Source organism: Pseudomonas sp. GL-R-19, assembly GCF_019956375.1.
Lineage (GTDB): Bacteria > Pseudomonadota > Gammaproteobacteria > Pseudomonadales > Pseudomonadaceae > Aquipseudomonas.
Genome location: NZ_JAHBDJ010000030.1, coordinates 1 through 56,928, shown reverse-complemented (window position 1 = coordinate 56,928; position 56,928 = coordinate 1). Strand labels below are relative to the sequence as shown.

55 protein-coding genes and 4 pseudogenes (1 of these 59 only partly in view) are annotated in these 56,928 nt (G+C 56.9%); 29 read left to right on the top strand and 30 right to left on the bottom strand.

All coding sequences use genetic code 11. The features are described 5' to 3' along the window. The 5 genes from KGA83_RS16595 to KGA83_RS16575 all read right to left on the bottom strand — a co-directional run. A protein-coding gene (locus KGA83_RS16595; protein WP_108219487.1) for a hypothetical protein crosses the window boundary here: on the bottom strand, window positions 1-679 show its 5' portion. 761 nt of this gene lie to the left of the window's left edge; the window shows 679 of its 1,440 coding nt (coding positions 1-679); the start codon lies at window positions 677-679; its stop codon lies off the left edge, out of view. A 79-nt stretch (window positions 680-758) separates the two neighbouring features. Then, on the bottom strand, window positions 759-1,907 hold the full coding sequence (locus KGA83_RS16590; RefSeq protein WP_108219488.1) for an iron-containing alcohol dehydrogenase: 1,149 nt from the start codon (window positions 1,905-1,907) through the stop codon (window positions 759-761). Between the two features lie 187 nt (window positions 1,908-2,094). Then, on the bottom strand, window positions 2,095-3,468 hold the full coding sequence (locus KGA83_RS16585) for a sigma-54 interaction domain-containing protein (RefSeq protein WP_115948405.1): 1,374 nt from the start codon (window positions 3,466-3,468) through the stop codon (window positions 2,095-2,097). Between the two features lie 38 nt (window positions 3,469-3,506). Further along, entirely contained in the window at window positions 3,507-3,683 is a 177-nt protein-coding gene (locus tag KGA83_RS16580) for a hypothetical protein (RefSeq protein ID WP_223530241.1), read from the bottom strand. 118 nt (window positions 3,684-3,801) lie between these two features. Continuing rightward, window positions 3,802-4,707: a LysR family transcriptional regulator gene (locus KGA83_RS16575; RefSeq protein ID WP_108219490.1), complete on the bottom strand. Its 906-nt coding sequence runs from the start codon at window positions 4,705-4,707 to the stop codon at window positions 3,802-3,804. 128 nt (window positions 4,708-4,835) lie between these two features. Between KGA83_RS16575 and KGA83_RS16570 the strand changes: the two genes are divergently transcribed. From KGA83_RS16570 to KGA83_RS16550, 5 genes are all read left to right on the top strand, one after another. After that, window positions 4,836-5,687, top strand: a complete 852-nt coding sequence (locus KGA83_RS16570) for a transporter substrate-binding domain-containing protein (protein ID WP_223530239.1) — start codon at window positions 4,836-4,838, stop codon at window positions 5,685-5,687. A 15-nt stretch (window positions 5,688-5,702) separates the two neighbouring features. Then, the gene (locus KGA83_RS16565) at window positions 5,703-6,383 is read left to right on the top strand and encodes an amino acid ABC transporter permease (protein WP_108219492.1); all 681 of its coding nucleotides are present in this window, start codon (window positions 5,703-5,705) and stop codon (window positions 6,381-6,383) included. Further along, window positions 6,373-7,035: an amino acid ABC transporter permease gene (locus tag KGA83_RS16560; protein WP_108219493.1), complete on the top strand. Its 663-nt coding sequence runs from the start codon at window positions 6,373-6,375 to the stop codon at window positions 7,033-7,035. Before KGA83_RS16565 ends, KGA83_RS16560 begins: the two co-directional genes overlap by 11 nt. Window positions 7,036-7,061: 26 nt before the next feature. Beyond that, a complete protein-coding gene (locus tag KGA83_RS16555) occupies window positions 7,062-8,024 on the top strand; it encodes an agmatinase (protein ID WP_108219494.1) in 963 nt (320 codons plus the stop codon). 68 nt (window positions 8,025-8,092) lie between these two features. Then, window positions 8,093-8,812, top strand: coding sequence for an amino acid ABC transporter ATP-binding protein (locus tag KGA83_RS16550; RefSeq protein WP_223530247.1), 720 nt, complete (start codon window positions 8,093-8,095; stop codon window positions 8,810-8,812). A gap of 412 nt (window positions 8,813-9,224) precedes the next feature. Here KGA83_RS16550 and gfa read toward each other — a convergent pair whose 3' ends face one another. Then, window positions 9,225-9,803: an S-(hydroxymethyl)glutathione synthase gene (gfa, locus tag KGA83_RS16545; RefSeq protein ID WP_115948404.1), complete on the bottom strand. Its 579-nt coding sequence runs from the start codon at window positions 9,801-9,803 to the stop codon at window positions 9,225-9,227. Between the two features lie 320 nt (window positions 9,804-10,123). Continuing rightward, window positions 10,124-10,849 (bottom strand): hypothetical protein, encoded by a 726-nt coding sequence (locus KGA83_RS16540; protein ID WP_177413333.1) that lies wholly within the window; start codon window positions 10,847-10,849, stop codon window positions 10,124-10,126. A gap of 294 nt (window positions 10,850-11,143) precedes the next feature. On the opposite strand from KGA83_RS16540, the gene KGA83_RS16535 reads away from it, so the two are divergent. Beyond that, window positions 11,144-11,494, top strand: a complete 351-nt coding sequence (locus tag KGA83_RS16535; RefSeq protein ID WP_108219498.1) for a BON domain-containing protein — start codon at window positions 11,144-11,146, stop codon at window positions 11,492-11,494. 247 nt (window positions 11,495-11,741) lie between these two features. On the opposite strand, the gene KGA83_RS16530 is transcribed toward KGA83_RS16535, so the two are convergent. Beyond that, complete coding sequence (locus tag KGA83_RS16530) at window positions 11,742-12,557, bottom strand: lytic transglycosylase domain-containing protein (protein WP_223530237.1); 816 nt, start codon at window positions 12,555-12,557, stop codon at window positions 11,742-11,744. A 351-nt stretch (window positions 12,558-12,908) separates the two neighbouring features. Here KGA83_RS16530 and arsN2 point away from each other — a divergent pair, with 351 nt between their 5' ends. Then, window positions 12,909-13,358 carry an arsenic resistance N-acetyltransferase ArsN2 gene (arsN2, locus tag KGA83_RS16525; RefSeq protein ID WP_108219500.1) on the top strand — a complete coding sequence of 150 codons (450 nt, stop codon included), beginning with the start codon at window positions 12,909-12,911 and terminating at the stop codon, window positions 13,356-13,358. Window positions 13,359-13,452: 94 nt separating this feature from the next. Here arsN2 and lhpI read toward each other — a convergent pair whose 3' ends face one another. The 8 genes from lhpI to KGA83_RS16485 form a co-directional block, all read right to left on the bottom strand. Continuing rightward, window positions 13,453-14,400 (bottom strand): bifunctional Delta(1)-pyrroline-2-carboxylate/Delta(1)-piperideine-2-carboxylate reductase, encoded by a 948-nt coding sequence (lhpI, locus tag KGA83_RS16520; RefSeq protein WP_108219501.1) that lies wholly within the window; start codon window positions 14,398-14,400, stop codon window positions 13,453-13,455. A gap of 138 nt (window positions 14,401-14,538) precedes the next feature. Beyond that, entirely contained in the window at window positions 14,539-15,327 is a 789-nt protein-coding gene (locus tag KGA83_RS16515) for an amino acid ABC transporter ATP-binding protein (RefSeq protein ID WP_108219502.1), read from the bottom strand. Window positions 15,328-15,344: 17 nt separating this feature from the next. Further along, a complete protein-coding gene (locus KGA83_RS16510) occupies window positions 15,345-16,586 on the bottom strand; it encodes an NAD(P)/FAD-dependent oxidoreductase (RefSeq protein ID WP_108219503.1) in 1,242 nt (413 codons plus the stop codon). Between the two features lie 49 nt (window positions 16,587-16,635). Continuing rightward, window positions 16,636-17,346, bottom strand: coding sequence for an ABC transporter permease (locus tag KGA83_RS16505; RefSeq protein WP_108219504.1), 711 nt, complete (start codon window positions 17,344-17,346; stop codon window positions 16,636-16,638). After that, window positions 17,343-18,062, bottom strand: a complete 720-nt coding sequence (locus tag KGA83_RS16500) for an ABC transporter permease (RefSeq protein WP_108219505.1) — start codon at window positions 18,060-18,062, stop codon at window positions 17,343-17,345. Before KGA83_RS16500 ends, KGA83_RS16505 begins: the two co-directional genes overlap by 4 nt. A 113-nt stretch (window positions 18,063-18,175) precedes the next feature. After that, complete coding sequence (locus tag KGA83_RS16495; RefSeq protein ID WP_108219506.1) at window positions 18,176-18,931, bottom strand: transporter substrate-binding domain-containing protein; 756 nt, start codon at window positions 18,929-18,931, stop codon at window positions 18,176-18,178. A 13-nt stretch (window positions 18,932-18,944) separates the two neighbouring features. Next, window positions 18,945-19,820 carry a MurR/RpiR family transcriptional regulator gene (locus tag KGA83_RS16490; protein ID WP_108219507.1) on the bottom strand — a complete coding sequence of 292 codons (876 nt, stop codon included), beginning with the start codon at window positions 19,818-19,820 and terminating at the stop codon, window positions 18,945-18,947. Between the two features lie 193 nt (window positions 19,821-20,013). Further along, window positions 20,014-20,955, bottom strand: coding sequence for a LysR family transcriptional regulator (locus KGA83_RS16485; RefSeq protein ID WP_108219508.1), 942 nt, complete (start codon window positions 20,953-20,955; stop codon window positions 20,014-20,016). 131 nt (window positions 20,956-21,086) lie between these two features. Here KGA83_RS16485 and KGA83_RS16480 point away from each other — a divergent pair, with 131 nt between their 5' ends. The 4 genes from KGA83_RS16480 to KGA83_RS16465 all read left to right on the top strand — a co-directional run bounded on the left by KGA83_RS16480 (window position 21,087) and on the right by KGA83_RS16465 (window position 24,724). Further along, on the top strand, window positions 21,087-21,362 hold the full coding sequence (locus KGA83_RS16480; RefSeq protein WP_108219509.1) for a DUF2798 domain-containing protein: 276 nt from the start codon (window positions 21,087-21,089) through the stop codon (window positions 21,360-21,362). A gap of 210 nt (window positions 21,363-21,572) precedes the next feature. After that, window positions 21,573-23,027 carry a TrkH family potassium uptake protein gene (locus tag KGA83_RS16475; protein WP_223530235.1) on the top strand — a complete coding sequence of 485 codons (1,455 nt, stop codon included), beginning with the start codon at window positions 21,573-21,575 and terminating at the stop codon, window positions 23,025-23,027. 290 nt (window positions 23,028-23,317) lie between these two features. After that, the gene (locus tag KGA83_RS16470) at window positions 23,318-23,536 is read left to right on the top strand and encodes a hypothetical protein (RefSeq protein ID WP_223530233.1); all 219 of its coding nucleotides are present in this window, start codon (window positions 23,318-23,320) and stop codon (window positions 23,534-23,536) included. Window positions 23,537-23,902: 366 nt separating this feature from the next. After that, window positions 23,903-24,724 carry a DUF2092 domain-containing protein gene (locus KGA83_RS16465; protein WP_108219511.1) on the top strand — a complete coding sequence of 274 codons (822 nt, stop codon included), beginning with the start codon at window positions 23,903-23,905 and terminating at the stop codon, window positions 24,722-24,724. 653 nt (window positions 24,725-25,377) lie between these two features. Here KGA83_RS16465 and KGA83_RS30085 read toward each other — a convergent pair. The 3 genes and pseudogenes from KGA83_RS30085 to KGA83_RS16450 form a co-directional block, all read right to left on the bottom strand. Beyond that, a complete protein-coding gene (locus tag KGA83_RS30085) occupies window positions 25,378-25,845 on the bottom strand; it encodes an autoinducer binding domain-containing protein (RefSeq protein WP_218567080.1) in 468 nt (155 codons plus the stop codon). A gap of 218 nt (window positions 25,846-26,063) precedes the next feature. After that, window positions 26,064-26,441: pseudogene (locus KGA83_RS16455) on the bottom strand (EamA family transporter); the annotation flags it as partial. A 141-nt stretch (window positions 26,442-26,582) separates the two neighbouring features. Further along, entirely contained in the window at window positions 26,583-27,041 is a 459-nt protein-coding gene (locus KGA83_RS16450; RefSeq protein WP_030131065.1) for an Lrp/AsnC family transcriptional regulator, read from the bottom strand. A gap of 268 nt (window positions 27,042-27,309) precedes the next feature. On the opposite strand from KGA83_RS16450, the gene KGA83_RS16445 reads away from it, so the two are divergent. The 7 genes and pseudogenes from KGA83_RS16445 to KGA83_RS16415 all read left to right on the top strand — a co-directional run bounded on the left by KGA83_RS16445 (window position 27,310) and on the right by KGA83_RS16415 (window position 35,512). Then, entirely contained in the window at window positions 27,310-28,698 is a 1,389-nt protein-coding gene (locus KGA83_RS16445) for an amino acid permease (protein ID WP_108219514.1), read from the top strand. A 208-nt stretch (window positions 28,699-28,906) separates the two neighbouring features. Then, window positions 28,907-29,317, top strand: coding sequence for a fosfomycin resistance glutathione transferase (gene fos / locus KGA83_RS16440; RefSeq protein ID WP_108219515.1), 411 nt, complete (start codon window positions 28,907-28,909; stop codon window positions 29,315-29,317). An 88-nt stretch (window positions 29,318-29,405) separates the two neighbouring features. After that, a pseudogene (locus KGA83_RS16435) lies at window positions 29,406-30,777 on the top strand (transposase). A 705-nt stretch (window positions 30,778-31,482) separates the two neighbouring features. After that, window positions 31,483-32,532, top strand: coding sequence for a selenide, water dikinase SelD (selD, locus tag KGA83_RS16430; protein WP_223530231.1), 1,050 nt, complete (start codon window positions 31,483-31,485; stop codon window positions 32,530-32,532). Between the two features lies 1 nt (window position 32,533). Continuing rightward, the gene (locus KGA83_RS16425) at window positions 32,534-33,304 is read left to right on the top strand and encodes a sulfite exporter TauE/SafE family protein (protein WP_223530229.1); all 771 of its coding nucleotides are present in this window, start codon (window positions 32,534-32,536) and stop codon (window positions 33,302-33,304) included. A 73-nt stretch (window positions 33,305-33,377) separates the two neighbouring features. After that, a complete protein-coding gene (locus KGA83_RS16420; RefSeq protein ID WP_108219518.1) occupies window positions 33,378-34,574 on the top strand; it encodes a cysteine desulfurase family protein in 1,197 nt (398 codons plus the stop codon). Beyond that, window positions 34,571-35,512, top strand: a complete 942-nt coding sequence (locus KGA83_RS16415) for a DHH family phosphoesterase (protein ID WP_108219519.1) — start codon at window positions 34,571-34,573, stop codon at window positions 35,510-35,512. Before KGA83_RS16420 ends, KGA83_RS16415 begins: the two co-directional genes overlap by 4 nt. Window positions 35,513-35,767: 255 nt before the next feature. Here KGA83_RS16415 and KGA83_RS16410 read toward each other — a convergent pair whose 3' ends face one another. Further along, window positions 35,768-36,934: an MFS transporter gene (locus KGA83_RS16410; protein ID WP_108219520.1), complete on the bottom strand. Its 1,167-nt coding sequence runs from the start codon at window positions 36,932-36,934 to the stop codon at window positions 35,768-35,770. 94 nt (window positions 36,935-37,028) lie between these two features. Here KGA83_RS16410 and KGA83_RS16405 point away from each other — a divergent pair, with 94 nt between their 5' ends. Continuing rightward, on the top strand, window positions 37,029-37,922 hold the full coding sequence (locus tag KGA83_RS16405; protein WP_115948375.1) for a LysR family transcriptional regulator: 894 nt from the start codon (window positions 37,029-37,031) through the stop codon (window positions 37,920-37,922). A 433-nt stretch (window positions 37,923-38,355) separates the two neighbouring features. Here KGA83_RS16405 and KGA83_RS16400 read toward each other — a convergent pair whose 3' ends face one another. Further along, window positions 38,356-39,255, bottom strand: coding sequence for a DMT family transporter (locus KGA83_RS16400; protein WP_108219522.1), 900 nt, complete (start codon window positions 39,253-39,255; stop codon window positions 38,356-38,358). Window positions 39,256-39,700: 445 nt separating this feature from the next. Further along, entirely contained in the window at window positions 39,701-40,780 is a 1,080-nt protein-coding gene (locus KGA83_RS16395) for an SDR family oxidoreductase (RefSeq protein ID WP_223530227.1), read from the bottom strand. Window positions 40,781-40,853: 73 nt separating this feature from the next. Here KGA83_RS16395 and KGA83_RS16390 point away from each other — a divergent pair, with 73 nt between their 5' ends. After that, window positions 40,854-41,243 (top strand): MerR family transcriptional regulator, encoded by a 390-nt coding sequence (locus KGA83_RS16390; RefSeq protein WP_223530225.1) that lies wholly within the window; start codon window positions 40,854-40,856, stop codon window positions 41,241-41,243. 174 nt (window positions 41,244-41,417) lie between these two features. On the opposite strand, the pseudogene KGA83_RS16385 reads toward KGA83_RS16390, so the two are convergent. Next, a pseudogene (locus KGA83_RS16385) lies at window positions 41,418-41,669 on the bottom strand (integrase); the annotation flags it as partial. A gap of 275 nt (window positions 41,670-41,944) precedes the next feature. Between KGA83_RS16385 and KGA83_RS16380 the strand changes: the two are divergent. Next, on the top strand, window positions 41,945-42,850 hold the full coding sequence (locus KGA83_RS16380) for a hypothetical protein (protein WP_108219526.1): 906 nt from the start codon (window positions 41,945-41,947) through the stop codon (window positions 42,848-42,850). Between the two features lie 68 nt (window positions 42,851-42,918). Here the strand turns inward: KGA83_RS16380 and KGA83_RS16375 are convergent, their stop codons facing one another. Then, window positions 42,919-43,344, bottom strand: coding sequence for a GNAT family N-acetyltransferase (locus KGA83_RS16375; protein WP_223530223.1), 426 nt, complete (start codon window positions 43,342-43,344; stop codon window positions 42,919-42,921). 291 nt (window positions 43,345-43,635) lie between these two features. After that, a complete protein-coding gene (locus tag KGA83_RS16370; protein WP_223530222.1) occupies window positions 43,636-44,406 on the bottom strand; it encodes a DeoR/GlpR family DNA-binding transcription regulator in 771 nt (256 codons plus the stop codon). 264 nt (window positions 44,407-44,670) lie between these two features. On the opposite strand from KGA83_RS16370, the gene KGA83_RS16365 reads away from it, so the two are divergent. Both KGA83_RS16365 and KGA83_RS16360 read left to right on the top strand, forming a co-directional pair. Further along, window positions 44,671-45,951, top strand: coding sequence for a haloacid dehalogenase-like hydrolase (locus KGA83_RS16365; protein WP_223530220.1), 1,281 nt, complete (start codon window positions 44,671-44,673; stop codon window positions 45,949-45,951). A gap of 420 nt (window positions 45,952-46,371) precedes the next feature. Continuing rightward, the gene (locus tag KGA83_RS16360; protein WP_223530218.1) at window positions 46,372-47,241 is read left to right on the top strand and encodes a GyrI-like domain-containing protein; all 870 of its coding nucleotides are present in this window, start codon (window positions 46,372-46,374) and stop codon (window positions 47,239-47,241) included. Window positions 47,242-47,444: 203 nt separating this feature from the next. Here KGA83_RS16360 and KGA83_RS16355 read toward each other — a convergent pair whose 3' ends face one another. Next, complete coding sequence (locus KGA83_RS16355; RefSeq protein WP_223530216.1) at window positions 47,445-48,434, bottom strand: LysR substrate-binding domain-containing protein; 990 nt, start codon at window positions 48,432-48,434, stop codon at window positions 47,445-47,447. A gap of 96 nt (window positions 48,435-48,530) precedes the next feature. Here KGA83_RS16355 and KGA83_RS16350 point away from each other — a divergent pair, with 96 nt between their 5' ends. From KGA83_RS16350 to KGA83_RS16340, 3 genes and pseudogenes are all read left to right on the top strand, one after another. Continuing rightward, window positions 48,531-49,700, top strand: a complete 1,170-nt coding sequence (locus KGA83_RS16350) for a M20 aminoacylase family protein (protein ID WP_108219532.1) — start codon at window positions 48,531-48,533, stop codon at window positions 49,698-49,700. Between the two features lie 68 nt (window positions 49,701-49,768). Next, the gene (locus KGA83_RS16345) at window positions 49,769-50,548 is read left to right on the top strand and encodes an ABC transporter substrate-binding protein (protein WP_371920817.1); all 780 of its coding nucleotides are present in this window, start codon (window positions 49,769-49,771) and stop codon (window positions 50,546-50,548) included. 42 nt (window positions 50,549-50,590) lie between these two features. Further along, window positions 50,591-50,698, top strand: a pseudogene (locus KGA83_RS16340) (histidine/lysine/arginine/ornithine ABC transporter ATP-binding protein); the annotation flags it as partial. Window positions 50,699-50,705: 7 nt separating this feature from the next. Here KGA83_RS16340 and KGA83_RS16335 read toward each other — a convergent pair. Next, entirely contained in the window at window positions 50,706-51,446 is a 741-nt protein-coding gene (locus tag KGA83_RS16335) for a Mut7-C RNAse domain-containing protein (RefSeq protein ID WP_108219534.1), read from the bottom strand. Window positions 51,447-51,559: 113 nt separating this feature from the next. Beyond that, window positions 51,560-52,366: a diaminopimelate epimerase gene (gene dapF / locus KGA83_RS16330; RefSeq protein WP_108219535.1), complete on the bottom strand. Its 807-nt coding sequence runs from the start codon at window positions 52,364-52,366 to the stop codon at window positions 51,560-51,562. Between the two features lie 276 nt (window positions 52,367-52,642). On the opposite strand from dapF, the gene KGA83_RS16325 reads away from it, so the two are divergent. Beyond that, window positions 52,643-53,359 carry a class I SAM-dependent methyltransferase gene (locus KGA83_RS16325; RefSeq protein WP_223530214.1) on the top strand — a complete coding sequence of 239 codons (717 nt, stop codon included), beginning with the start codon at window positions 52,643-52,645 and terminating at the stop codon, window positions 53,357-53,359. Window positions 53,360-53,427: 68 nt separating this feature from the next. Here KGA83_RS16325 and KGA83_RS16320 read toward each other — a convergent pair whose 3' ends face one another. Both KGA83_RS16320 and KGA83_RS16315 read right to left on the bottom strand, forming a co-directional pair. Further along, a complete protein-coding gene (locus KGA83_RS16320) occupies window positions 53,428-53,916 on the bottom strand; it encodes a GNAT family N-acetyltransferase (protein ID WP_223530212.1) in 489 nt (162 codons plus the stop codon). Between the two features lie 154 nt (window positions 53,917-54,070). After that, on the bottom strand, window positions 54,071-54,994 hold the full coding sequence (locus tag KGA83_RS16315; protein ID WP_108219538.1) for a LysR family transcriptional regulator: 924 nt from the start codon (window positions 54,992-54,994) through the stop codon (window positions 54,071-54,073). A gap of 143 nt (window positions 54,995-55,137) precedes the next feature. Between KGA83_RS16315 and KGA83_RS16310 the strand changes: the two genes are divergently transcribed. Both KGA83_RS16310 and KGA83_RS16305 read left to right on the top strand, forming a co-directional pair. Next, window positions 55,138-56,697, top strand: a complete 1,560-nt coding sequence (locus tag KGA83_RS16310) for an MFS transporter (RefSeq protein ID WP_223530246.1) — start codon at window positions 55,138-55,140, stop codon at window positions 56,695-56,697. Window positions 56,698-56,713: 16 nt separating this feature from the next. After that, window positions 56,714-56,928: hypothetical protein (locus KGA83_RS16305; protein WP_223530210.1), on the top strand; the 215-nt coding region annotated here is incomplete at its 3' end.

Sequence of the window (56,928 nt, the reverse complement as noted above, 5' to 3'; positions counted from 1 at the left end):
ACGGCGCCTCGTTGAACAACGGAGCGATGACCACCGCCAGCAGGACAATCGGCAGGATGCCGAGCTTGGCGAAATTCCACCAGAACGCGTTCTTCTGCTTGAGTACCTGGAAGTGCTGGGAAAAAATCAGGTAGAACGCCAGGCCCACCGCGATGGAGATCGTCCATGGGAACGCGTCAAACTTGCCACCCACCTGAAACACCGCGATCACGGCACTCAGGCCCGCGCCGACGATGATCCCGGATTTCATGGCCGCCGGTATGTAGGTGAACACCCGTTTCGCCATCCCCGTGGCCCCCAGCGCAATGGAGAACACGCCGAGCATCAATTGAAACGCAATCAAGGCATGGACACGTTCCGGGCCCACCGGAAAGGTTGCGCAATAGGCCATCAACAGCGGCACCGCCGGGGTGATCCAGCCCGGTACGGTCGGGTCGCCGAGCAAGTGATGGGTGAGGTACAGCAAGCCGTTGAGCATGACCACCGCCAGTGCCACTTCGAATGGCATTCCGAGCAATTCGGTCATCAGCGGGATCGCCGCCAGATCGACTGCGCACATCAGCAAACCTTGCAGGTAGTCCGGCAACTCGAATTTGTAGTGAATAAAGGGCAAGCGCACCTTGAACGGGCCAAGGGCGATGTACGGACTTTCATAGCGTGGTTCAGGGGAACTGGACATGGGCTGCACCTGTTTTATTGGTCTTGTAGGGTGAGCGCTTGATGGGGCATCGAGCGCTGAACGGTTTGCGGGGCGCCAATCAAAACGCCGAGCGATAGATTTTTTCGATATCGACGGCGCTCAGGCGGCGCGGGTTGTTGCGCATCAGGCGCTCGATCTTGCTGGCCTCTTCGGCCATGGCCGGGATGGCGTCCTCAGGAACATCAAAGGCGCGCAGGCTTTTGGGAATCTCCACCGCCTCACACAGATCGGCCATGGCCTGCACAGCGGCATCGGCGGCTTGCGGGTCGCTCAGGTGGGACACGCGCAGGCCCATCGCTTCGGCGATATCGCGCAAGCGCTCGACACAGGCCAACTTGTTCCACTGCATCACGTGCGGCAGCAGCAAGGCATTGCTCACGCCATGGGCGATGTTGAAGCGACCGCCCAACGGGTAGGCCAACGCATGCACCGCGCCGACACCGGCATTGCCAAAGGCCATGCCGCCCATGAGGCTGCCGGTGGCCATGTCTTCGCGAGCTTGCAGGTCGGCCGGGTTGGCATAAGCCTTGGGCAGGGCCTTGGCGATCAATTTGATGGCGCCCAGTGCCAGTGCGTCGGTGATCGGCGAGCGATTGACCGACAGATAAGCTTCGATGGCGTGAACCAGGGCATCCACGCCACTGGCGGCGGTGACGCTGCGCGGACAGGTCAGGGTCATGGCCGGGCTGACCAGGGCGACATCCGGCAGCAGGTAGTCGCTGACGATGCCCTTTTTCAGTTGCGCTTGCTTGTCGGAAAAGATTGCGACGCTGGTCACTTCCGAGCCGGTGCCGGCGGTGGTCGGAATGGCGATAAGGGCAGGGCCCTTTTGCTTGACCAGGTCGACGCCGAACAACTCGGCCAGCGGGCCGTTATGCCCGGCGAAAGCCGCGACGCCTTTGGCGATGTCAATGGCGCTGCCGCCTCCGAGGCCGATCAGGCCGTCATAGCCGCCTTCGTGGAAGGCGCGGGTGCAGTCTTCAACGATGGCGATCTCGGGTTCTGGCTTGACCTGATCAAAGACGCCGTAACGCCGACCTCCCAATTGCGCAAGGGCAAGGTCTACCGTGCCGGACTTGACCAGCACCGCATCGGTGACGATGAGCGGAAAGTTGATATTCAGGCGGGTGAGTTCAACGGATAGCTGCTCGATGGCGGCTTCTCCGGTAATCAGTCGATTGGCGATTTTGAACGCTGAGGCAGTCATTGGCTCGTCCTATGTAGTTGTTGTTTGCGCAAGGGCGTGTCAACCGGACATAGCGAATGGCGTGCCAGAATGCGCAAAGCCCCGGACGGCGGGGCTTTGCGGGAAACAGGCGGGATTAATGCAGGGGGTTGCGATCAGTATCCTGATCGCCCGGGGGCTGTTTGATTGGAATACTGATCAAACGTTGTCAGTCAGAGTGTTCCCAGCGCTTCATTTTTTGCACCACGGTGGCCTGGCTCACACCCAGGGCCTTCGCCGCCAGGCGGGTGGTCTTGTGCAAGCGCAGTGCCGCGCGAATCGCCGCGCGTTCGGCGTTCTCGACAATCTTGCGCAGCGGCAGGCGGCCTTGGTCGGTGTCCTGCGGGCTGAGGTTGAGTATCTCTTCGGGCAGATCCAGCGCCTCGATGGTGTCGCCCTGGGTGGTGACCACCAGCCGCTCCACCACGTTGATCAACTCACGGATATTGCCTGGCCAGGCGTACTCACACAGCAGGTCGAGCGCTTCCAGGCTCCACTGCACCTGGCGTGCGTAACGACCGTTGTAGGTCTCCAGGTAGAAATGCAACAGCGCCGGGATTTCCTCACTGCGCTCGCGCAGGGCGGGAATGTGGATGGGGACGACGTTGAGTCGGTAGTACAGGTCCGCGCGGAACAGCCCCTGTGCCACCCGCTGTTTGAGATCATGATGGGAGGCGCTGATGATCCGCACGTCCACTTCCTTGAGCTCCAGCCCGCCAACCGGAATGAAGCGATTTTCTTCTATCACCTTAAGCAACTTGACCTGGACCGGTAACGGCAGATCGCCAATTTCGTCCAGAAACAACGTCCCGTGGTGGGCCAGTTCGAGCAGGCCACGCTTGCCTTTCGGCCCGGCGCCGGTAAAGGCACCGGGGACATAGCCAAACAGTTCGGCCTCAATGAGATTTTCCGGCAGTGCACCGCAATTGAGTGCCAAAAACGGCTCTTTGGCACGGGGGCCGGCATTGTGGATGTATTGCGCGACCAGGGTCTTGCCGACACCTGTTTCGCCTTGCAGCAGCACCTTCACCGGGCTGCTGGCCACCTGGCGCGCCAGGGCGAAGACCCGGCCGGAAACTTTTTGGTCCGCCACGGGCAGGGAGTTCAACAGTTCGTCGCGTTGACCGGCATGCAATTGCGCGGTGCTGTTGCGCAGTTGTTTGAGCTGATGCAGTTCGTCACGCTCATGCTTCATGCGCAATAACTCGGTCATGTCGCGTACGGTGCTGACCACGTAACGGATGCGTTTGGCGCTGTCGAAGATCGGTGTTGCGCTGACCAACAGCTTTTTCCCGTGACTCACGCTCTGCATCACCGAAACGGGCAAGCCTTCGCGTAAAACCCGCAGAGTGGCGGACTGAGAGATCGTCCCTTCATTGACCAGCACTTGCATAGAGCGCCCCACCAGTTCGGCACTGTTGAGGCCGGTCAAGCGTTCGTAGGCCTTGTTGACCTTGAGTGTGTTGCCATCGCCGTCGGTGATGTAGACGCCGTCGTGCAGGGCGTCCAACAGTTCTTCGAAACTTGCGTCATTGACGTTCATGCAGGAATCCAGGACAGCATAGTGGGGTGTTTAGAGCGCTAGCTTAATGCGTCACCCCCGGTCATGTTCGATCGATCGCTGCGGTTTTTCAGCCGCGCCGCTATCGCAGCGATGAAGATCGGCACGATCAGCAGGATGAACAATTGCACCGGGTTCCATTTCAAGCCCAACAGCAGACCGCCGCCATACGCGCCGAACACCGCGCCGCCCGTCATCCAGCTGATCCCCTTGAAGCGAATGCGTGTGGGGTAGTAGTTGGCAGCCTTGCGTACCCTCTTGAGTCAATTGAATCGAGCGCTGGAAATGATTCATTGTGCCGGAACCATTCGTTTTCTATCTGGCGCTATTTCGATTCGAGAGGGAGGAGTCGCTTGCATGCAATTCCTCAAGGATCTCGAGAAAAAGCTCTGCGCTTCGTGACAAAGGGCGAGAAGCCTCGGTTATTGCGCAGATGGTGTTATGGAACACGGGGCTGTCCGGTAACTCCCGCAAGTCGAAGCGAGGGGCGATAAGTTCGACATAATGCTCCGGTAGTAGCCCGGCATAACCTCCACCTTCAACGAGCATCGCGATCGCTTCCAGTCCTGCGGCTTCGGGCCCTCGTTCAAAACCATGCGTAGCCAGCGTTTCCTCGACGAAGGGATGCGGTCGATAAACCAGTTGAGGTCGGAGCAGTTTCTCGCCCGGCGCTTGATTCGCTACATACACCCGATGATCTTCGACGAACAGCTTTTGGTAATGGAAGGCTCGCTCTTTGCGGTACATTCCACGAATAGCCACCTGCACCCGGCGCTCGCGCAGTGCCTGGTTCAAATTGGCAAAGGTCATCACGGCCACTTCTGCCTGAACGTTAGGTGCCCTGCGTCTCAGTTCTTTCAGCGCGTCGACCAGTCGGCAATTCGGATCGGCGAGCATATGCTCGACAGTTCCAATCGAGACGGTGCCGGATATCACGGCACGTACCGCATCAATTTCCGGCTTGATCCGTTCAAGGGAATTGAGTGCGTTGGTCGTCAATTCCAGCGCCACTCTCCCGGCCGCGCTCAGCTTGAAACCTGCCGGACCTCGCTCGCACAGACGCACACCCAGGCGCTCCTCGACCTCCTTGATATGCCTGCTGATCGAGGCTTTGGTCATATTCAACCGGCGTTCAGCCGCAGCAAATCCCCCGGCTTCAGCGGCGGCACAGAAAATACGCAGAGAGCGTAAGTCACGCTCGGTAAGGTCGAATCGGTTCATGGATAAAAGGTATCAGATTCCAAGACCATATCGCTAATAAAGTGATTTTACTTGCGCTTTCGCACTGGCTAATTTGGTTCCAGCAACCTTCACAACTACAACACTCCAAGAAATGGGGGAACTGCATCATGACTACACACAGTCGCCGAAGCATCGTGAAAACCGTGCTCTTTACCTCGCTGGTTATCTGTACTTCCACCTTCGCATTAGCCCAGGCAAGCACGCTTGCCGACATCAAGCAGCGTGGCAAGCTGACTGTGGGTACCGAAGCCGCTTACGAACCTTATGAATTCGTTGAAAACGGCAAGGTTGTGGGTTATGGCCACGATATTCTGGAACAAATGGCCGCAAAACTCGGCGTCGAGCTGGAGCAGTTGAACTTGCCGTTCAATGGCTTGCTTCCGGGTCTGATGAGCAACAAATTTGATTTCGTGGCCACTTCCGTCGGGATCACACCTGAGCGTGCCAAGCGGTTCGCTTTCAGCCAGCCCATCGGCATTGTCCGCTCGCTATTCGTAGTCAAGGCGGACAACACAACCATCAGCAAGCCTGAAGATGTAGCAGGCAAAGTGGTGGGGACCCAGATGGGTTCTTCAGCCCAACAAGGACTGCAGGAATACGATCGAGAACTCAAAGCCAGCAAAGGGCAGGGCTACGCGGATCTCAAACTATTCCAGGGCTATCCCGACGTCGGCCTGGCGATTGCCAATGGCTCGATCGATGCCGGTGTTCTACCCAGCAACGTATTGGCTGTGCAGATGCGCCGTCAGCCGGACATTTATAAAACGGTGGGCGAAGTCGGCGATTCCAAGCTCTTGGCTTGGGTAGTCAATGCCAAGAATCCAGAAGTACGCACGTTTATCAACGAAACGCTTGATGAGATGCGCGCTACGGGCAAGTTGGCCGAGTTGCAGAAAAAATGGTTCGGCGAAACGCTGACATTACCGACTTCAGGGTACCTCCCTGACGCGGCCCTCTAAGTGGAGGGCCAGGTAATGATGAGCTGGTTGAGTGCGCACACCGCGCTGGGTCCGTTTTTCGATGGGTTGCTACAAGGTGCGGCAACAACATTTATCGCGAGCAGTCTGGCTTTTCTCATAGGGCTCGGATTGGGCGTGCTTTTACTTCTGCTGAGAGTCGCGGCGGGACCCATTTGCCGATACGCGGTGATGGTCTACGTCAGTGCCATCCGCGGCACACCGCTGCTGATTCAATTGCTTATCGCGTATTTCGTTGTGCCGGGCCTGATCGGTATTTCGCTGACACCACTGGAGGCGGGGATCCTGGCCCTGTCTTTCAATACGGCGGCCTACATCAGTGAAATCCTGCGGGGTGCTTTGACTTCGATTCCTCGAGGTCAGGTGGCAGCAGCCCAGGCACTGGGGATGCGCGCTCATCAGAAGTGGCGTTACGTGCTGTTGCCGCAGATGTTCCATCGCTCCATTCCTCCGCTGACCAACGAGTACACCGTACTGCTCAAAGCCTCATCACTGCTGTCGATCATTGCCGTCAGTGAGCTCGCTACCGTGGCTCGTAACGCGACGCTGCAAAGCGATCTGCCACTGCAAGTGTTCAGCGCAACAGCGGTCGTCTATTTCCTTATTTTGCTGTGCGCTTCGTCGATCTCGCGACTCATCGAGCGCCGCATTGCCAAGGTGATGCCAAATGCCCATTGATCTTGAAGTGGTCAGTCACGTAATCCCCGCATTGCTGCAGGGACTGAAAATTACCGCGACGGTCAGTGCCATCGGTATTCCGTTGGGGATGTTGATCGGAACGCTGTTCGCTTACATGGCCGATGCCCAGCATTGGTTGCCAAGGCTGTTTGCCCGTTGTTATGTCGAACTTGTACGAAATGTACCGTTCCTGATCGTGGTGTACCTGCTGTTTTTCGGCCTGCCGCAGCTGGGAGTGCAAGCCTCATCCTTTGCGATCGCCATTGGTGCCACGGCGTTCTATACGGCCGGGTACTTCAGCGAAATTCTGCGCGCCGCCTTGAAGAGCGTGCCGGCCGGCCAGGCGCGCGCAGCGCGGTCACTGGGGTTTTCCGTCTGGCAGGTTCAGCGCTACGTGGTCGTGCCACAAAGCTTTGGCTACCTGATCCCGCCTACTACCAGCCTGATCATCATGATGTTCAAGGACACCGCGATCTTCTCGGTAACCAGTCTTCCTGAGCTGACCTATCAGAGCAATCTGATGACCGCTGACACCTTCGCTTACCTCGAAGTGCTTGGCACCGCTGCATTGCTCTATTGGCTGTCGAGCATTGTCCTCGATGCACTTGGCCAAGTTCTGGAAGCCCGTGAAAGACACTGGCGGCATCGCTAGAAAATCCCATCATTCAGGAGTTTTTTATGAAGAATCTGACCGTCGCACCACGTACCAGCCATCAGACCCTGCTTTATTCAGAATTGATGACCGATCTGGAAAACCTTCAACAGGCGGATATTGCCGTGCTTGGCATGCCTTTCGGTTCGCCCTACGGCCCGCGCTCATACACCAACGACCAGACCAATGCGCCGCTGGCAATTCGTCAGCTCACCGACCGCATGGTGCGTGATCCGCGGCATTACGATTTCGATATCGATGGCCCACTGCTGCAAGGTCGTAGCGATATTCGATTCATCGACTGTGGTGATGTGTTGCCCGATGTCGCCAAACCAGGTGAGCACTATGAACGTGCCGAGCAGGCCGTACGGCAGCTTCTCAAAGCTGGAGCGCTGCCAGTCATTCTTGGCGGTGACCACGGAATTACTACGCCGGTTCTACGGGCCTACGACAGTCTCGACCCGATCACCATCATCCATATCGATGCGCACCTTGACTGGCGCGACGACGTAAACGGGATCCGGGAAGGGTTGTCCAGTCCGATACGTCGTGCCTCCGAAATGGCCCATGTCGGCCGGATCTTCCAGATCGGACTGCGCGCCCAAGGCAGCGCACGCCCCGAGGATCTCGAGGTAGCGCGCGAGTATGGCGCGGAGTTGATCAGTGCCTATGAATTGCACGAGATCGGCATGGACGCGGTACTTTCGCGTATTCCCGATGGTGGAAACTACTACCTGACCATTGATGCCGACGGTCTCGACCCGACCATCATGCCCGCTGTCGATGGTCCGGCCCCAGGTGGCGTGACTTTTTTACAGGCACGCAAGCTTATTCACGGATTGGTGAAAAAAGGACGGGTAGTGGGTATGGATATCGTTGAAATCCAGCCGGGCAAAGACAACGCAAGTAACCTCACCTGCGTGACGGCGGGACGCTTGATTGTCAATCTGATCGGCGCCTCTATTCGTGCGGGGTACTTCGACAAATGATTCAGACTACAGCCGCGGTGTCATCGGCTTCACGCTTCGCTGCAGATGTTCAGCCCCACTGCATCAGAATGCGCGGAATCAATAAATGGTATGGAAATTTGCAAGTCCTCAAAGACTGCTCGACGCACGTCAGTAAAGGCGAAATTGTGGTGGTGTGTGGGCCTTCAGGTTCAGGCAAGTCGACATTGATCAAGACGGTCAACGGTCTGGAGTCTTTTCAGAAAGGCGAGATCCTGGTGAATGGGCAGTCGATCGGTAGCGCAAAAACCGACCTGCCAAAGCTGCGCCAGCAAGTGGGCATGGTGTTTCAGCATTTCGAACTGTTCCCCCATATGTCGATCATCGAGAACCTCACGTTGCCACAAACGAAGGTGCTCCATCGTCCGACAAACGATGCGAAAGCCAAAGGTCTGGCATTGCTTGAACGTGTGGGCCTCAGCGCACATGCCCACAAGTACCCGGCGCAGCTCTCTGGTGGTCAGCAGCAGCGTGTTGCCATCGCCCGGGCATTGTCGATGGATCCGGTCATCATGCTCTTCGATGAGCCAACCTCGGCGCTGGACCCCGAGATGATCAACGAGGTGCTGGACGTGATGGTGTCGCTGGCCAAGGACGGCATGACGATGATGGTGGTCACCCATGAGATGGGCTTTGCTCGGCGCGTGGCGGATCGGGTGGTTTTCATGGAGGAGGGGATGATCATTGATGACACATCCTCTGAAGCATTCTTTAACGGGACGTCTTCGGAGCGGGCAAAGCTCTTCCTGTCGAAAATACTGGGGCACTAAGTTCCACGTTGTATCCAGCGTTCAATACGGAGTCAGTCAATTAACGCGCGGTCAGCAGGTATCGATTATGGATTGCCCTGCTGACTGACGCGTTTCGTATTAGATCTGCTTCGCATCGCGTGACAATATCTACAACCAACAGTTAAACGATAAAAATGCGGATATCCACTCAAGATGGAAGTCTGTTGCAAGGGTAGCTATTGGCCGTTATCTGCCTGATGTAGATGCAGTTAGCCATAGCGAAAAGGTGGGTTGAGAGAGCCTGGCGGAACAAAATTGGTACAAGCGGAATTGAAAACTGGCGTAATCCATTGTCTTGATGCCCACAGCCCCCCGTTAATTATGTGGGGCGCACAACATCAAAGGTGAACCGGAGCCGCGGTCCGGAAAAGAAACCGCGGCGACCGATCAATCAGGCGGCGGGGAGCAGGCCTTTCTGTTTGGCGACATGAGTCGCCAGTGCGTCCATCAAGTCCGGGGACAGGCAGTCATAGGGTTCCAGGCCGATCGAGCGCAAGCGCTCGCGGATAGACTTCATTTGCGCTGGCGGTGTGCCGGTTTCGATGATGGAGGACACGAACGCCGCGAATCCCGGCGCAGCCCATCCGCTCTGTGGCGAAAGCTCGGTGTGGACGAAGTCCAGGCCATAAAACGCATGGTCCTTGTTCTCGATGCGCCCAAAGAGATGGGCGTGACACTGCTTGCAGGCGTGGCGTTGGATGGTGGCGGATTCGTCGACAATCGCCAGTTTTTCGCCGTGGGCAATGACGCTGACCTTATCTCGAGGCACCACGGCGATGACGGCGAATATTGCATTTTTTGGTTTCCAGCATTTGCTACAGCCGCACGCGTGGTTATACAGGGTTTGCGAGTCGATCTTGACTTCGACCTTGTCGGTCGCGCACAGGCATTGCAGGGTGCCACCTGTGAAATTTGCGGCGGCGGGTTGGATACCATTGTCCAGTGCAGGGTGAAGTTGCAAGGTGCTCATGCTGGCGTCTCCGTTTCAGGGTGTCAGACAAAAGTGCCTGGGGCCGTGCCCCAGATCGGTAGTTCATCGGAACTCCATGACCGCGCGGATCGATTTGCCTTCATGCATCCGATCGAACCGCGGCGGATTTCGAAAAGGACACAGTGCATAAACGAGTGACCTCCTTCGGTGCGACCGATCGGTTACCCAGATCAAGAGTAGTCTGCGATGACGTCTCGAGCGCGGCCAGGACCAGCGCAACGCTATCCGACCCATGGCGGTCATTCGCGCAATCGTTGGATCGGTGCATGTTTTCCTGCATCGTCAGGAGTGCCACGTACCTATCTCAGGGTGAATGCTGTTTTGAGCGGTATGGCAACGTTGCGCAAGTTGTCTTTAAGCGTGATATCTACCGTCCAGATACCTGTGGGATCGCCTGGTTCTCCGATGAAATTGATCACGGGGGCGGCGTGGTACAGGTGATTCGACTCCCCCTTGAGGTGTCCTTGAAAACAAACGATATCTCGCTGATTGATCGACTCAGTACCATCCGGCCTGATGACTTTCAGATCGCACGTTATGTTTGCTTCGTGATTGGCATTCAGCTTCGGGTTGGCAAAAAAAATCAGCGTAAAGATCCATTTACCTTGGGTAGCAACCTTTGCTTCGTTAAATACGGGAATGGTTTCGGGCGAAGTATCCCACTTTTTTTCCCAATCGGGATCGGAGGTGATTAATAGTGAGCCACCAAACTCGCCGACGGATCGTCTTGACTCAGTGTCTGGGTATGGATTGCCATTTGAATCCTTCCAGTAACCGGCATGCAGATTCGACCATGAAAGTGACATCGCGATGAAAACGGTGAGCAGTCGACGGTTCATGGGCGACTCACTATAAGTGGACGATATAAGTTGCGTAATGTTTGCGCCATTTGTGTCTGATGACGCGCCTTGTCCATGTGTAATGCCTTGTTCCGCTTGAGTGTAGCGGCAGAAAACGCAACACAGAGTCACGAGAACCAATGACAGGTTTTTGTGCTCGTAAGGCGTCTTGAGCATGGTGCTCACGGTCCGCTCTTGGCCGAGATCGGCAGCTATGGGTTAATCAGGGCTGATCGCAATAAGGACTGTTTGGAGTGCTCTGCAGGTGTTGCGCCTGGCACAGAGCGACCAAGGCGGGCGTTCACGGGGGACAGCCCTCTGACCGAAGGCAACGGCCGTACTATAATTAATGTCTGTCAATGTTTGCGTGGCGAGCGCTCCAAAACGAATCAGGTATCCATAGCGTTCACCTGACAGGCAGCGGGCGGCACAGCAAATGGGATGGACAGTACGTCTGATTACGCGAGAGAGGGTTCAGCCATGAAAAATCACTCCTTCCAGCATTACGCTCATGGTTTGGAAATGGCCGTTCACGATGCATGGATTACTGCCAAGGTGAAGTCGGCCCTGGCATTTTCCGATCCGACCCTTAGCCTGCATATCAATGTCAAAACCCATGCGGGCATAGTGGCGTTAAGCGGCCGCGTCAACACTCATAGACAGTGTGAACAGGCCATTGGTCTGGCCCGTTCGGTTCATGGTGTCGCCGAAGTCGATGCCACCGAATTGCAGACCCATGTGTTCACGCCAGGGAGTTTTCCAGAAGCGCCCAACGCTGAAGAGAGCACTGAGCGCCGGCCACAATCGTCAACGAAGATGGACGACAAATGATAATGGTAACTTTGTAGGCGCCGCGCTCCCAGTCGGGAACCGAGGGCGGAGGGAAGCTGAATGCCTGTGTGCCCCAGAGTGAATTGCCCATGGTTTCGTGGACATTTGCGACTGGCTGCTTATGGCCGATGATGATTACAAAGCGTGCTGGTCAAATCCGATGCAATCGGTGGTCAGAACGAATGCAAATGACTGGTCAGGTCGAATGCAAGCGGGTGGTCAAGTGGGGTGCAATTTCGCAACAGTACTAGCGATGGTTGCGATAGCGTTCGGTCAAGGACTGCACGAGGGTGACGTAGGATTGCGTCTCGGCGTAGGGAGGCACCCCGTTGTACTCGACCACGGACGCTTCGCCAGCGTTGTAACCTGCCAACGCCAGCACCTGGTTGCCGTTGAAGCGCTTGAGCAGCCAGGCCAGGTAGCGCACGCCGCCACGAATGTTCTGTCGTGCGTCGAACGGATCGTCCACGGCGAAGCGCTCGGCGGTGGCGGGCATCAACTGCATCAGCCCCTGGGCGCCGGCTTCGGAAATGGCGTTGGGGCGAAACGCCGATTCGGCATGTATCACCGCGCGGATCAGCGCCCTGTCGACACCATAATGACCCGAAGCGGCTTCGATCTCCCGCCGATAGGAATGGGTGTCCAGGCGTAGTGAGGCGACCTTGAAATCCTTCGACGCCATGCACAGATAGCAGCCCTTGATGTAATAGAGCTCAAGGACATCGACCCGTGCGGAGATCCCGACGGGGCGCCGGCTCACAAATTGACGAATACCCTTGTGGATGAAGGTGTACACCCGAATCCGCACCGCGCCTGAGTCGTCGTCCCGCACAAGCCGTGGCAGGGCCATTGCCTTGGCACCGACACCACCGACACCGGCGCCCGCCATGCCATTGAGGCGAGTACAGCGGGCGCTGGCGATGGCTTGGCTGGTGTAGCTGATGGCTCCGTCCCTGGCCTGGCACTTGAACATGGCGCTGGCGCACAATGGAGCGACCAGCAAGGCCAGCTCGATGCAGCCAAGAAGGCCCTTGCGAGCCCATCGCCATGCTCTGGAATTCATCACATCGCTCCACGCCGCAGGTGCCGATCAGGTCTGGGGCACCTGGCCCGGGCGCTGCCTTTGGAGGGCCTATTCCGGGTGACCCGCCTGTTGTTCTGATAGTTATACCCCTTGTAACCGGCCTTGGAACTTGTGTTGACGTACGGGCTGCCGGCGTTCCCAGGCGAGGCGCAGGCCAACAGTGCTTAATGCCTGACGACTGGATAGGGGGCATCCCGACGCAAACCGATGTCTCCTTCTGGCCGTTTTCTACCTGTCTCGACCGGTTGAATCCACAACTCATAGTGGACGAGATCAAGCAGCGAGAGCCTGCTGGCCTTGAGTGTCAGCTAGCCGACAAGAGTACTGACGATGCAGATGATTAAAGTAGGGGGCAGTGGTTTGAATCATCTCCGTGCGTCATTGCGTCAGGCTGGATTGCCTTACGACGATGTGAGCTATCCAGGACGGCAGTTTTACCGGTTTGAAGTGGATGGGAAATGGGTAGCCTATGGAGGATTGGAGGGGGCTGGTCCCGATCTTCTGCTGCGCTCTCTAGTTGTTTGCGAGGAGCATCGTGGAGCGGGACTGGGAAAAGCGGTGTTGTCGGAACTGGAACAATCAGCGGCCTCCCAAGGCGCAGCCCGACTGCATTTGTTGACCCAAAACGCGGTTGATTTTTTTGCAACCAATGGGTACGTACTACTTGATAGGGAAAAGGCGCCTGCCGCAATTACCCAGACAGCTCAGTTCAAGCATTTGTGCCCTTCCTCGGCAAGCTACCTGCGGAAAACTTTAAGCGCTTCCAATTGTGCGAAGTAACCCATCGAATCGCTTCCGGGCCATCGCTAGCGTGGATAGTCACGCGAGCGATGGCTGAGTGCTATTTATATAATTCAAAGCTTCCGAAATTGGGTTATTGGCTGGCAAGGGCGTGGAGCGCGACCCGTGAAGCTGCCAGGTCCCAAGCCGCGGTACCAACGCTTTTAAATACAACGGGCCGTGACGAATCGATTGGGCCGCGAATGGCTGCGGCCAGCGATCTGACTTGAGACCAATCCACACCTGCCCGCAACAGGTCACCTGCTTCGTGCTGCGCACCGGCAGTATCGTCAGCATAGAGAACGCTACCGTCCAGAGTGACTTTGCCAAGCTCCGCCATCTCAGGCTTGAAAGCACCTACACCAATAATCAATCGACCAGGTTTGGCTGGCTCGTTGTAGACCGGCTCTGTGCTGGTGGTTACGGTGATCACCACATCCACGTCGGGAATGCTGTCGCCACACGGTTGCAAATGCTCGTGCAGGTCTCGATTGTTGTTGCAGAAGTCTGCCGTCGCTTGCGCGTCAATCCCTCGAACCCACAGCATGCACTGTGGGTAAAGGGCATCGATAGCTTGTACGTGATGACGTGCTTGCGCGCCGGTCCCGAACAGTAAGATCTGTTTCGGTTCATGCTTGAACAGCGTCCGAATCGCGAGGAGGGTTACTGCCGCAGTACGACGCCCTGTGACCTCCGGGCCGTCGAGCAAGCACTTTATTTGTCCGGTTACGGCATCACATACGGTTACCGTGCCGTTGATCGTGGGCAGCTGACGCTGCACATTCCCCGGCTGGACGTTAACCAGTTTGTGGATGCCGATGTCCTGGGCGGTGGCGGGCATGCTCAGCAAAACACCGCCGTCACCCAAGGGTACAACCAAGCGCTCAGGGCTCAGAATTGAACCGGCTTCCAGCTCGGTTGCGGCTTGGGCAATAGCGTCAACGAGTTTTTTGAAATCCAGCAGTGCCGCTGTCTGCGCTTGATCACAGACGGTAACCGAAAGGTTTTTCGGGGCGGCATTATTCGCCAGCATATTAGTCATTGAATATTCCTTTTGCTGAGATCAGTAGTGGCGGATGTCGGAACGAAACTGCTGTGCGCGCAAGTGCGTTGATAAACGGCCTGCGCCTGGCGTATGGACGGCACAGCCATCGCTGGCCGGCCGTGCTCTTATGTGGCCTCAGTGTAAAATTTGCGCAAGAAAGGCCTTGGCCCGTGCACTGTTCGGGGCGCTGAAGAAGTCCTGAGGCGGTGCGTCCTCAATGATCTGACCGCCATCGAGAAACAGCACGCGCTCGGCCACTTGCCGGGCAAAGCCCATTTCGTGGGTCACGCAGAGCATGGTCATACCGCTGCCGGCCAGGTTAACCATCACATCCAACACTTCGCTGACCATCTCCGGGTCGAGCGCCGAAGTGGGTTCGTCGAACAGCATGATTTTGGGTTCCATGCACAACGCCCGGGCGATGGCCACGCGCTGTTGCTGGCCTCCCGAGAGCTGGCTGGGGTACTTGCTGGCCTGGCTGGCGATACCGACTTTTTGCAGGAAGTGCCGGGCCAGTTCCTCGGCCTTCTTGCGGCTCATACCGCGCACCGAAATCGGGGCCAGGGTGCAGTTATCGAGCACGCTCATGTGCGGGAACAGATTGAAATGCTGGAACACCATGCCAATTTCACTGCGGACCTTGGCGGCCTCGCGGCTGGTCTGGGCCAAGTCGGTGTCGTTGACCAGAATGCGGCCTTTTTCGGCGATTTCCAGGCGGTTGATGCAGCGGATCAGCGTCGATTTTCCGGAGCCGGAAGGCCCACAGAGCACAATGCGCTCGCCTTCGCGCACTTTCAGATCGATGTTGTGCAGCACATGGAAGGCGCCATAGAACTTATTCAGGCCGGCGATATCAACCACCACCTTACGGGTGTCCGGGCTTGCGGCGAGCGGAGTGTCTACAAGGGCAGAGAGGGCGTGCATGGTCTTGTCTCCGGCAATCAGTGAAAGCGCTCGGCGCTGTACGGGGCAGGGTTGGTAAAGGGGGTGGCACCGGTCATCAACTCGGCCAGCAGACGGCCGCAGACCGGGCCGAGGGTCAGGCCGTGGTGGGCATGCCCGAAGTTGAACCACAGACCTTTGTGTCGTGGCGCCGGGCCGATCACCGGGCACATGTCCGGCAAGCATGGACGGCGTCCCAGCCAAGGCTCGGCATCCAGGCGTTCGCCCAGCGGATAGAAGGCGCGCGCCAGCTCTTCACAGCGACGTAGCTGGATTTCGTTGACCGGGTCCTGGCTGTCGGCGAACTCGATTCCGGTGGTCAGGCGAATGCCGCCGACCATGGGTGCCAGGACATAACCGCCCACCGGGTCAAGCAGCGGTTGTTGCAAGCGCGTGCCAGGCAGGGCGGCATAGTGCATGTGATAACCGCGCTTGATCGCCAGTGGAATGTCATACCCCAGTGGCTCGAAAATGCCCCGGGCTTGCGGGCCGAGGGCGACCACGGCTTCGTCTGCGATCACCAGGCCCTGTTCGCTCTGCACTTCCCATTTACCCACGCGCTGGCGCAAGGACAGGGCGTCACCAAGGACGAACACGCCGCCGCGTTTGACGAACAGTTCGGCATAACCGCGTGTCAGGCCGCCGGGGTCGCTAACGGTCTTGGGGTCCAGCCAGTGAATGCCGCCGACCACGCAGCTGTGCATGCCCGGTTGATGGGCATGCATCTGGTCGCGGTCGAGCACTTCGTAATTCAGGCCATAGTCCATGAGTGCAGCAGCGTCGCGTTGGGCCTTGGCAAACGCCGGTGGAGAATTGTAGGCCTCGACCCAGCCACTGGCCTGGATCAAGTGATCCATGCCGGCCGGTGCACAGAGCAGGTCGTGTTCGCTGACGCAGCGCTCCACCAACGGCAGCATGGCCTGGGTTGCGGCGGCCAAGCCCTTGGTCCCGGAGTGCCGCCAGTACTGCAGTAGCCATGGAATGGCTTTGGGCAGGTACTTCAGACTGTAGCGCACGTCCGATTGCTGGTTGCCCGCGTAGCGCAACAGGCTCGACAACTGGCGCGGGAACGCGTAGGGAATTACGCTGGCGCGCTCGATCAGCCCGGCATTGCCGTGGCTGGTGCCGTTACCCGGCTGCTGGCGGTCGATGAGCACGACCTTACGGCCACGGGCCTGTAACTGGAGTGCGGTACTGACGCCGACAATCCCTGCGCCCAGAACGATGGTTTCGCAATGCATGGTATTTCCCTGATGCAGGGGCGCGCACGGCAGCCCGAAACAATTTGGTTTACTGCAGGTGACGGCCGAGGCGGCCCTCGAGCGCTTTCAGGCTGCGCCGCACGACTTCCACAATCAGCAGATAGAGCACGGCGGCCCAGAGGTAGATCTGGAAGTCGAAACTGCGCGAGAAGGCCAGCTTGGTCACGCCCATCAAGTCGTAGATGGTCACCAGCGAGGCAATGGCGCTGGCCTTGATCATCAGGATCAGTTCATTGCCCAGCGGGCCAATGGCGACCAGCAGCGATTGCGGCAGGATGACTTTGCGAAAGGTGGTCCAGCGCGACAGGCTGAGGGCTTTCGAGGCCTCGCGCTGGCCTTGGGTCACGGCCAGGATGCTGCCGCGCAAAATCTCGGCCTGATAGGCCGCGGTGTTCAGCGTGAAGGCCAGCAGCGTGCAGAACCAGGCGTCACGGAAGAACCACCACAAACCCACGTCCTGCCAGAAGCCTTTGAACGAACCCAGGCCGTAATAGAGCATGAACAGCTGTGCCAGCAGCGGCGAACCGCGGAAGAAATACACGTAGACGCTGGTAAAACGGCTGATAAAGCGGTTACTCGACAACCGGCCCAGGGCGATCAGCAGACCGAGCAGGGCGCCAAGGGTGAAGGAAATGGCCACCAGCTTGGCAGTCACCAACAGACCTTCGATGAAACGGGGACCGTAACGCTCCAACAAGTCAGGGCTGAGGAACAGATTTTGCAATTCATCGAAGCTCATGGGCGAACGCTCCGTTGATGGCGGCTGAAATGCTGCTCGAGGAACTGGAACAGACGGCCGGAAATGGCCGAGAAAAACAGGTAGCCAAAGCACGCCACGGTGTAGAACAGCATCGGTTCCTTGGTGACGCTGACCGCCAGGTTGGTCTGGCGCATCAGGTCGACCAGGGAGATGGTCGACACCAGCGAGGTGTCCTTGAGCAGTGACAGCCAGTTATTCGACAGGCCCGGCAAAGCAATGCGCACCAATTGCGGCAGTACCACCTTGGTAAAGGTTGTGCGTCGGGATAGGCCAAGGGCGGCTGCAGCTTCGAACTGGCCCTTGGCCACGGTTTTGAAGGCGCCCAGCCAGATCTGGCTGGAGAACGCGGCGAACACCAGACTGAAGGCGATCATCGCGGCGACGAAGGGGCTGATCGCGACTTCGGCCTCGTAGCCCATCGCGGCCAACAGTTTCTGCGCACCGATCTGGCAGCCGTAATAGATTATAAGCAGGGTCAGCAGCTCGGGCAGTCCGCGGAACACGGTGGCAAACACCGTGCTCATGGCCCGCGGCCAGCGACGTCGGGAGCGGGCGGCCAAAGCCAGGCCCAGACCCAGCGGCAGGCCAATCGGCAGGCAGCTCAGGGCCAGGACAATGGTCACCAGAGCGCCGGCCAGCAAGGCTGAACCCCAGCCGCCGCTGGCGAAGGATAGCAATGACAGGTTTTCGAACATGCTCGAACCCTCTCGGTAAATTAATCTCGCACGCCCTCGCCGCACCCGTGTGCGGGTGCGGTGCAGCATGTCGGCAAGTAACGACCCTCAGGCGCGCCTGAGGACTCGGGGGATCAATAGATATCGAAGGCGAAGTAGCGACTGGAGATCTTCTTATAGGTGCCGTCGGCGACGATTTCATCCAGCGCCTTGTTGAAGCGCTCGCGCAGGGCATCGTCACCCTTGCGCACCGCGATGGACGCATCCGCGGTGGTGCCGTTGACGTCGCCGATGATCTTGCAGCAGTCCTTGCCAGCGCTGTCGACCCAGGCCAGCAGCGGGAATTTGTCGGCAATCACCCCGTCGATCCGGCCAGTCGCCAAGTCGCTGTTGGCTTCATCGAGGGTAGGGTAGAGCTTCACGTCGGCACCGGCCGGGCCGTAATGATCTTCGGCATAGATGGCCTGGGTCGAGGATGACTGGGCACCGACCGTGCGGCCCTTGAAGTCGGTCTGGGCGTCGGTGATGTTCGAGTCCTTGGATACCGCCACGGACAGGGGGGTACGGTAGTAGTGCCGGGTGAAATCGATTTTCTGCTTGCGCTCATCGGTGGCGATCATCGAAGCCACGACCGCATCGTATTTCTTCGCCATTAGCGCCGGGATAATCCCTTCCCAGTCCTGGGCGACGATGCTGCATTGCACGTTCATGCGTTCGCACAGCGCGTTGGCGATATCCACATCGAAACCGTGCAGCTTGTTGTCCGAGTCAACGTAGTTGAACGGCGGGTAAGCGCCTTCGGTAGCAATCTTCAGTACTTCAGCCTGCGCGCTGGTGGCCCCGGCCAGGACCATTGCGCATACACCGGCAAAGCGAATGACGTGTTTCATCCAGCACCTCGTTTTATTGTTTTAAGTTTGGTGACGATGTGTATCCAACGAACTCGTTGTGTAAGGCCGCGATGGATTCAAGACGCTTTTCGACCTCGGGCCCCAGCTGTTTGCAGACGTCGTTGACCAGCAGGTGGACCAGCGACAGCATCGCCGCTGTCGATTCCCAGAACAGGTTGAACTCGGTGGGCACGCGGAACACTTCATCGGCATTCTGTTCGGCCCAGTCGCAAAAGGTGTCGGTGATCAGCGTCACAGGGATTCCGGCATCGCGGGCCTTGCGGCACAGGGTCAGGGCGTGGCGGGAATAGCGGCGGGCTTCGAACACCACCAGCGCACTGTCTTCGGGGGCACTGAGCAACACGTCGGCGTAATGCCCGGCGGCACCGTCGACCCAGTGTGTGTCATCGCGCAGGTACTGCAACAGATGCACCATGGATGCTGCGATGCCACGCTCTGTCTGGAACCCGGCGACGAACACCTTGCGCCGGGTGGCCAGGCGCTGGCTGACGTTGTGCCAGGTAGGGGTGAGGCTATATTCGTAAACCTTGACCAGGGCCGCGACTTCCAACTCGAAGCTGCGCGGCAGGCCTTGCGGGCCCTGGCTGGCTTGATGGCGAAACTCCTGCAAGCGATCGCCCACCAGCCATGGGCCATCGCCCAGGTCGACCTTGAGGTCGTTTTTCAGGTCTTTGAAGTGGCTATATCCGAGGGAGCGACAGAAGCGCCCCACACTGGATTCACTGACGTTCAATTTCGCGGCAATATCAGCCGCAGTCTGGAACGGCAGTTCATAGAGGTTGGCCAGCATATAGTTAGCAATCACCCGGCCTGAGGCGGCGGCGGTTGAAAGACTGCTTTCAAGGCGTTGTTTGATGGGCTGGCTCAAGGCTGCTTCCTGTTGTTTTTCAGCGCTTACGAAAGAAAATGCGTGTTTTCTGGCATAAAGTCAATACATGACAGATAACTGTCACGGCCGATGATCGTCACTCTGGTACGCAGCATCGACAACTCGGTTGGAGGTTCAGGATGTCCCAGGCAAAGCTCGACCATTGAATTTATGAAGGCGGCAAAGCACCGTATCAGGACGCAGTAAAGGTATTTTTCATCGGCCAGCGCATTTCCAGATGCTCAGTCAAATAATCCATAAAAGCTTTGACCTTGGGTGTGATAGCGGCGCGTTCCTGGACGCATACATAAATATCGAGCGGTTCAGCATAGGCATAAGTTGAAGCGTGGCGATGTTCAAATAGAGGAATGAGTTGGCCACTTTCGATATAGGGCGCCGCCACGAACTCTGCCAATCGGGTTATTCCCGCGCCGCGGATGGCCATTTGGGCTAGAGCGTCAATATCGTCGCTGATTGCGGTCGCATTGAGAGTAGCGTCGTAACGTTGCCCATCCCGGATAAAACCCCAACGTAGAATGCGTCCGTCTAGCGGGTAGCGAAATGCTAGACAGGCATGGTGTTGGAGTTCTTCAGGGGCGTGTGGCCAGCCGACTCGTTCCAAATAGGTGGGCGACGCGCAGATGATAAAAGGGATTGAAACGATCTTGCGAGCGACGATCCCCTCTTCCAGTTGTGGTTTGATCCGAAGGCTCAGATCAATGCCTTCTTGAATATGATTGATTTTGCGATCTGTGGTTGAGAGTTCAAGTGTCAGGCGTGGGTAACGTGCAGCGAAGCCGGCGATTAGTGATGCCAACACATGCCGCCCGAAAGCGGAGGTAGAAGCGATGCACAGTCGCCCTTGCAGATGAGTCTGCGCGCTGGTGATCGCGCTTTGCGCCGATTCGAGATCACGCGCTATGCGTTTCACTTTTTCGTAGTACACCACGCCGCTTTCGGTTAACGCCATGCTGCGAGTGGTGCGCTGGAGAAGGCGCGTGCCCAGGTGGGTTTCCAAGCGATTTATGGTCTGGCTAACGGCTGCCGCACTGACGCCCAGGGTTTTGGCAGCGCCCACGATGGAGCCCGCTTCAACCACTTTGATAAAGCTGGCAATCGCCCCTAACAGGTTCATCTTTGGCCCAGCGAGAAGAGTTATTCATAAGATTTTCTTTATAAAGCAACCACTGCTAGCCGTCTAGTTGCTGATTTTTGATCTTGCTATGGTGTTCATCCCCTATCAATCGAAGATCAAAAAGGTCTGATATGAATCCAAAAACATCCTCTAAAACTCTATTTTTCAACCAGCGTAAGCTCTCGGCTCGCGCTACTCCTTATGTTTTCGCACTGTATATGGCCACAATCATGGCGCTCTTGATGTCACTCGTGATCACTGCGGCAAATTCCGGAATTGAGATTGATTATCTAAGTAATGCGCTGCACGCCTATAAATTGGCCATGCCAGTGGCATTCCTGTGCATACTCGTCGTTCGTCCCATTGTGCTTAAACTGGTGTCTTTGACTGTACACCCCCATCATTAAGGGCGGCCGCTCAGCGGCCCGATTGATGGGGCGTCGTGGACAACCCTGTTGGGTCGACTGTTGCCGGCCGTCAAAGGCCGGAGTCGACCCAAAACTGCTCTTGGACGCACACAGCCTGACTGATTCCTCGTAGAAGTTTTACGCAAAATTTACGGGGCCTTCAGGTTGGGCATCCGATACTGCGCGGTGCTAATTTGGAACGCTATTGTTATGTCTCTCGGAGCTATCCGGCTTATTGGCTTTATCCTGGGCATCTTTCTGATCACGCTGGCCGTAAGCATGGCAATTCCCATGATCACACTGGTGGCCTATGAGCGTAGCGACGATCTGTCGGCCTTTCTCTGGTCGAGTTTGATTACCTTCATCTGCGGCTTGTTGTTGATTGTGCGGGGGCGCCCGGATGCTGCCCAGCTTCGCCCCAGGGATATGTACCTGCTGACTACCGGTAGTTGGGTCGTTGTGTGCACTTTCGCCGCATTGCCAATGGTGTTCATCCGCCATATCAGCTACACCGATGCATTCTTTGAAACGATGTCTGGCATCACAACCACGGGCTCGACTGTACTCACCGGTTTGGATAGCTCATCCCCTGGCCTATTGATATGGCGCTCCATGCTGCATTGGTTGGGAGGCATCGGTTTTATCGGCATGGCTGTGGCGATCCTTCCACTGTTGCGAGTAGGCGGCATGCGTCTGTTCCAGACAGAGTCCTCAGACTGGTCGGAGAAAGTGACCCCGCGTTCCCATGTGGCAGCCAAGTACATTCTATTGTTCTATCTGGGGCTTACTGGCATCGGAGCCCTGGCGCTCTGGCTTGCCGGAATGACGTCATTTGAAGCGGTCAACCACGCAATGTCTTTGATCTCTACCGGGGGGTTCTCAACGTCGGACGCCTCACTTGGGCATTGGACGCAACCTGCGATTCACTGGGTGGCAGTGGCCATCATGATTCTGCGCAGCCTGCCATTCACCTTGTACGTCGCGTCATTGCGGGGCGATCGGCGTGCACTGATCAAGGACCACCAGGTACGCGGATTCATTGGATTCTTGCTCGTCACATCGCTGGCTGTGGGTACCTGGCTTTGTTTTCACAGCGATTACGGGTGGTGGGATGCGTTTCGTATCGTGGCAGTCAATGTGACCTCGGTGGTCACGACCACCGGAATTGCGGTTGGCGACTACACGTTATGGGGCAGCTTTGCTGTCTTGCTCTTTTTCTATCTGACCTTTGTCGGTGGGTGTTCCGGCTCCACCGCAGGTGGTCTCAAAATCTTCCGTTTTCAGGTGGCTGCCGCGCTACTGGTAAGCAGTTTGAAGCAGTTGATCCATCCTCGAGCCGTGATTCAGAAGAATTACAACGGTCATCCCATTGACGAGGAGATCGTGCGCTCACTTTTGACCTTCTCGTTTTTCTTCACCATCACCATTGCTGCCATCGCCCTGGGTCTGGCTCTCATTGGACTTGATTGGACAACAGCATTGAGCGGCGCAGCTACTGCGGTATGTAACGTCGGGCCAGGGCTTGGCACGATCATTGGGCCGGCCGGTAATTTCTCATCATTACCGGATGCAGCCAAATGGCTACTGACCGTTGGAATGCTTCTGGGAAGGCTCGAAATCCTGACTGTGTTGGTGCTCGTCACTCCGGTTTTCTGGAGATATTGATCAACCTTGTCGGGGTCTGCATCTAAAGGGGCCATGGGGGGGACGAAAATAAAATTGTCGATACCCACCGAAGGGGCAGCGAGTACTTCCATGGAGAGATCAGTCGTCGTTTGGATTGCCGCTGTTGGCCGGTTTCTGCCTGTCGCGAAGGGTTGCAGTCGACTGTGGACTCAACTGGCCGGTGCTTCGTTTTGTGCGCAGGCCAATACCTTTCGACAGACGACATCCCCGCTGACTTGCTGGCTGCATATCGACGTGGTGTGGGAGGGGACGTTCCGGAAAGGGGGTTTTTGTTCAATGGCGGTTCGGCGGTCATCGCGCCAGACGGTTCGTGGGTGACGGCACCGCTTTTTGGCGAACCTGGCATTGTTTTAGCCAAAATCGACCTATCGCAGATCGACGCACAGCACCATGATCTCGATGTGACGGGGCATTATCTGCGACCTGACATTTTTGAACTGTCAATTGATCGGCGTGTACGTACGGGCTTGAACCTCTGTGACAGCTGAAGCCAGGGAGAACTCGCATATTGCGCACAAACCGAATGACTGCTATTGGCCGATTCTGTTGAAAAAGTCGGTTCGCCCAAACAGGCTGGGCATTGACTGGTTAAAACGCCTTTTTTGCACACTGCTACGTGAAATCTGAGTCCGGGAAGCCTCTGCCAAAATTAAAGATTTCAATCTCGGACGCGTACTTTTCCGTTGCGCAAACCATGGCCGACTGTTTTCAACAGAGTCGGCCGATTTCTGTCTTCCACGACCGACTAAAATCGACACGTTATAGGCCTTTAGATTTAAAAAAATATATCCATCCCCAAAGCTTGCTGCAAAGCTAGACTTTAAGTCCTGTCTTTGCATCTGCGGAGAATAACGATGTTGGCACTCCATCAACATGTCCGGTTGCTCTCGTTTGGCCTGTTGATCGGCCTGTTCGCAGCGCCATTGCAGGCGGCAGAAAAACCCACCACTCCTCCTGCGCCTGCGGTTCAACTGGAACCCAAGGCGCTGGAAGTTCTGCAGGCGATGAGCGCGAAGTTGGCTGGCGCACAGGGTATGAGCTTCACAGCCATCACGACCTACGAGAAGCCTAGTCGGCTTGGGCCGCCCTTGGCCTACAGCACGGTGGCGCAAGTCAACGTGCAACGGCCTGATCACCTACGCGTAATGACTTCGGGTGATGGCCCGGCGACCGAGTTTTACTATGACGGCAAGCGTGCCTATGCCTTTGCTCCGACGGAAAACCTGCTAGCGCAAGCGGATGCGCCACCCACCATTGATGCGACCCTTGAGGCTGCGTACCAGCGTGCCGCAATCTACTTTCCTTTTACCGATGTGATCGTCGCCAATCCTTATCAGGATTTGGCCAGGGATATGCGTTTGGCGTTTTTCATCGGACAGTCCACGGTGATCGGGGATACCACGACTGATGTGATCGCTTACGCTAATGACATCGTATTCGTCCAAGCCTGGATCGGCGCGCAGGACAAACTTCCTCGCATGCTGCGTGCAGTGTTTCGCGATGATCCCACCCAGTCCCGGCATCAGGTCGCGTTCAGCGATTGGAAGCTTGCCTCGGCGTTGTCAGCGGACAACTTCAAACCAGAACACATCGACAAGGCCCAGCAGATCGAGTTTGCCCCGCCGCCAGACATGCGCGCCCCGGTTGGGGCTAAACCGCCGCAAGCAAAACCCTGAGTGAGGAGGATGAACCATGACCCGATCAACCTTGAGGCTTGCCGGCCTGTTAGTTGTGGCATTCACCTGTGATCAGGCTGCGGCCTGGTCGCACGCTTCCAGTTTTGGGCGCACATGGGGAGGCGGTGGCTCGTGGAGCCACTCCGGTGAATTCGGCTCGGCTTCAGGAGGGGGGGGCAGTTGGAGTGGCTCAGGCTATCGCGGCGGCTCGGCTTCCGGGGGGGATGGCAGTTGGAGTGCCAGAGACGAGAATGGCGGGACCGCATCCGGGGGCGAGGGCTCCTGGCATGGCACTGGGGCCGAAGGCGGAACGGCCTATGGCGGCGAAGGCTCATGGCACGCCCAGGGTGAAAATGGGGGCAGTGCCAGTGGCTATCATGCGGACGGTTATGGCACGACGGTCTACCATCCATCGACCTACGGAACCACCTACTACCACCCGCCAACTGCTGTCTATGCCAGCAGTGGTTGTTATAACTGTGGCTACAACGACAGCGTAAGTCCTGCCACCGCCGCAGCCGCTGGCGCGGTTACCGGTGCCGCCATCGCTGATGCTGCTAATACGAATGCGAGCAACAATGCCTTTGGTGCAGGCTACAACGCCGGAATGATGACCGCAGCACCGCCTGCCATGCCCATGGGTTCGACATTTGTTAGCTTGCCAACGGGGTGCGGGCTGAGGACCGTTTCCAGTCGCACGTACTATCAGTGCGGGGATTCCTGGGTGCGACCGGCCTACGGGGCCAATGGAGTTTATTACACCGTTGTACCAATGCCGGAATAAAACCTCGACACGTCAATCTGCCGATATCGAGAAAGGCGGCTTTTGGCCGTTCACTACCGGTCTGGTTGCAAGGGGTGCGGGTCAAATCCGTTGCAAATGGCTGCCAGCCCAACTGGAGCCCATGCATCGCGGCTTCTTCGAAGAACGCCGATTCCGCGGGCTGTCGGTAGTTCTCCCGGTTCCAGAGCAACGCCAGGTTAGAGTTGAGGCAGTGATGCGCGATCGGGTCAATCGCAGCATAGGCCTGGCTGTTGTAATGATTGCGCCAGGTAACCGGGTAGTTGCCTTGAATCAATACCTGCTGGTTGGGCGTACCAGGACCAGGCTTTACGCCCAACAAGGAAATTCGAGTAACCCAGTCTACACGTCAGTGTTTTCAGGTTCCTCCCCAACCAGTCCTCGAAGCGCTCCGTCTTACCGGGTTGTACCAGATCGTCCATTACCAGCATGGTCATTCCCTTCCATGGTCACACCGTTCGACGGTGCTCTCTTCCTGAGATGGCACGAGGGAAATCGAGCCCTGCCATCAAAGTGGGGCGGCAAGGTAGTGACGGGGGTAGCGTTCGCGGTGATGGCATCCTTGAGGAAGATGCGCCCCAGGATGATCGAGGAAATCGAAGCACTGGCCATCAGCACCACCACTACACCTGCCGCAGCGTAATGCCGATAGGCGGACGTTTCGAAGTGAAACAGCACGAAGATGCCAAGGAAGGCGCAGATTGCCGCCTGAGTCCATTTGGCCGTAGACGCCGGGCGCTTGAGGAAAAGCAACAGGATCGAAAGTAGCATGCAACCCAGCAGGGTCTTGATGACGGCCACACTGCTGGCAGTGAAACCATTACTCATGAGTACTTTGCTAAGCACACCGATCGTCGCGTTCAGTGCCGCGGCGCAGAGTGCAAACATGACGCCTTTGCTGAAACTGGATTGCATTGATGACGGTCCCTGTCGTTGCTTTGTCGTTCGATAGAATGCCGCCCCACATCGACGGCGCCAGGTTCAAGGATACAAAGATCCCGCCAACCCCGGCATTGATTGTGTGACTCGTCCTGAACAAGGGGCAAGTCCAGGCACTTACAGTGGCAAGGTATTGCAGTGCTTGATCTCCTTGAGCGAAAACCCGGTGTACATTTCCTTGATATTGCCGAGCGTACGTATGCGATGCATGGCGAGTTCATGGAATGCCTCCATATCTTTGACGACTACCTGCAAGAGGTAGTCGTATTTCCCCGACACTTTGTGACAGGCAATTATGTTGGGCAGCGCCAGAACGCCCGCTTCGAAATGCTCCATGGCGTCCTCGGAGTGACTATCGAGGGTGACGCTGATGAAAGCAAAAAGTCCAAGCCCCATGGTCTTTGGGTTCAAGTGTGCGTGATACCCGACAATCACCTCCTCTTCCAGGCGCTTCAGGCGCTTCCAGCAGGCTGGCGCTGACAGGCAGACACGAACGGCGATCTCGGCGTTCGTCAGGCGACCATTCATTTGCAGAATTTCCAGAATTGAACGATCAACCTTATCCATTTCCGCCATGTGTTCTCTCCCTTTAACAATGAGTACGCGGTAGGGCGATTGGCCCCATCCCGCAGGTCCTTGATCAAGCATCCATTTCCAGGAACGACAAATATTAGAAAGGAAATTACATAAAGAACACATTTTGGATAATTAACGTCTGAAAAATAATTAAATACAGATCCGTTTCGAACGTTAATTTTCGAGGTACTGAAATACAATTTCTTGTCATTTCCGACACCCTGGCCACTGGCTCTGACAATAAAAACAAGTAACAACGGAGGCAATATTGAGCATTTTCAGAACAAAAGACCTGGACGCAATGATTGCTGCTGCCCGAGCGCCTGCCGGGTTGAAAAAAGTGCTGGGGCCGATGGATCTGGTCCTGATCGGTATCGGTGCAATCGTGGGGACGGGCATCTTTGTCTTGACCGGAACCGGCGCATTGACTGCGGGACCGGCCCTCACGGTTTCATTCCTGTTAGCGGCGTTAGCCTGTGCATTTGCAGCGCTCTGTTATGCCGAGTTCGCCTCATCTGTACCGGTAGCAGGCTCGATTTACACCTACAGCTACGCGACGCTGGGAGAGTTGGTGGCCTGGATGATCGGCTGGGATCTGATGCTCGAATACGGACTGGCCAGTTCGGCTGTGTCTGTTGGGTGGTCGGGTTACTTCCAGTCCCTGCTGAGCGGATTTGGGCTGAGTCTTCCGGTTGTGCTTACGGCGGCTCCAGGCTCTTTGCCCGGTGTGGAAACCTGGTTCAACCTACCCGCGCTGGTGATTATGCTGGCAATTACCTGGATGCTTTCCATGGGCATCAAGGAATCCGCACGCGTAAACAACGTAATGGTGATCATCAAGATCGCCGTGGTGCTGCTCTTCATCGCCGTTGGTGCGCGACATGTTCAGCCGGCTAACTGGCAACCTTTCGCGCCCTTCGGTGGCCAAGGCATTTTGAGTGCTTCGGCCTTGGTTTTTTTTGCTTTTATTGGTTTCGATGCGGTTTCCTCTGCCGCCGAAGAAGTGAAAAAACCGGCGCGTGACCTCCCCATCGGCATTATCGGTTCCTTGGCCGTTTGTGCGGTGTTGTACGTTGCCGTTTCAATGATCATGACCGGCATCGTGCCCTATGCCCAATTCCTCGGCGTTGATCATCCGGTCTCATTGGCGTTGCAATATGCCGGTGAAAGCTGGGTTGCCGGGTTCGTTGATTTAGGCGCAATCGTTGGCATGACGACTGTCATTCTGGTCATGGCGTACGGTCAAACCAGGATCATCTACGCGATGTCGCGCGACGGACTGCTTCCCCGGCGCCTTTCCAGGGTTCATCCACGATTCGGCACACCATTTTTCGCCACCTGGATGGTCGGAATAGTCTTCGGGCTGATCTCGGCACTGATTCCGCTGAACGTCCTCGCCGAGCTGATCAATATCGGTACGTTGGCCGCATTCAGTCTGATCTCGGTGGCAGTGATCGTATTGCGCAAGACCCGACCCGATCTCCCTCGCGCATTCAGATGCCCGGGCGTGCCCGTTGTTCCGTTGCTCGCCATCGCGTTCTGCGTAACCTTGATGACCTTCCTCAAGCAGACGACCTGGCTGGTATTTGGGGCGTGGTTGGCAATTGGCCTGGTGATCTACTTCGCCTATGCAAGACGCCGCTCTTTGTTGCATTAATCCGGCATTTCGTCAGGTCTCTTTGACGGGTCAATCAACCTCCAATAGTTTTCAGGTGCGAAACTGCATTCCAGTTGCGCACCTGATTGCATTCGCCTGGCAATCCTCACCTCATTTATCCTGCTTTTTGTCAAAGCGAACAGAACTTGCTATCAAGACCCGCTGTGAGGATTGCAACACTTCTTGAATGGGGTCTGGATAGATGCTTATGTTGACTGGCTTGAATCATCTTACGTTGGCGGTTGTGAGCCTCACTCGCAGTATCGAGTTTTATGTGGCTCTACCCGGCTTTAGATTGGCTGCCCGCTGGGAGACGGGGGCTTATCTTTCCCTCGGTGATCTCTGGCTTTGTCTGTCTCTCGATGAGAGTCGCGTGGCGGAAAAACAGCCTGATTACACCCACTATGCGTTTTCGGTGGGGCAGGACGATTTTGAAGAAGTCACCGCTTACTTGCGGCTTCGTAACGTTATTGAGTGGAAATCCAATTCGAGCGAAGGTAACTCGTTTTATTTTTCGGATCCCGATGGGCATCGCCTGGAAGTGCATGTAGGCAGCCTGGCTTCAAGGCTTGAGCAATGCCGGCGCCAGCCGTATGCAGGCATGGAGTTCTTTGACTGACCGTTTTCGTCTGATTTTATTGAAGAAGTAGCTCTGCTATCTGGCCTGCGGCAAAATCTATGCATTGGCCAGCAGGGAAGCACGCAGCATGATGGGACAGTTATCGAGTGGGCAGGACCGGCTGTTTTACTCGTTCAACCTTGAAGATCACATCCCCGCCAATCACCTTCTGCGCAGCATTGATCAGTGTCTCGATCTGAACGAGCTGCGCCATTACCTCGCCGATTTCTATAGCCCGATTGGGCGTCCGTCGATTGATCCCGAACTGATGATCCGCATGCTGATCGTGGGCTATTGCTTCGGCATTCGCTCAGAACGGCGGTTGTGCGAAGAGGCCCATTTGAACCTGGCGTATCGCTGGTTTGCCGGTTGAGCCTCGAAGATGAAGTACCCAATCACTCGACGTTTTCCAAGAACCGACACGGCCGTTTTCGGGACAGCGATCTGTTTCGCTGGTTGTTCAATGAGGTGCTGCGTCGCTGCATGGAGGCAGGTCTGGTCAGGGGCGAAGGCTTCGCCGTGGACGCCAGCATCATCAAAGCGGATGCGAGTCGGCAGCGTGGCGTGCCGGGTGATGAACCGGTCAACTGGAGCGATCCGTCCCTGAGCACCCGCGCCGTGCGTGAGTACCTTCAGGCACTCGATGAAGAGGCTCTGGTCGAAACGCTGCCGAAGCGCCTATCGCTGACTGATCCTCAAGCCCGCTGGACCGCAGCTCCAGGTGGTCCGGCGTTCTACGCTTACTCCACGAATTATCTGATCGACACCGACACGGCGTGATCATGGATGTGGAACCCACACCGGCTCATCGCACGGCCGAGGTCGAGAGCAGCAGGATCATGATCGACCGGGTTGAGGCGCAGTTCGATATCAAGCCAGAACGCCTCATCGGCGATACCGCGTACGGTACAGCGCCGATGCTGGCCTGGATGGTGGAGGAAAAAGACATCGAGCCGCATGTGCCGGTGTGGGATAAAACCGAGCGCAAGAACGACAGTTTCTCGAGCAACGATTTCCACTGGAATGAAGAGGCCGAGGAATACCGCTGCCCGGCCGGCAAGGCATTGCGCAGCGAATGGCGAGCCTTCAAGAATGAGCGTTCGCACGTCACCACAGCCAACACCATCATCTTCCGATCCCGGCAGACCGACTGCGCTACGTGTCCGATGAAAGCCAAGTGCTGCCCGAACACATCGTTCCGCAAGATTGCTCGCAGCGTCCATGAAGCCGCGCGTGATGTGGCTCGGCGCATCGGAACGACACCTGCATACGTGCGCTCTCGCCACGAACGCAAAAAGGTTGAAATGTTGTTTGCCCACCTCAAGCGCATCCTGAAATTGGATCGTCTGAGACTACGTGGCATGAGTGGTGCGACCGATGAGTTCACGCTGGCCGCTGCGGTACAGAACCTGCGACGGCTGGCCAAACTTACATCTCAAGGGCCACCGCTCACGGGATAGGTGCGCCTGCACCATGCAAAAAACCTAAAACTGACCCACCAACAGAGCGGCAATGGTCAACGAAGGTCCGAATAACCACGCAATGTGGTGAGTAGGTTCTCCGGTGGTGGCCGTGCCTGAGTTCAGGCGAGTTGAAAATCCGACTTTTTCAACAGAATCGGCCAATAGCGGACATTGCACAAGGGTTGCTTTCGGCTAGAACGCTCAAGAAAACCGACAAGGAGCCACGAGGATCAAAAATGGATTTCATCTTTGATACCTTAATCAACCTGTTGGCTCATAGGATTGGCGTTTACGTGCTTGGCTTGCTGAGTGGCGGCCGTTTCAAGGGAGAAAGCGGTTGCCTGGGGCTGGGCAGTCGCCGTCGGCGGCTTGGTGCTGTTCGCTCCTTTCGTGGCTTTCATAGCGTTGCTCATCCATACCAGTGGTAGCCCAGGTTGAGAACACGCTCGGGCTGGTGGCCTAGCACCGTCAGCAGAGAGCAGTTTCATTTACCTTCGCTCGATTCAGCAATGTAGAGCAGTGAGGCAATGGTTCATACACCATTGCGCGCTGACATCCACATGACCTCAAAATGCCTCCATTCCGTCATGTTTTTGCAATGAAAGCATGCAAGTCTTGTCGGCAGAAAAAAGGACGTAACAGTATGTTTCAGCACGCTAATGCGCTGTTTTAATTATGGAAAATGGATTTTAAGGAAAGCCGATGTCGATGTTTTGTCAGATCATGGATAAATCTGAGAGCGGTGGGTGCGGGTGCAAGATCCCATCCAGTGTGTTAACGAAGATTCTGTCGCAAACTGCAGCAGCCAATACGGTTTCGGATGACAAGGTGGTATTGGGCTTTGAGTCTTCTGATGATTGCGCCGTCTATGACGCAGGTGAAAAATATCTTTTATTCACCACCGATTTTTTCTCCCCGATAGTCAACGATCCTTATGTCTTCGGCCAATTGGCAGCCAGCAATGCTGTAAGCGATATTTTTGCTTCAGGCGGGAGTCCGCTTATTGCCAACTCGATCATGGCGTTCGACCCGGAACTGGTTTCGGTCGAGCAAGTAACGCAGATGATCCTTGGCGCCCAGTCGGTGATGAACAAGTTCAATGTCAGCATCGTCGGTGGCCATACGATCAAGAACAGCCAGCCCTTGTACGGCTTCTCGATCATTGGTGAGGTGGAAAAACACCGTTTGAAGAAAAATAACACGGCCAGGGCCGGTGATTTGCTGGTCATGACGCGTCCAATCGGTGTCGGCATCCTCGCCAATGCCCTGAAGACCGGAGTGATTGAACAAGAGGATATTCCTGCGTCGACACTTGCCCAGATTACCGGCGACAACGCGTTTGGCCGCACGCTGAGCGAAAGTCCTGAGGTTAGCAGTTTGACTGACATCACGGGGTTCGGTTTGATCGGCCATATCAGTGAGATGGTCGGGCTGGGGCAACTGGATGTTGACCTGGATACAAGCGGTCTGGTTTTTTATGACGGCACAGAGTCATTGGCGGTGGCGGTGACTTCGGCTGACAGCGGTATTTTCTCTAACATTAAAAAGTACGCGCAGAACGTGGACTACCTGGCTGATCTTCCATTAGCTAGAAAGTTTCTGTTGCATGACCCGCAAACGAATGGCGGTTTGCTGTTCACTGTGAGTGCCGAAGGGTTTGAAAAGAACCGTCAGAAGTGGCAGGCGCTTTGCCCTGATCTGATTGTTATCGGTCGGATGACGGAAGGGACCGGCAAGATCAAGGTCTGCTGAGATGGTAGCCGTGACAATCTACCCGGTTATGGTCGGTGTGGGCGTGATGGCTGGTTTCATGTCAGGTCTGTTCGGTATCGGTGGGGGCATCATCGTGACGCCCCTGTTGGTGCTGATTTACCCGATATTGTCCGGTCAGAAACTGCCGATTGAAGTCGTGACGGGGCTGTCTTCCGCACAGGGCTTCTTTTCGTCCCTCGTGTCGTTCGCGCTGCACCGCGTCAAATTTCAGCCGGATTGGCGAGTGATCAGAAGCTTTGCCGTACCGATGGCTGTCGCCAACTTTTTTGCCTCGCTCCATGCTGATGCATTCAGCGAAAACTTCATCCTGTTCGTCTTCGGACTACTGGGGTTGATGTCGTTGTTGGTGACGTACCTGTTCCATAAACCGGTGGCCCTGTTGTGCAACCATCAATCGCTGTCGTTGCCACTGATAGGGCTGGTGCTTGGCGTATTGTGCGGGCTGGTCGGGCAGGGCGGCGGGTTCATCTACCTGCCTGTACTGATCAGCCTGTTTGGTCTGCAGATAAAGCAGGCCATTTCGACCTCGGCGCTGATCGGTATCATCGGAGCAAGTGGGGCGTTATCCGGCAGAGTGGGTTCAGCCATGGATTTTCTCGGTTACACCGGTGAATTGGTACTGGGGATATTGGTGGGTGGTTTCCTCGGAGCCATGCTTTCTCATCGGCTGGACTCGAGGCATCTGAAACAGGCGCTGAATGCTTTCGTTTTGCTGTGCTCGATCCAGCTCATGCTGCGCTTGCTTATTTGACTTGTGAGTCTCTGTTCGCATTTTGCGAGCAGCATCCTGAATGACATAAAACAGAAAACTGGAAGTGTTTGATATGGATATTGCTGTGGATGCAGTTTATGCCGACGTCTGTGGTTCGGCACCGGTTTCAATGGGTGTCAGCAACATGCTTCAGGCGTTGTTTTCGACCCGCCAATGCGCCAACCCCAATGCCAATCACGCCCTCGGCGTTCAGTTGCTCGAACGAGTCGAACGGGCGCGTGGCAGCATCGCCAGCCTTTTGAAAGTGGACGCCGACTGCCTGATTTTCAACAGCGGCTCCAGTGAGGGCTGTGCCCAGGTGTTTCATAATTTTTTCGAACGCTACAAACATGAGCAACCCTTGGTGCTGTACTCAGCGATCGAACACTCCTGCACCCTGCAGAACATAAACCGCTACGGTCTGGAAGGCCTGCAAGCCATAGCGATCGGGCATCAAATGAACGGATTGCTCGACACTGAACAATTGGAGCAGTTGCTCCGTGCCCATGCGGGTCGCCCGACATTGGTTTGCGTTATGGCAGTGCATAACGAAACCGGCGTGATTCAACCGATCGAAGCAATCGCACGACAAGTGAAGGCTGGGGGTGGTTTGCTGTTTTCGGACATGACCCAGGCCATCGGCAAAATCCCTGTGGATCTGCACGCATCCGGCGTTGATTTCGCCATTGCGTCAGGGCACAAGTTCGGGGCGTTGCCCGGTGCCGGTTTTCTGTACGCCAGAAACCGCTACGGGTTGTCGCCATTAATTGTTGGCGGCGGCCAGGAAGGCGGGTTGCGCGGTGGTACTCAGAACTATCCGGGCATTCTTTCGATTGAAACCGCGTTGCAGGAGAAACAGCACAAGTACGGCAACGGTAAAGTCGCGGTACAACAGAGCCGGGAAACGTTTGAACGTACGCTGCAAGCGATGCTGGGCGAAGTGGTCGTGATCGGTCAGCAAGCACCGCGTGTACCTTGTGTGAGTTTTATTGCATTGCCGGGGGTCAATACAAAAAAACTGCAGTGGACCTTGAACACGCAGTCGATCTACATAACCGGTGGGTCGGCATGCTCGGACAAGACGCTCAGCCTGTCCAACACGGTTACACAACTGGGATATTCCGACCGGATCGCCGGGGCCACGGTGCGCATTTCCATCGACGAAGAACAGTGCCAATTCGCGTATGAGCGGATTCTGGAGGGTATCGCTCAAGCGTTGAAGCTGTCTTCGACTGTCTCGGCAGCTCACGCTGTGGCCCACATGTTATGAGGGTGGTGACCTCAGGCTCGGCGTACCTGGACATCGACGCGTATGCCTGCTGCATTGCGTACGCCGAGCTGTTGAATCACCAAGGCGTTGATGCTCGGGCCGTCAGTAGCGCCCCGCTCAATGTCAGCATCTCCAGGACCGTGCTCGGATGGCAATCATCTCTGGACGATTATCTGCCGAGAGCGGGTGATGAGTTCGTGTTGGTGGATGTCTCCGACTACCACTATTTCGACCCGGTGGTGGTTCTTGAACAGGTGGTGGAAGTCATTGACCATCACCCAGGCTTTGAAAACTATTGGGCGCAGAATCTCGGATCTGCGGCAGACATCCTGCCGATCGGCGCAGCGGCGACTCTGATTTTTCAGCGTTGGGAAGCGGCAGAGCTGTTGCCGCTAATCAGCGAAAAAAGTGCTGTGTTGCTGGCCACGGCAATTCTGGACAATACCCTGAATTTTACAGGGCAGTTGACCACCCAATCGGATATCCGGGCTTATGAAGTCCTCGCACGGCGGGCGAAACTGGAAGCGGACTGGCCCGAGCGGTACTTCTCCGAGTGTCAAGCCACTATCGAGTCAGACCTGATTGGCGCGTTGGCGGTTGATATGAAACGGCTGAAAGCCGATAGCAACCTGCCGCAGGTTTTCGCGCAGATGGCGGTGTGGGATGCCAGTGCGCTGATCCAAACGCATCGTTCAACGATCGGTCACTGGCTGGCGGCGCAGGGTGGAGACTGGCTGTTGAACGTCATCAGCATCCGCGAGTGCAAAAGCTACTTTCTGGCTGAGCCCTTGGTCAGCCAACAAAAGTTGAGCCATTTGCTGTCGATCGAATGGCAGGCCGGAATGGCTGTGCTTGAGCGCTCACTGCTACGTAAGGAACTGTTGAAGTTGGGGCTGGCCCGCATCTCCGTTGTGAGTAAACCGCCTCTGGTTTTGTAGCCACATCGAAGGGCTGCTTTTGGCCGATTCTGTTGAAAAAGTCGGCTTCGGTTTCCATTGCAGAAAAGTACGCGTCCGAGATTGAAATCCGTGCTTTGCGCAGAAGGTTCAGGGCCCAGATTTGACGTGGCAGCGCGCATAAAAGGCGTTTTCACAGTTCAATGAATAGGTAGCCGGGCCGGGTCGACTTTTTCAACAGAATCGGCCGCTAGCCGTCACTCATCAATGGTGACTAACAGCCCCCTCACATCATCGTCACACCACCGCAGCTGCAATCGTTCTGGAACGCCAAGCAAAAGCCAACACCATCAGCAGCCCCAGACCCGCCATTGCCGCTCCGGCCAGGGAAATCGCCGGATAACCCAGCCCGGTATTGATCACCGCTCCACCCAGCGCCGCACCAATCGCGTTGCCGAAGTTGAAGGCACCGATGTTCACCGCCGAGGCCAGATTGGGCGCGTCCTTGGCAGCCTCCATGACGCGCATCTGTAGCGGCGGCACCAGGGCGAAGCTGGCAATACCCCATATCAGGATGGCAACGGCGGCCGGTAGCGGCCAACGCATCAGTACGGTGAACGCCAGCAAGACGAGAATCAGCACGCTCAGCGAAACGATCAGGGTGCGATCTATCGAGCGGTCGGCGGCCTTGCCGCCCCACATGTTGCCCAGCGTCAACCCCACACCGAACAGCACCAGCATGGCGGTGATGTAGGCGGTGGACGCATGGGTCTCGCTGCTGAGGATCGGCGCGATGTAGGTGAAGACGGTAAACATTGCACCCGAGCCGACTACGGTCAGGGCCAACGCCCCCAGCACCGGGCCACGGCCCAGTACCCGAATTTCGGCCAGTACACCGACGCTTTGCGGCGCCTGCAGGTTGGGCAAGGCGAACCACAACGCGATCATGGCCACCACGCCGAGACCGGTAATACCCCAGAATGCGGTGCGCCAGCCGAACAGTTCGCCAAACCAGGCGGCCAGCGGCACACCGCCGATGGTCGCCAGGGTCAGGCCCATGAACATTGCCGCAACCGCCCCGGCACGTTTCTCCGGGGCGACCACGCTAGCGGCGACGATGGAGCCAACGCCAAAGAACGCACCGTGGTTCAGTGAGGTCACCACCCTGGCGACCATGAGGCTGTAGTAATCGGTAGCCAGGGCTGACATCAGATTGCCCAGGGTGAAAATCGCCATGAGTCCGATCAGCAGATAGCGCCGGGGAATCCTGCCGGTGGTCAGGGTCATCAGCGGCGCGCCGAGCAGCACGCCCAAGGCGTAAGCACTGACCAACAGACCTGCGGCGGGAATGGAAACGCCGAGATCCGCAGCGATGCCCGGCAACATGCCCATGGGGGCGAACTCGGTAACGCCGATGCCAAAGGCACCAATGGCGAGTGCGACAAGTGGTGGATTGATACGCATGGAAGGCTCCTTATCTATGCCGCTAATGCTACGATCCAACCTTTTCAGGCGGTAGATAGCATTTCTGGCAATCACCTTTGCGTAAGGAGCACAAATGGACTTCAACGGCAGGTCAGGTGAAATGGGCGTGTTCGCCACCGTGGCGCAGGAAGGCAGTCTGTCGGCCGCCGCGCGTGCATTGGGGCTGACACCCTCGGCGGTCAGTCGGATCATCGCGCGTACCGAACAACGTCTTGGCACCCGCCTGCTGTTGCGCACCACCCGAGCGATCACCTTCACCGCCGAGGGCGAGGCTTTCCTGCGCGGCGCCCGGCGTATCCTGGCCGACATGGCCGAGGTCGAAGAAGCCATCGCCGACCAGGGCGTACCAAGGGGCCGATTGCGGGTCAGCGCCGCCCTTGGCCATGGGCGGCTGGCCATCGTTCCCTTGGTGGCAGCATTCAGCGCCCGTTACCCGAACATTGTCGTCGACCTCACCCTCGGCGACGAAGTGGTCGACATTCTCGGCGGCCAGGCCGACGTCGCGGTACGCTTTGGCCATCTGCCCGACAGCCCGCTGACCGCGCGCAGGATCGGCGACACCGGCCAGGTAGTGGTGGCATCGCCCGAGTATCTGCAGCGCCACGGCATCCCCCAGGAACCGGAAGACCTGCTACGGCACAACTGCCTACGCTTCAACTTCCGGCGTGCCGAACCCAACTGGCCGTTCATCCGCGACGGAAGAGAGTTTTCCCTGAAGGTCAGCGGCAACATCGAATGCAGCAGTGGTGAAGCGCTGGCACAACTCGCGCGAGTAGGTGCCGGCATTGCGCGTATTGGCGAGTTCAGCGTGAGCGAGGATCTGCAGCGCGGTGACCTGATACCGCTGCTGGAAGCCTGGAACCCCGGCGACCAGGAACCGATTCATGCGGTGTTCGTAGGTGGCTCGGCAATGCCGGCGCGGGTGCGGTTGTTCGTGGACTTCTTGTTGGAACATCACCGGATGTAAGCGGTGGCGTCACTTGATCCTTCCGGGTGCTCGTGATGCTGTTCGCATTAAGCAAGTAGTGACCAACACATCGTTGGGCGCGCTATCAGTGGGTGGTCTGCCTGACTGGAACAATCGGGAGCCATGGCATTGATGTCTCGTTTGCACGTCGTAAATGGCCGAGATTGACCGATGGCTATTCGTGAGAGGCCGCTTTCGGCCGAGGTTGTGTAAAAACGTCTTAGAGCAGGTTTGACGGTCACAACTAGAACGAAAATCACGTTCCTAAGCAAATTTCAGGTCTACTAACCAGCCAAGCGCTGGCAGATTTTACGTAGCAACGCAGACTTCCAAACGGTGTCTGCGTTTTTACACACTCTGGGCCAGAAGCGGTCAGTCGCTCAAAACACTTAAAAACCACTGATTGCCAAAGTAATCAGGATCCGAAAATAGCTCACTCGGTCGAAGGGACGGATGCTTTGCTGCCCAAGCGGATTAGTTCATTGGAGAAACACAGCCCGACGATGATCAGTGCCGCTCCCGCGTACAGGCTTTCGCGCGGTACTTCATGGAGCGCCACAAACGCCAGCAGCGCGGCGAACAGCGGCTCGGTCAGTTCCAGCGCCTGCACTTGGGATGGCTTGAGATATTCGATGGCCTTGGTGGTGCAGAAGAAGCCGAGGATGGTCGGCAGCGCGGCCAGCGCCAGCAGTGCAGCGATCGCCAATGGCGACAGCTCGCCGATCACGAAACCATCGGCCGCAGCCGGCATCAGCAGGTACAGGCTGCCAAAAAACAGCAATTGCCGGGTGAGGTGCAGCCCCCCGGATACGCCCATCCGCTTCATGGCAACCGAAAAGGCCCCATAACCGCAGCCGGCCATGGAGGCAAGCGCAGCGCCTTGCAGGGTAAAGCCCTGTTGCAGGTCGGCGCCAAAGATCACCGCGATCCCGGCGATGGCCAGTGCGGCGCCCACGGTCGCGTTCGCGGTGATGGCATCCTTGAGGAAAATGCGCCCCAGGATGATCGAGGAAATCGAGGCACTGGCCATCAGCACCACCACTACACCTGCTGCGGCGTAATGCCGGTAGGCGGACGTTTCGAAATGGAACAGCACGAAGATGCCAAGGAAGGCGCAGATAGCCGCCTGAGTCCATTTGGCCGTAGACGCCGGGCGCTTGAGGAAAAGCAACAGGATCGAAAGTAGCAGGCAACCCAGCAGGGTCTTGATGACGGCCACACTGCTGGCAGTGAAACCATTACTCATGAGTACTTTGCTGAGTACACCGATCGTTGCGTTCAGTGCCGCAGCGGAGAGTGCAAACATGACGCCTTTGCTGAAAGTAGATTGCATTGATGACGATCCCTGTCGCTGATTTGTCGTTCGATAGAATGCCGTCCCACATCGACGGCGCAAAGTTTGAGGATACGAAGATCCCACCAACCCCAGTATTTATTGGGGCATAAGCTGGTTCGCCCAGTAGGATGCTGTAGGCCTTCTTGAAGTTCCAGTACGAAATGGCAGAAAAAAGATAGTGGATCAGGTGGACGTTCACTCCCATGCATCGCTGTGAAGTAGTGCTCAAGCGTATGGCTGAGGCGATTGAGTGTTAGTTAAACATACCCCCCAAGCCAGAGGCGATTATGCACCCTGTTCTCCCGGCATAGGATCGACAATGACTCGACAAGGGCCGATTTCAAGCACGATGGTTGCACTTCTAAGTTGATGAATCCGCATTACTTACCTTAGGAAAGTCCATTTAATCGGGGGCTAATGGCTTTGTCGCCCCCAAGAGAAGTCAGCGGGCCTTGCCCTTGGCTATGCAATATGAGTTGACGAACGTTGCAGTGTGCTGCAAAGACTGGCGTATATCCGGTTTGGCTATTCCATGCCTGTTGGCAAATTGCTCGACCGCCGCTGTATCAAAACGAGTGGTCTGGATAAAGTCCAAGGCTTCGGGTTTTGTATTCAAAAAACGCGCGACGGGAGGAATACTCAGTAGCAACTTCAGCAATCGCAGCGGAATGTGATGCTTGGGAGACTTTACGCCAACGGGTTTTGCCACCTGTACCAGGAGTTCTCGCAAGTTGGGAGTCTGGTCATCAAGCGCCAGCAGTTCCTGACCCACCATGGCAGGATCAAAAGCACAAACCGCCACCAGTTCAACCAGGTAATCCACGGTAACCAGCGGTAGCCAGTGCTCGGCGGTACCGGGCACTGCAGTCAGCTTTCCCTGTACAAGGTTGCGTATCAGCTCCACCAGCGGCTGACCATCAAGGATATGCCCCGTGCGGCTGTGGCCACAAACCGTCGCGGGGTGGACAACGGTAATCTCCCCGCCCTTGGCGGACATGACCTCCAGGGTCGCAAAATGCGCCTCCAACTTGCTCCCCTCGTAACCACCGACATGCCGGTAGACGGCAGGCCAATTCGTCAACTCCGGATAACGAGGATCAATCCCGATGCGTTGCAGATGTTCATGATTTTTCAGCATGTAGCCGCCAATCATCACTAACCGGCTTTTTTGCTCAGCCGCCAACAGCGCCACGCGCTTTGCCCCTTCCACATTCACCGCACGAGAATGCTCCACTGAAAGCCCCCATGCGAAGTGGGCGCCCAGGTGGAATATGACTCTGGCGCGCCTTAGCACTTCTCTGTCAGCAAGACTCAGCCCGAGGTTGTCCCGTTCCAGATCGCCAGCTACGGCAAATACCCGGGTTGCGCACCCTCCCAAACTGTCGACTTGCTCGCGCAGTGCAGCCAGTCGCTCTGGGCGACGCATCAACACCCGAATGGTGTGACCTTTTGCACTCAGGTACGCCACCAAATGTTGACCGACGAAGCCGGTACCCCCCGTGACAAAGCACTCCACGCTCATTTCCCTGTTCCTTGTTAAGGTGAGAAAACGATCGTAAACTATCGACCCAACTCTATAGTCAAGCGGTGTTTTCATGAAAATCGGTGAACTCGAGGCCCGCAGCGGCGCCAGCCGCCATACGCTGCGTTACTACGAACAAATCGGCCTGATCTCAGCGCTACGGGGAACTAACAACTATCGCCATTACACAGTGCAAACTTTGCAGGATCTGGACTTTATCCAGCGCGCGCAAAGCATGGGGTTTTCCCTGGGGGAAATAGGCGAGATTCTGGATGCGCAGCGGAACAAGCTGATCGATTGTGCTGACGGCGCTAAGCTAATTGAAAAGAAGATGGCAGAAATCAAACAGAAAATCGCCAACCTCCAAAACATTTATCGGTATCTGGATGAAGAGCGTGCAAACCTCGAAGCCAGTGCTGCCAAGCAACTTGAGCTTCAGCAGCTGAACAACTCTTCCAACTGAACTGTCAGCATCTGGGAAACGGAAGCTGCAGCCTGCTTCCAGTTTCAAGCCCATCGCTTACGCATTTTCTAAAACCTTCTGGCCAGGCCCTGGACAGTAAGCGTCCGCCCAAAAGACCTTGCGTGGTTAAACGGGCGCCCATCTATGCGGCAGCAACTCGATAATCTCACTCGGCCGCTGCATCACCATGGCTCGTGATGACACGTGCTCGCCATGGGCAACGTCGCGAACACGGAGCTTGGTTAAGTCGCAGGCTCGAAGCTTGCTGTCGATGGCTAGATCGAAGAGAGCCAGATCCCGGGTTCTTTCGGCAATTTGAAGCCTTACTCGGATGGCCCGGATATCTCTCAGTCGAAGCGGGGTTTTCTGCCCGACCAATTTTCCCTTGTTCCAAGGCTGACGGCTGCAGGCGGCGATGATGTTCATGGCAAGTCCTCCACGTGTGGGAGTACAAGGATGGCTAGCCAGAGCAATGGTCGCTAACCGGCCAGAAGCGGACCTTCGCAAACCGGCCGCGAGGGACCGCTCCTGGCAGTTAACTACCTGCCAAGAATTGCCATAAGCACCCCATTCATGGCTTGAAGGTCGCCTGTTGCTCACGTCCCCAGGGCCTGATCCGCGCTTTTTCGCCCCACCTGCCACTTTCGCCACAATCGGCGTGGATCTAAAGTCAGGGGCGCACCTTCAGGGGACTTCCAGTCATGTACAGCTCGCTTGCCTTACCGAGCACCGCTCGCCAATTGCATGACCGGATCTATGCTGGCGAGATCATTCGCTTCGCTGACCTGCAGCCCATGACGGCGCTGGTGGAATATACGCGTGCGTTCCTCGAAGACGCGCTGCATCCCTGGTCACCGCAACAGATCCATCGCCATTTGAGCCACCCTGAGCAGATTGAGCGCTTTGCGAAAATTCAGAATGACTTCGCAGGCTCGGCTGAGGTCCAGCAGCGTTGGCGGGACGTCGTGCAAAGCCTTGGCATCGCCCCTGATACCCTGGCGTGCGATCGCCTGCATTTGCGTTTTCAGCCGCATTGCGAGCCAGGGCAGTCAACGCCGCGTGCCCGCACGACGGCCACCATCGCGTTTCACCGCGATACCTGGGGGTCGAATATCTATGCACAAACCAACTGGTGGGCGCCCATCTATCCCATCACGGCAGGGCGTACCGTCGCCTTGTATCCAGGCCTATGGCAGCGACCGCTGGGTAATTCGAGTGCAGATTTCGATATGCGCGCCATTTTGCAGCGATCCCATCGACACGGCCGCAATGCCGTGGATGCCGACGAAGCCATTCCGCATCTGCTGGAAGCGATCGGCCCGCAGGAGGGGATTGCCGTCGATATCGCTCCGGGGAGCCTGATCGCCTTTTCCGGGGCTCATGCCCATGCCGGCGTCGGCAATAGCACCGGGCTGACACGCATCTCTTTCGAGACCCGATCAATACTGATCGCCGACCTGTTGGCCGGATTGGGAGCGCCCAATGTCGATGGTCACGCGCCGTGGAAGACTATTGGACTGTTTCGCCGAATGAGCGATGCGCAACGCCTGAACGAGATCCTTGGCTGCGGCTTTATCGAGCCCTATCTGCGGCCAGCAGAGCCCTGACGCTGGCGCCGGTAGTCGCTTGGGGAAAGACCGGTGTGCTTGCGATCGGGCCAAGATCCAAATCGCTGTCAGCGCAATGACTTCTGGTAATAGAGCCGGGTATGTTCCGGTGGATAGTCTGCCAGGCGTCCGAATTCGGAATAGCCAAGTTTTTGATAAAAACCGGGTGCCTGAAAGCTGAAGGTCTCCAGCCAGATACCAGTGCAGTTCTTTTTATGTGCAACCTCTTCGGCCATGCGCATTAGCCGCTCTCCGATACCTTGGCCACGCATCGACTCGGGAACGCTGACAAGATCGATGAGCAGCCATCGATATGAGACCTTGCCGTACAGCCCGCCGATAACTTCATTGCTGTCAGGGTCTCGTAGCAACAGGGCAAATGTTTCATGGGCGTCGTCCCCACCGTTGGCCAGATTATGGGCCAGCAAAGGGGTCAAAATGCCTAACCGCTCTTCTTCAGTCGCGTTTTCCGAAAGCTGAATTTCTACAGACATGGCGCTCTCCCTGAGCTATGAGTAACTGGGTCAACAAGGTAGCCCATTTCTGTCACCCCATGGTGAATCGGCAAATGCATCAATCGTCCGATTTTTGATGGGCTGGATGGCTGCTCTTGGCCGATCTCTGCCTCTCACGACCGACGGAAATCGACCCATTGCAGGCGATCGCAGCCAATACAGTTACGGTCAGTTTGCCAGCGCCGAGAGTCGCATCGTGCAAGATCTACCCGGTTGCCTGCACTTGAGCATCACGCTGAGTCAATGCCTGTTGCAACCGCCAAACCACCGCTACACCAGGACAATACGTTTCAGCTTGGCGTTCAGTGCGGCGAACGCCGCTTCGGTACTGGCCTTGTGGTTGGTGATGAGCACGTCGATGCGTTCTGGCGGGCAGAAAGCGACGCGGCTCTCCACGCCAATCTTGCTGTAATCGGCGAGGATGACTACGCCTTCGGCATTGTCGGCCATGGCGCGTGCCACTTCGGCTTCGCGGTGGTCGTAGTTGCTGGCACCGCGCTGGGCGTCGATGCCGACCGGCGACAACAGCGCCAGGTCGGCCCGATAGCGGGCAATTTCCGCCACCGTGGTGCTGCCGACCGTCGCCGGCGCACGATCGTCGAGTGAACCGCCCAGTACGAGCACCTCGTTGTGCCGACCGCCCGACGCCGCGGGGTTGCGCAGTTGCAGTGCCACGTTGAACGAGTTGGTGATCACGGTCAGCCCTCCCAGCTTGGCCAACTCTTCGGCAAGGATGACGGTGGTGGTGCCCGCGTCGATGAACACTGTCTGCCCATGTGACAGCAGACTGACCGCGGCGCGCGCGAGGTCACGCTTGAACTTGACGTTGCTTTGCGCCCGCTCGGCGATGGGCGCTTCGTCCTCAACGCGGATGGCGCCGCCGTGTATCCGCTTCAACTCTCCCTGTTCTTCCAGAGCGACCAGGTCGCGCCGCACAGTCTCGCGAGAAACATTCAGCTCCGTGACGATGCGGTCGGTGGTGACGCGCTGCAAGGTCGATAGCAGTGCGCGGATCCGCTGGTAACGCTCTTCTTGCCACATACCGGGTGTCCCTGCTGTTCGAGTCGCTGTCCGAGCACGCATTGTGGAGGGGCGTCAGTCGCTGTCAAGTTTGGCGCGGCCCCAGGATCATTGAGCTGACACGGTCTGCGCGTCATGTTTGTGTAATATTGAGGCAATATTGTTTTTTTGTGTATTTGGAGCTAGCCTCGTGGCCGGACGGGCTCTTCCCCTCGTTCGTATTTTGAAACACGCTTTCGCCATCGCCTCGGTTGTAACCTCTCGTCTAGAAGTAGGAGCTATGCCATGCAGCGTCGCCAGTTTCTGAACACCCTCGCCACCGTTTCCGTCGTCTCTCCGCTGTTGTTGTCATCCCGTATAACGCAAGCCGCCACGCCTGCGGCCACACCGAGTGCGCTGGACCCAGTGCGCTGGTCGCCGCTTAACCAAAAGCGTCTGCAAGCGGTGATCGATGAGCACGGCGTCAAAAGCGCGTCCTACCGTCCTGACCAGCGCCCATACGCGGTGTTCGACTGGGACAACACCTGCATCATGAACGACTGTGAAGAAGCGCTGCTGGTCTACCAGATCAATCATTTGCAGTACAAGCTGACGCCTGATGAGTTCGCTGCCGTGGTGCGTCAGGACGTGCCGAACGGCGCGTTCATGAAGGACTACACCACGGTGGACGGCAAGCCGGTCAAGATGGAAGACATCGCCAGCGATGTGGAAGCGGATTACCGCTGGTTGCACGCCAACTACAAGGGGCTCGCTGGCGACAAGAGCCTGGAAGAGATCCAGGCTAGCGAGCAGTACAAGGATTTTCTCGCCAAGCTCTACTTCATGTACGACGCGATCTGCGACAGTTACCCCGTGGAGATCGGCTACAAGTGGATTCTGTATTTCTACAAGAACATGACCACGGCTGAGTTGCAGGCGATGGCCGAGGCTTCCAACAACTCCGCCATCGGCGACGCGCTGCGCAAGGTCAAGTACGAGAGTTCGCGCACATTACCGGGCAGGGCCGGGGTGGTGGCCGATACCCACTTCCATGGCATTCGAATCCATGAGGAGATTCGTGGCCTGATGCACACGCTGCGCGCCAACGGCATCGACGTCTATGTCAGCACCGCCTCGATCGACGATGTGGTACGCGTGTTCGCGGGCAATCCTCATTACGGATACGGCGTGCCGCCTGAGAACGTGATCGGCCTGCGCATGGCGATGGAAGACGGCAAGTACACCACTCGCTATCAGCCAGACTGGCACTTCAATTACGGTCCGGGCAAGACCGTCGGCATCAAGAACGTGCTGGTTAAACAGAAGGGCTATGGCCCGGTGTTGGTGGCTGGCGACAGCGATGGCGATGCCTGGATGCTGCGCGACTTCAACGATACGGCGGTGGGGGTGATCGTCAACCGCATGAAGAAGGGCGAGATCGGCGCCGACAGCCGGCAGGCCGCTACCCAACTGGGCAAGCCGGACGCCCGCTTCGTCCTGCAGGGGCGCGACGAGCACACCGGCCTGATGATTCCAGACGAGAAATCGCTCAAGTACGGTAAAGACGAGCTTAAGCTGCTGGCTTGATGGCACTGGCTCGCGGGTGGCCGGCGGCCATCGGCGAGCCGCAGTGCAACTCGCCTTGTATCTGCGGGAATGATGATTCTGCGTCGGAAAATCGGTACCGCTGCCGGCCCGAGTGAGTCTGTAAGTAGTATCGAGTCAAAATTGTGAGTTGCCCCAGGTTTTCGAGGCGCGCCCCACAGGCCGCTTTTGGCCGCTTTCTGCCTGTCACGACCGACCGAAATCGACCCAATATAGCTGTCGGTCGTACAGGATTTACAATCGGAGGCTCAGATGAACTGCCCGGTAGCCTTCAAGACGGTGCATCCAAGGCGGCCACGTCGAACAGGCATTTCAATCGCGACCTGAGCAAACACGGCTAGGCGCGGGCACGCCGGTATAGTCGACTCTATTGCCTACCGTATTTCCCGGAGCCTCCATCCAGTGTCTGACTTGCTGAGCAACGCCGCCTACACAAAACGCTTCGACCTGGTACTCGCCTACATCGACGCCAATCTCGAAGGTGACTTGTCCGTGAAGATGTTGAGCCAAGTCGCGAATTTTTCGGCGTTTCACTTCCATCGACAATTCACCGCGTTCGTGGGCGTGCCTGTTTCACGTTATGTACAACTGATGCGACTACGACGCGCGGCGCATTGCTTGTCTTCCCTCGCGGATTACTCGGTGCTGGACGCCGCTTTCGGTGCGGGTTTCGAAAGCCCCGAAGCATTTTCCAGGGCGTTCAGGCGGGCGTTCGGTACGACGCCGAGTGCATTCAGGAAGCAACCGAATTGGCAGGTCTGGAGTGCGGTGTTCACCATCCCTCATTTTTCCAGGAGCATCATCATGCAGATACGAATTGTGGAATTTCGCGAAGTCAGGGTTGCAGCATTAGAGCATTGCGGAGCGCCCGTGCTCATTAATGAGAGCGTGCGTAAATTTATCGAGTGGCGCATGCAGAGCGGACAGTCGCCGGTGGCATCAAGTCGCAGCTTTGGTATTCCTTTCGGCAACCCCGATACGACCCCGGCCGAAGAGTTCCGGTTTGCAATCTGCGGCGAGATTCACGAGGCGGTAGCAGCGAATGAGTTCGGCGTAACCGAGAGGGTTATCCCTGGCGGGCGCTGCGTCGTGGTGCGTCACGTGGGCTCGACGGATCACATCGGCGAATCGATCTATCCGATCTATCGCGACTGGCTCCCTACCAGCGGCGAGGAGCTTCGAGACCAGCCGCTGTTCTTCGATTATCTAAGCATTTATCCCGAGACACCGCAGGATCAATGGCAGACCGATATTTATGTGCCTTTGCAATAGCGGACAGGTCGCTGCTGGTTTGAAACGATCGTCGTTGAGTTCATCGTTGTAAGCTGCCTCTCGCCAAGGGGCAGCTTTTGGCCGAGAGTCGCCTCTGGCCACATGCAGAAATCAGTCAGTAGTGAACGCTTGGCGCCGGTACCTACGGCCAGATTCGACCCAAAGACGTCCTGACGTATCAGACATAAAACCGTAGGCTCACCTCACAGCCGCAGCCGTAAGGTTTCAAACAGCGCGCGGTCTTCCTTTTTGGCTGAGCGCGCATGGCGCCGAATGACCTGCAACAGACATTCGGTGAAGCAGACCGCCGGATTGCTCAGGGCGCCATTGCGGCGCGTCACGATGCTCAGCTGTCGGGGCTCGAACTGCTCGGTCAGCCCCAGGGATACCACACGCCCCAGAAATGGCGGGGCTGTGCTCACGATGGACGGCCCCCAGGTGCACATGTCGGCCCGCTCGACCATCATCTGCAAAATGGCCAGTGAATGAGCACGCACGATTCGATTCTCATCAATCTGCGCGCCGTGTTTCCAGAACAGTTCCTGCATCAGCCCGTCGTGCCCGTCCGGCGCGTAGTTCAGGGTCCAGTTTTCTTCCAGTAACTCGTGGATCGATCGCGCATGCTGTTGGGCGTGACCCTCGCGGACCAGCACCGAGGTCTGGTAATCGAGCAAGGTTTCGCAGGCGAATTCCTGGGTCGATTGTGTGGGATGGAGTTGGCCAATCGCAAAGTCCATGCTGCCGTCGCGCAGCAGCGGTTGGGCAACGGCCATCAGGCTTTCGAACAGTTCCAGCTTGATGTGTGGCATACGTTCGCGAAAAGCCAGCACGACTTCGGGCAGGAAGGTCAGGGCGACCCATGGGGTGATCCCGACGCAGAGCCGGCCTTGAGCCTTTCCACGCATGTGATCAAGCTCGGTCTGTGCGTGCTCCAGTTGCTTGATCACCAGCCGGGCGTGAGTCAGCAGCACTTTGCCGTATTCGGTGAAGTTCAGACCGCTGGCGGTTCGGGTAAACAGCGGTAGCTGCTGGCTGGTTTCCAACTCGCGCAGTGCTTTGGTCACAGCGGCCTGGGAAATCTCCAGCGAACGCGCGGCCGCGCGGATACTGCCGGTTTCGGCGCTGGCAATCAGCGCCTGTAATTGATGCAGTTTCATCTGCTCACCCAGGTGACAACTAATGGTTGTCATCATAACCAAACTGCGCCTCCCCAGCCCCGCGTCCGTTCCCTAAGATCGACCCCAACAGCGCTTTCGCTGCCGCACAGCCCCTGTCGAAGGAGAACACCCATGAATGCCGGCCTGGTCCTGCCTGGTATTGCCGCGATGCAAGATGAAATGATCGCGATACGTCACAGCATTCACGCCCACCCTGAACTGGGTTTTGAAGAGTTCGCCACCAGTGAGCTGGTGGCAGCGTATTTGACTCAGTGGGGCTTTGAGGTCAGCACCGGGGTGGGCAAGACCGGGGTCGTTGCCACCCTGAAAAATGGCGAAGGTCGGTCCATTGGCTTGCGCGCTGACATGGATGCGTTGCCGATACAGGAAACCTCCGATTTGCCTTATGCCAGCCGGATCGACGGAGTCATGCATGCCTGCGGTCACGACGGTCATACTGCAGTCCTGCTGGCAGCCGGTCAGTACCTGGCCCGAACACGGGCGTTCAATGGCACCGTGCACCTGATTTTCCAACCGGCGGAAGAAGGGCTGGGCGGTGCCAGGAAAATGCTGGAGGAGGGGCTGCTCGAACGGTTTCCGTGTGACGCGATCTTCGCCATGCATAACGTGCCGGGTTATCCCGTCGGGCATTTGGGTTTTTACAGCGGGCCGTTCATGGCGTCTGCCGACACGGTTAACATCAAAATCATCGGCAATGGTGGCCATGGCGCGGTGCCGCACAAAGCCGTCGACCCGGTGGTGGTCGCTGCCTCAATCGTGATGGCCCTGCAAAGCATCGTCTCGCGCAACGTTAACCCGCAGGAGATGGCGATTATCACGGTGGGCTCCCTGCATGCCGGGAGCGCCTCGAATGTCATCCCGTCCAGCGCCGACCTGAGCCTGAGCGTACGCGCCCTGACCCCCGAGATTCGCCACTTGCTGGATGTCAGAATCACTGAATTGGTCAAGGGCCAGGCCGAGAGTTTTGGCGCCCGGGTCCACATCGATTACCAACATTGCCATCCGGTGTTGATCAACGATCCCGAACAGACGGCGTTTGCCCATGAAGTCGCCCGCGACTGGCTGGGAGAGGAACACCTGATCGATGACCTGCGACCGTTTACGGCCAGCGAGGACTTTGCTTTTGTCCTGGAAAAATGCCCCGGCAGCTATCTGGTGATCGGCAACGGCGAGGGAGAAGGCGGGTGCCTGCTGCACAACCCCGGCTACGACTTTAATGACGACTGCCTGCCGGTGGGCGCGAGCTATTGGGTCAAGTTGGTCGAACGTTTTCTGTGTTGAGATGGCGAATTTTCGCCCGTTGTGCCTGTAAAAAACCTGCGGCCTGAAGAGGAATAAAAATGAACAAGATGATTGCAGCCGTTTCCCTGGTGTTCCTGACCACCTCGAGCCTGGCGGGGGCGGCCGACTGGTCTGGCAAAGTGTTGAGGCTGGGGGTGGACCCGACCTATCCACCGCTGGAATACAAGAACCAGGATGGCACGCTGACCGGTTTCGGGGTCGACATCGCCGAGGCGTTGTGCGCCGAACTGAAAGCCCGATGCGTCTGGGTGGAAAGCAGTTGGGACGGGATGATCCCGGGACTGCTGGCGCGCAAGTTCGATGCGGTGGCGTCTTCGATGACTATCACACCCAAACGCCTGGAGCAGATTGCGTTTACCGACAAGGTGTCCAATGCACCGGCACGGTTAGTGGCCAAACGTGGATCGGGATTACAGCCGACCCTCGAATCGCTCAAGGGCAAGCGCATTGGTGTGGAGCAGGGCTCGACCCAGGAATCCTATGCCAAAGCGGTTTGGGGTGCCAAAGGCGTGGACGTTCTTTCCTATCAAAATCAGGATCAGGTGTACGCCGACCTGGTCGTGGGGCGACTTGATGCCTCGTTGCAGGGTTCCATTCAAGCCAGTTACGGCTTCTTGAAAACCGCGGCGGGTAGTGACTATGAATTTGCCGGTGCCACTCTGGATAACCCGGGCTTTTTCGGCGTCGGTGATGGCCTTGGTCTGCGCAAGGACGATGTCGCGTTGCGCGAAGACTTGAACAAAGCCCTGGCAACCATTCTTGCCAACGGTACTTACGCGCGGATCAACAACAAGTACTTCGATTTTGACGTCTACGGCGCCCAGTAACGCGTCGTCGTCAGCTTGAACAGGGCGCTCGTTCGAGCGCTCTACCCCGGGCAGTTACGGAGCCTGCGCAGCCGATTGTCGATGGTGTATCAGCACTTCAATTTGTGGAGCCACATGACTGTGCCGAAAAACATCATCGAGTGCCCGATGCGCGCGGCTATCGGTTCAGCAGCGGTGCCAGGAATGCACACATGCCGCGCCAGTGCGAACCTTCCCAGTAAACCCGTTGGCAGGCGTTGCAGCGCAGGAAGTGCGAATAGAGGACGCCAATGCGTGGCGGTACCAGCGGCCGAGCCAGTTCCGGACTGATCTCGTGCAGCGGCAGGTTGCAATGAAGGCACAGGCTGAATGGCCGCGCGCTACGCGCCAGGTCGAGGCGCTCGTACAATTCGCGCAGCTGCAGCGACGGTTTCAGGGCATGCACGTAACAGCCGTGGCTGATGATCCGCCGCTTGAGCAGTTCGCGGTCACGGGTCAGCACGATGCGTCCTTGCTGCGCAGCGATCTCGGCGATCTCGCTATCCTCGAAACCATTGTCGTAGAGCGTGTCGAAGCCACTCATGCGCAGCAGGCTGGCCAGCCCGCCAAGGTGCGCATCAGCGACGAAGCGCAGCACCCGTAAAGGTTGCGCACGAACCTTGAGCAGCGGGCTGATGTCCAGCGTTTCGAACTTGGGATACACCGCCAGCCGGTCATTGTCGAGGATCACCCGCTCGAAGCCCGCCGACTCGCCGTTGAGCAGCACCAGCTCGACCTCGGTGTGCGGTACTCCGAGCGCCTCGATCATGTGCTTGACCGTCGCCCCTTGCGCGCACTCGCAGGTGAAGGACTGCCGCCGACGTTCGGCCGGCAGGAAATCGTTGAGCTCCTCATAGAAGCGGAAAGTTGCACGGGTCATGCTCAACAGTATGGCAGGGCTGCGGGATGTGCGAGTCTGGTCCGGACATCACCCCTCTCTCTTGGGGGTGATCGACTTACCTGCTTATCACGATTCAGCCACTACAAAGCTTGTTACAGGGCACCCGAAATCATTCCCGAAAAAGTCGTCTCTACCGGACCGGTCAGGACGACAGATCCCACGCCATCCCATTGAACCGTTACAGTGCCGCCATCACATTCAACCTCAACGGAATTGTCTAACAAGCCGCGACGAATTCCGTTTACAGCAGCGCCACAAGAGCAGGAACCTGAACCAAGCGGAATCGCTCCCCAGCGCTCCCAAATGCGCAAACGAATGTGCTTTCGGTCAATGATCTGGACGAAATGCACGTTCGTCCTGAGGGGAAAAAGAGGGTTGGTTTCTATGGTCGGTCCGATTGTCGCTATGTCCACAGCTGTAAGATCATCCACAAAATAGGTGCAGTGTGGATTTCCCATGCTGCAAGCTGATGGGCTACCCGCAAGTGGCAAACCTACAGTATCCATTTCCAGAGCCAGAGGAATAACCGACCAGTCGAAAAGTGGTACTCCCATGTCGACGGAAATTGCGCCGGTTGAGGTCCGTTCGCAAGTGAGCAGGCCCCGGTTGGTTCGCAGCGTTATCGACTTGGTATTTGATTCGCGCATCAACAAATCCGCGGCACCCCGCGTCGCGCTGCCACAAACGTCCAGCGCGGAGCCATCTGCATTCCAGAACATCAAGCGCGCATCTGCAGCATCGTCATCGAGCACCACCGCGAGTTGATTGAACCCGACTCCCCGGTTCCGGTCACCCATGCGCCGAGCCATGCCGTCTGTCATTGGATTGGATGAGTTACGCGAGTCCACGATAACGAAGTCATCGCCATTGGCGTGCATTTTATGAAACCTCAGCGGCATGAATTGACCCTGGCGATGAGAAATTGGATGAGTTGATGTTTAAAGTCGATCTATCCCCATTCGCATGGTTTTTGCAAGCTGTGTGGAAGCGTGGGTCACCGCTCCTCAAAAGTCTTGATTTAGGTTGACTGACTTCCTCAGGGCGTGAAGCTGACTATGCCAAGGCAAACTCCGATTGGGAGTTGTATTCCACATAGGAATGCAGTTAATAAAATTAATGAATTTTTATTATCGCCGTATATGACATAGCTTGATTCAAGGACATGGAGAACCGCCTTGAAATCATCACCTCTCAACTCAGCTGAAAAATTTGATACCACACGGGCCAATGAATACGGACGACAGAGCCGTATCGCATTAGCAGGATATGACGCCTGCCACGATCTTGTTGCGTGCATGCTGGCGGCAAGCCTCGGCAATACAAATTCGGCGAAGATACTGGTAGTTGGCGCTGGCGGCACGGCGCAGGAAATTATTGCGATGGCAACGTTGGAGCCCGGTTGGCGCTTCACTGCCGTTGATCCATCCGAGCCAATGCTGGAGGCAGCGAAGCAGCAGTTAGAGGCAAACAACTTGCGTGAAAGAACGGACATGCATCTTGGGCATGTTGAAGACCTGGCAGCAGACCAATCATATGACGCAGCTACCTTGATCGGTGTACTGCATCATCTCGATGGAAATGATGCCAAACGACAAGTTTTACAATCCATTCGGGCTCATCTAAAGCCGGGCGCGCCGCTGATTGTCGCGGGGAATCAGTACGCTTATGCCAGCCAACCGCTATTGCTTGCTGCTTGGGGGCAACGGTGGCGGCAGCATGGAGCCAGCCCGGATGAAGTGAAGGTCAAGCTGGGGAAAATCCTCCAAGGCGCTGACCCTCCACATTCTGAGGCGGCGGTTCAAAAACTGTTACACGACGCCGGATTCGGGGACGCTACCCGTTTCTTCAGCAGCCTGTTCTGGAGTGCTTGGTTGACGTGCAAAATGGTTTGAACCTGGACACGACAGGCCGCTTCTGGCCGATTTCTAGTTGTCATCCAGGGTAGCAATCAACTGTGTATTCAACCTGTCGAGATTCTGCTGCGCGTCATGTGTATGAGGGCCGATCGGCCGTTTCCCAAAGAAGGTCGCTCCTCAATGGCATAAGGCACAAACCCGAGCCTGGGGTAGAGCAGCAGCCCTGCCGTGTTTTCGTTGAAACAGGAAACCTGCACCTCGCGGGCGTCGTAACGCTCGAATGCCAAGCTGGTCATCGTCTCTACGATAAACGTCGCCACTCCTTCGCCCCGAGCGCTCGGCGAGACGATGACATTGCCGATACAGCAAACGCCATTGCGTTGCGCTCGATAGAAATTGGCAAACCCAACGACAGTCCCATTGATTTCCACGACGGTAGAGTCAAAGCGTTGGGAGATCGCGGTAATCAACTGCGTTTCCGTTAGCGGGAAGTGCGCCTTCGGAAACATGAAAAACAACTCTTGAGCGTTCTGAGGAAAGCCGCAGATCATTTTAACGTCGCTAGCCTTCACTGGCCTGTGGTTCAGTTTCATTGCTCGTCTCTAAGCTCCATGAATCAGTACTTTAGCTGAGTCCCAAGGCTGGCGCAGGGTGATGGAGAGCAATGGCATGTGCGCAAATGGCCGATCGGTGCCTCTCACGACCGACGGAAGTCGACCCACAACGGACGGTCAGCGATTACCGGCTTCATGAGCGAGTTACAGCTGGTCTGTCGACGGAAGGGATGGCAAACAGATGCTCGGCAGCAAAGTCCACGAATACGCGGATCTTCGGTGAAAGATGGCGACTGGACGGCCACAACGCCCAGAACTGCCCTTGATCTTCGCTGTGACCGTCGAGCACCGTTTCCAGGTGCCCCTGGGCGATAGCTTCGCGGGCCAGGAAGTCCGGGACAAATGCGATACCGTGCCCATCCACCACGGCCATCAGCATGGCTTCCATGTTGTTCAATGTCAGGGCGGTTGGCAGGCGTAACTGCGTGAACTGGGGGGCCGAAGACATACTCCAGTCCATTATTTTACCCGTCGTGACAAATCGGTAACGCAAGCACTCGTGATGCTCCAGGTCACTGATAGTGACGGGCCGTCCCTTACGCTGCAAATAGTCAGGCGATGCGCACAGGACAAACTTAAAAGGCCCCAGCTTGCGGGCCATCAGCTTGGAGTCGGCCTGGCCGCCGCTGCGAATCACTACGTCAAAGCCTTCATCGATCACATCTACCAACTGGTCGTTGAAGTCCAGTTCCAGCTCAATCTCCGGATAGGTTTTGCGGAACCGCGCCATATGGGGCAAGAGAAAGCGATAACCGATGGTGGGCAAGCTGACGCGTAACTTTCCACGGGGTTCCTGTGTGGCATGGGAAAGCATCGCCCGGGCATCTTGAAGATCGTCGAGGATCTTTCGGCAGCGTTCATAAAACAACTGTCCCTCCGCAGTCAGGCTGACTTTGCGGGTGCTGCGGTGCAATAACCGCACATTCAGCGAAGCCTCAAGTTTGGCGACGTTTTTGCCCACGGCCGAGGCAGAAATCCCCAACGCCCTGGCGGCACTGATGAAACTGAGCGCCTCGGCGGTTTTTACGAATGAGATCACCCCACTAAGACTGTCCACAACTCGATTGCATCCTTTTGGTTCACTATAAGTGGAATAAAAGCCAGTTTATCTTCGATTGTATCCTAACTAGAGTGTACGAACGATCGCGCGCCTCGGCCTGGACAGCACGGATACTTCATAGATATGCAGGGAATCACCTAATGAACTCAGCTACCGAACCGCTGCCGGCCCATGGTCGGCACTCCATCTTGGCTGCAATTTGCCTGGCCGCCTTGGTATTACCCATGAGTTTTACCGGCGGGGCAGTGGCTACGCCGTTCATTGGTCAAACCTTTGATGCCCATCCCACGGAACTGGCCTGGATCACCAATGCCTTCATGCTTAGCTTCGGCAGCCTGCTGATGGCAGCCGGCACCCTCGCTGACCTCTACGGACGCAAGCGACTGTTCATGTGCGGCATGGCGTTGTTTGCACTGGTGTCGATCCTGTTGGCGGCGGTCCCCGATATTTTCTGGCTGGACCTGTTGCGCGGCGTGCAGGGCATTGCCGCGGCGGCAGCCCTGGCCAGCGGTTCGGCGGCACTTGCGCAGGAGTTTGATGGACATGCCAGGACTCGTGCTTTCAGCCTTCTGGGCACCACTTTCGGGGTTGGCCTGGCCTTCGGGCCGTTGTTATCGGGGTTGCTGATCGAGTACTTGGGCTGGCGCGCAATTTTCCTTTTCACGGCCCTGCTCGCCATCCTTTCCTTGATATTTGCCCTGCCGAAAATGCGCGAAAGCCGCGACCCGCAAGCACAGCGTCTGGATACGCCCGGCGTGCTGATGTTTTCCGGCCTGTTGATCACGTTTACTACGGCGGTGATTCTGGCACCTGAGCAAGGCTGGGGTTCGCCGGTCATCCATGCACTGCTTGGAACGTCGGCGGTCTTTTTGCTGCTGTTTTTCATTGTTGAGAATCGGGCAAAACATCCGATGCTGGAACTGGGGCTATTTCTGTTTCCGCGCTTTGTCGGTGTACAGATCCTGCCGATCGGTACCTGCTATTGCTACATCGTCTTGATCGTATTGCTGCCGTTTCGGTTTATCGGCGTAGAAGGGGCCAGTGCCTTTGAAGCGGGGCTGATGATGTTGGCACTCTCTGCCCCGATGCTGATTGTCCCGATCATTGCCGCGTCGCTAACTCGCTGGTTGTCGGCGGGCGTACTCTGCGCAATCGGCTTCGTGATCGCAGCGGCCGGGCTCTACTGGCTGAGTACGATCCCGGTCGTTACGCACGCGCAGATCATCGCGGCCATGCTGGTGAGCGGTATCGGTACAGGCCTGCCCTGGGGCTTGATGGATGGTTTGTCGATCAGCGTGATCCCCAAGGAACGGGCGGGGATGGCCGCCGGTATTTTCAACACGACGCGGGTGGCCAGCGAGGGTGTCGCCCTGGCGATCACTGTTGCGGTGCTGACGGCCCTGGTTGCACACCATCTGAGCATCAGTATCTCGGTCAAATTGTCCGCCGTTGACTATTCAACTATCGCGCAACGCCTGGTGATGGGTGATATCCAGCACGCGAGCACCGACGCCAGCCAAATCCCGCTGACGATACTGCGCTCGGCCTATACCGCCGGGTTCAACACCTTGTTGCAACTGCTGGCGATGTTCACGCTGTTCACAGCCGCCGTGGTCTTTCTATTCCTGGGACGTCAAAGCGAGATTTGCATCGGCGCCGAATCCACGCCCGATGTCGCCCGTCTCTCATCGGGTACCTGAAAGGCGCTTTGGAGCCATGCCTGATGTCGCCCAACACACACTTCACGCCGCTGATTCTAGCGGGCATTGGCCGATTACTGCCTGTCACGAAGGGCTGAAAACGACCGATTCTGTTGAAAAAGTCGGATTTTCAGCTCGCCTGAACTCAGGCACGACCACCACCGGAGAACCTATTCACCACATTGAGTGGTTTTTCGGCCCTTCGTTGAGCTTTGCAGCTCGGTTAGTGGG

Coding starts and splice junctions, on each gene's coding strand:
- KGA83_RS16585 (WP_115948405.1), bottom strand. CDS start 3,468: ATGAACGTCAATGACGCAAGTTTCGAAGAACTGTTGGACGCCCTGCAC.
- KGA83_RS16515 (WP_108219502.1), bottom strand. CDS start 15,327: ATGCACGCCCTCTCTGCCCTTGTAGACACTCCGCTCGCCGCAAGCCCG.
- arsN2 (WP_108219500.1), top strand. CDS start 12,909: ATGCAGATGATTAAAGTAGGGGGCAGTGGTTTGAATCATCTCCGTGCG.
- KGA83_RS16320 (WP_223530212.1), bottom strand. CDS start 53,916: ATGAAACTGAACCACAGGCCAGTGAAGGCTAGCGACGTTAAAATGATC.
- KGA83_RS16580 (WP_223530241.1), bottom strand. CDS start 3,683: ATGACGGGCGGCGCGGTGTTCGGCGCGTATGGCGGCGGTCTGCTGTTG.
- gfa (WP_115948404.1), bottom strand. CDS start 9,803: ATGAGCACCTTGCAACTTCACCCTGCACTGGACAATGGTATCCAACCC.
- KGA83_RS16560 (WP_108219493.1), top strand. CDS start 6,373: ATGCCCATTGATCTTGAAGTGGTCAGTCACGTAATCCCCGCATTGCTG.
- KGA83_RS16405 (WP_115948375.1), top strand. CDS start 37,029: ATGGACTTCAACGGCAGGTCAGGTGAAATGGGCGTGTTCGCCACCGTG.
- KGA83_RS16530 (WP_223530237.1), bottom strand. CDS start 12,557: ATGAATTCCAGAGCATGGCGATGGGCTCGCAAGGGCCTTCTTGGCTGC.
- KGA83_RS16355 (WP_223530216.1), bottom strand. CDS start 48,434: ATGATGACAACCATTAGTTGTCACCTGGGTGAGCAGATGAAACTGCAT.
- KGA83_RS16590 (WP_108219488.1), bottom strand. CDS start 1,907: ATGACTGCCTCAGCGTTCAAAATCGCCAATCGACTGATTACCGGAGAA.
- KGA83_RS16345 (WP_371920817.1), top strand. CDS start 49,769: ATGATTGCAGCCGTTTCCCTGGTGTTCCTGACCACCTCGAGCCTGGCG.
- KGA83_RS16475 (WP_223530235.1), top strand. CDS start 21,573: ATGTCTCTCGGAGCTATCCGGCTTATTGGCTTTATCCTGGGCATCTTT.
- fos (WP_108219515.1), top strand. CDS start 28,907: ATGTTGACTGGCTTGAATCATCTTACGTTGGCGGTTGTGAGCCTCACT.
- KGA83_RS16575 (WP_108219490.1), bottom strand. CDS start 4,707: ATGAACCGATTCGACCTTACCGAGCGTGACTTACGCTCTCTGCGTATT.
- KGA83_RS16390 (WP_223530225.1), top strand. CDS start 40,854: ATGAAAATCGGTGAACTCGAGGCCCGCAGCGGCGCCAGCCGCCATACG.
- KGA83_RS16365 (WP_223530220.1), top strand. CDS start 44,671: ATGCAGCGTCGCCAGTTTCTGAACACCCTCGCCACCGTTTCCGTCGTC.
- KGA83_RS16570 (WP_223530239.1), top strand. CDS start 4,836: ATGACTACACACAGTCGCCGAAGCATCGTGAAAACCGTGCTCTTTACC.
- lhpI (WP_108219501.1), bottom strand. CDS start 14,400: ATGACTAATATGCTGGCGAATAATGCCGCCCCGAAAAACCTTTCGGTT.
- KGA83_RS16480 (WP_108219509.1), top strand. CDS start 21,087: ATGAATCCAAAAACATCCTCTAAAACTCTATTTTTCAACCAGCGTAAG.
- KGA83_RS16495 (WP_108219506.1), bottom strand. CDS start 18,931: ATGAAACACGTCATTCGCTTTGCCGGTGTATGCGCAATGGTCCTGGCC.
- KGA83_RS16410 (WP_108219520.1), bottom strand. CDS start 36,934: ATGCGTATCAATCCACCACTTGTCGCACTCGCCATTGGTGCCTTTGGC.
- KGA83_RS16370 (WP_223530222.1), bottom strand. CDS start 44,406: ATGTGGCAAGAAGAGCGTTACCAGCGGATCCGCGCACTGCTATCGACC.
- KGA83_RS16500 (WP_108219505.1), bottom strand. CDS start 18,062: ATGTTCGAAAACCTGTCATTGCTATCCTTCGCCAGCGGCGGCTGGGGT.
- KGA83_RS16505 (WP_108219504.1), bottom strand. CDS start 17,346: ATGAGCTTCGATGAATTGCAAAATCTGTTCCTCAGCCCTGACTTGTTG.
- KGA83_RS16400 (WP_108219522.1), bottom strand. CDS start 39,255: ATGCAATCTACTTTCAGCAAAGGCGTCATGTTTGCACTCTCCGCTGCG.
- KGA83_RS16450 (WP_030131065.1), bottom strand. CDS start 27,041: ATGGCGGAAATGGATAAGGTTGATCGTTCAATTCTGGAAATTCTGCAA.
- KGA83_RS16310 (WP_223530246.1), top strand. CDS start 55,138: ATGAACTCAGCTACCGAACCGCTGCCGGCCCATGGTCGGCACTCCATC.
- KGA83_RS16550 (WP_223530247.1), top strand. CDS start 8,093: ATGCGCGGAATCAATAAATGGTATGGAAATTTGCAAGTCCTCAAAGAC.
- KGA83_RS16415 (WP_108219519.1), top strand. CDS start 34,571: ATGAGGGTGGTGACCTCAGGCTCGGCGTACCTGGACATCGACGCGTAT.
- KGA83_RS16375 (WP_223530223.1), bottom strand. CDS start 43,344: ATGTCTGTAGAAATTCAGCTTTCGGAAAACGCGACTGAAGAAGAGCGG.
- KGA83_RS16420 (WP_108219518.1), top strand. CDS start 33,378: ATGGATATTGCTGTGGATGCAGTTTATGCCGACGTCTGTGGTTCGGCA.
- selD (WP_223530231.1), top strand. CDS start 31,483: ATGTCGATGTTTTGTCAGATCATGGATAAATCTGAGAGCGGTGGGTGC.
- KGA83_RS16350 (WP_108219532.1), top strand. CDS start 48,531: ATGAATGCCGGCCTGGTCCTGCCTGGTATTGCCGCGATGCAAGATGAA.
- KGA83_RS16555 (WP_108219494.1), top strand. CDS start 7,062: ATGAAGAATCTGACCGTCGCACCACGTACCAGCCATCAGACCCTGCTT.
- KGA83_RS16565 (WP_108219492.1), top strand. CDS start 5,703: ATGATGAGCTGGTTGAGTGCGCACACCGCGCTGGGTCCGTTTTTCGAT.
- dapF (WP_108219535.1), bottom strand. CDS start 52,366: ATGCCGCTGAGGTTTCATAAAATGCACGCCAATGGCGATGACTTCGTT.
- KGA83_RS16535 (WP_108219498.1), top strand. CDS start 11,144: ATGAAAAATCACTCCTTCCAGCATTACGCTCATGGTTTGGAAATGGCC.
- KGA83_RS16485 (WP_108219508.1), bottom strand. CDS start 20,955: ATGAACCTGTTAGGGGCGATTGCCAGCTTTATCAAAGTGGTTGAAGCG.
- KGA83_RS16510 (WP_108219503.1), bottom strand. CDS start 16,586: ATGCATTGCGAAACCATCGTTCTGGGCGCAGGGATTGTCGGCGTCAGT.
- KGA83_RS16425 (WP_223530229.1), top strand. CDS start 32,534: ATGGTAGCCGTGACAATCTACCCGGTTATGGTCGGTGTGGGCGTGATG.
- KGA83_RS16380 (WP_108219526.1), top strand. CDS start 41,945: ATGTACAGCTCGCTTGCCTTACCGAGCACCGCTCGCCAATTGCATGAC.
- KGA83_RS16335 (WP_108219534.1), bottom strand. CDS start 51,446: ATGACCCGTGCAACTTTCCGCTTCTATGAGGAGCTCAACGATTTCCTG.
- KGA83_RS16395 (WP_223530227.1), bottom strand. CDS start 40,780: ATGAGCGTGGAGTGCTTTGTCACGGGGGGTACCGGCTTCGTCGGTCAA.
- KGA83_RS16465 (WP_108219511.1), top strand. CDS start 23,903: ATGTTGGCACTCCATCAACATGTCCGGTTGCTCTCGTTTGGCCTGTTG.